The following is a 47503-nucleotide window of genomic DNA, read 5'->3' as shown; positions in this document are numbered from 1 at the left end:
GTCATTGCGGTTCTCGCCGAACCAGTAGTAGTACTCGCCGACCTTGACCACGCCCCCGCCATGGGCGTGGACCGGCTCCCCGTTCGGATCGGTGAACTGGGTCCCGTTGGCTATGGTCACCGGCGCGCCCTGGGCGGAGGGGACGATCAGGAACGCGGCGAGTAGCCCCAGGCAGACGGCCGCCACGAGCAGCCACAGGCGTCGTGGGGTCACGCCTCGCCCTCCCGGCCGGCCGCCGCGCCGTCCGGCACGGGGGCGCCGAAGTCGGGGGTGCCGTCGGCATTCCAGCCGAAGGCCTGGATCCGGGTGTGGCGGTTGGGGTCGTTCAGCGGGTCGCCCTCGATGTCCCGGTACTGGCGGGCGTGGTAGACCAGCACGTCCTCGGTGCCGTCCTCGGAGATGGTGAAGCAGTTGTGGCCCGGGCCGTACTGGCCGTTGGCGTCGCTGGTGGCGAAGACGGGCTCGGGGCTCTTGGACCAGGAGGCGGGGTCCAGCAGGTCGCTGTCGTCGGCAGCCGTCAGCATGCCGACGCAGTAGTTGGTGTCGGTGGCGCTGGCCGAGTAGGTGAGGAAGATCCGGCCGTTGCGCTTGAGGGCGTACGGGCCCTCGTTGACCCTGTAGCCGATGATCTCCCAGTCGTACTCGGGCACGGACAGCTCGACCTGGGGCCCGGTGAGGGTGGTGGGGCTGTCCATGGCGGACAGGAAGATGCTGGAGTTGTTGTCGAGCTCCGGGTTCGACTGCGCCCAGCACAGGTAGCGGGTGCCGCCGTGCTCGAAGGTGGTGGCGTCCAGGGAGAAGGAGTCCCAGGCGGTGGTGATGCGCCCGCGCTCGGTCCAGGTGCCGGAGAAGGGGTCGGGCGAGGTGTTCTCCAGCACGTAGATCCGGATCGCCCAGACGTCCTCGGCGCGCCCGGCGGCGAAGTAGATGTACCAGGCGCCGTCGATGAAGTGCATCTCGGGCGCCCAGATGTGGGCGCCCATCTCGCCCGTCGCGTGCTTGGTCCAGATGACGCTCTCGGCGGCGTCGCCCAGGCCCTGGAGGGTGTCGGCGCGGCGCAGCACGATCCGGTCGTATGCGGGGACGGTGGCGGTGAAGTAGTACAGCCCGTCGGTGTGGCGGGTGATGTGGGGATCGGCCCGCTGCTGGATGAGGGGGTTCACGTAGTCCGCGGTGGGAGTGGGGGATGACGCCCCGGAGGCGGCGCCGGCGGCGGCTGTCAGCCCGCCGCCCGTCGCTCCCAGGGCAATGGCTCCTTTGATCACTCCCCGGCGGCTCGGCCGGCGATGTGACATGTCCGTAACACTACGTCCCTCGCGTCACACGGGAGAAGCCCACGGATCGGTCATTAACTGTCGATAAGTTTCGGCATGGCGGGTGGTCGCCCGGGGCGCGGGGCGAGGACCGGGCCGGGCCCTGTGCACCACGACGCGGCCGCCGCTGCCGAAGGCGTATGCCCCACGCTTAGAAACCGGTTCTCGACCATCCGGCGACCTCTCGGCTACCGGACAGGCGCGGGCGGGATGCGTCCCGGCCGCCGGAGCCGGAGGGAGAAGCATTCTCACGCGCGGCTCCGGGGTGGCGCGGTTCCCGGCGCGCGGACAGCTTCCTGTTGCCGGGTCCTCCCCCCAGGGGGCACATTGCTGCTAGTGTCCGCCTAGAAACCGGTTGTCAAAGGAGTGGCTGGGTGAGCAGGAAGAGCGCGACGGCGGCGGGCCGGCACACCATCCGCGACGTGGCGGCGCGCGCGAAGGTCTCGCCGTCCACGGTCTCGCGGGTGCTGGGCGGCAGCTATCCGGTGAGCACGGCCACCCGGGCACGGGTGATGCGCGCCGTGCGGGAGCTGGACTACGTGGCGGACGCGCGCGCCCGCGCCATCGCCGGCTCGGAGACGGGACCTGTCGCCTTCGTGCTCGATGACATTACCGGCCCGTCCTTCGCGCACGTGGCGCAGGGCGTGGAGCGCGAGGCCGCCCGGCTGGGCCTGCTGAGCCTGGTGTGCACCACCGACGGCGACGCCGAGCGGGAGCTGGCGCTGGTGGAGCTGATGAGGGCGCAGCGTGCGGCGGCGGTGATCCTGGTCGGCGGGGTGGCCGACAGCCCGGCGTACCGGGAGCGGATGGGGCGCATCGCCAAGTCGCTGTCCTCGGCGGGCTCGCGGCTGGTGCTGTGCGGCCGCCCGCCGTTCACGGACGGCGCGCCCGCGACCGTCATCGAGTACGACAACGAGGGCGGCGCCTACGCCATCACCAGCCATCTGCTGTCGATGGGTCACCGCCGCATCCTCTTCCTCGGCGGGGTGCCGGGCAACACCACGGCGCAGGGCCGCGAGCGCGGCTTCCGGGCCGCCCTGGCGGCGTACGGCATCGACCCACCGCCCGCGCTGGTGGTGCCGGGGGACTTCACACGCGAGTCGGGGCACCGGCGGGTCGGGGAGGCGCTCGCTGCGGGGCTGTCGTTCTCCGCGGTCTTCGCCACCAGCGACATGGTCGCCGCCGGGGCGCTGACCGTGCTGCACGAGGCCGGGGTGTCGGTGCCCGGCGACGTCTCGCTGGTGGGCTACGACGACATCCCGTTCGCGCGCGACCTGCACCCGCCGCTGACCACGGTGCACGTCCCCTACGAGGAGCTGGGGCGCACGGCGGTGCGCACGGCGCTGAGCCGCAGGCCGGACTCGGCGGACGAGCGGATCATGCTGGGCACACACGTGGTGGTGCGCGGCTCGGTGCGGCAGCTCGGCCCCCGGGGCGGGGTGGGGGAGAAAAAGGGGCGGGGAGGCGGCGGGACGGCGTGACGCGCCGGGCTGGGCAGCGGCACGCCGGCGCGCGTCCCGCGACCGCGCGCCTGCGCCGTGGGCCGCAGCTCGAAGAAGCCGACGTCGGCGTGGCGGCGGGTGCCGCCGAGGTCGTGCGCGGCCAGGCCGACGAACACGCCGGTGAAGCGCAGCCGCGAGCCGTGGTCGACCGAGAGCCGGGTGGCGTCCAACGGGTCGAAGCCCGGGGAACTGAGGTAGACGGGTTTCGACCAGGGGCCAGTCAGGACGCGGCCCGCGGGTCGCCAGGTGACCAGGTCGGTGGAGCGGAGGACCGGCACCCCGGGGAACCACTCGAAGCCGGACGTGGCCGTGGAGTAGTCCGGGCCGACCCGCACGATCGTGGGGTCGGGGTGGAATCCGGGCAGCACGGGATCGCGGATGTGAACCGCCGTCATCCAGTCTTTGCCGTTCCCCGGCTCCATGAGAACGCCGACGACGACGCCCGCAAGGGTGCCTTTCGAAAGCTTTCCGTCGCGCAACTCCCGTCGCTTCACGGGTCTTCACACCGACGCGGTGTGCCCTTAACGTAGGAAGCGCTTGCTATCGGGTCAACGTTTCGACCGGCCACCACGAGAGATTCGAAAATTTCGAAACCAACAGCGGGCGAAAGGGGTTTGGCATGGTCCGTCCCGCAGGAGCAGGAGGGCCGACGCTGGCCGTGATCGCCAGGGAGGCCGGGGTCTCGGTGCCGACCGCCTCCAAGGTCGCCAACGGGCGTGAGGACGTCGCCCCGGAGACCCGCCGCCGGGTGACCGAGGTGCTGGACCGGCTCGGGTACGTGCGGCGCCCCCGCTCCACCGCGAGTGCCCCGCCGGCCCTGATCGACCTCGTGGTCCACCGCCTGGACAGCACCTGGTCGGGCGCGGTGCTCCACGGCGTCGAGGAGGCGGCGCACGAGGCCGGGCTCGGCATCGTGGTCTCGGCCGCGCTCACCGGGGCGCGCGGCGGGCGGCCGGAGCGCGGCTGGCTGGACAAGCTCTGCGCGCGCGGCTCCAGCGGCGTTCTGTTCAACGTGGCGGAGCTCAACTCCACGCAGTACGCCTGGCTGGAGCAGCACCGGATTCCGTACGTGATGATCGACCCCGTGCTCGACCCGCCCCCCGGCGTGCCCTCCGTCGGCGCCACCAACTGGCAGGGCGGCGTGTCGGCCACCGAGCACCTCATCGGCCTCGGGCACGAGCGGATCGCGATCATCGGCGGGTACCGCCGCAAGCTGTGCAGCAGCGCCCGGGTCGCGGGGTACCGCTCGGCGATGGCCTCGGCGGGCCTGAGGGTGCCGGCGGAGTACGTGCGCTACGGCAGCTTCAGCGAGACCGGCGCCCACCGCCAGATGACGGAGCTGCTGGCGCTGCCCGAGCGGCCCACCGCCGTGTTCGCCTGCTCCGACGCGATGGCCCTCGGCGTGTACCAGGCGCTGCGCGAGCACGGCCTGAGTGCCCCGGACGACGTCAGCGTCGTCGGCTTCGACGACCTGCCGCAGGCCCACTGGGCCACGCCCGCCCTGACCACGGTGCGGCAGCCGCTGTCGGAGATGGCGGCGACGGCGCTGCGGCTGCTGCTGCGGATGATGGAGGGCGAGCGCCCCGAGGGGACGCGCACCGAGCTGTCCACCCGCCTGGTGATACGCGAGAGCGCCGCACCGCCGAAAACCGTCTAGGCTCCGGGCGATCAGCTCCCGACGGGCGCGGCCGCGCCCTCGGCAGCACCTCCCCCCAGACCTCCGGCGGCCACCCCTCGGGGTTGTAGTCACCGCCGAACGCCACCCCTCGCAGGCGCCGCCGCAGACCGGCCACCCGTTCGTCGGCGGCACCGGCGGCGTCGGGGTCGGGTGGGGCCACGGTTCTCCCCCTGGAGGCGCCCCCGGAGGGCGGACTCCGCCGGGGGGCGCCAGCCCATCCTTGCATTGAATCGCGTTGAATTGTGTTCAAGCTTGCGAAACGCTGGGCAGGGCGGCCGTTGGCGTCAAGAGGCGGCGGGGAGCACGCGGCACGCCGCTTGCCCCCCGCGAGTCAGCCCGCGACGCCCAGCAGGTGGTCCATGGCGAGCTGGTCGAGCTGCTCGAAGGCCATGGACCGCTGCCCGGAGGCGTCCGGGTCGAACTCCTCGAACGCGCTGGCGTCTGCCAGCAGCGCCGCCGGCGTCTCACCGGCGTTCAGCGTGGGCTGCGCGAGCTGGTCGAGCCGCGAGGCCAGCAGCGCCTCCTGGACGGCCGGGTCGGCGCGGAAGGCGGCGGCCCGCTCCTTCAGGATCAGGTAGTTGCGCATGCAGCCCGCCGCCGAGGCCCACACGCCGTCGAAGCCCTCGGTGCGCGGCGGCTTGAAGTCGAAGTGGCGCGGGCCCTCGTACCCGGCCGTCTCCAGCAGGTCCACCAGCCAGAACGCCGCCCGCAGGTCGCCCGCGCCGAAGCGCAGGTCCTGGTCGTACTTGATGCCGTTCTGCCCGTTGAGGTCGATGTGGAAGAGCTTGCCCGACCACAGCGCCTGGGCGATGCCGTGCGGGAAGTTCAGCCCGGCCATCTGCTCGTGGCCGACCTCCGGGTTGACGCCGAACAGCTCGGGCCGCTCCAGCCGCTCGATGAACGCCAGCGCGTGCCCGACCGTGGGCAGCAGGATGTCGCCGCGCGGCTCGTTCGGCTTCGGCTCCAGCGCGAAGCGCAGCCCGTAGCCCTGGCCGGTGACGTACTCGGCGAGGAAGTCGAACGCCTCCTTCATCCGGTCGAGCGCCGCCCGCACGTCCTTGGCGGCGCCGGACTCCGCGCCCTCCCGGCCGCCCCAGGCCACGTAGGTCTGGGCGCCGAGCTCGGCCGCCAGGTCGATGTTGCGCATCGTCTTGCGCAGGGCGTAACGCCGCACGTCGCGGTCGTTCGCCGTGAAGCCGCCGTCCTTGAAGACCGGGTGGGTGAACAGGTTGGTGGTGGCCATCGGCACCACCATCCCGGCGGCGTCCAGGGCCTGGCGGAAGCGCTTGACGTGCGCCTCGCGCTCGCCCTGCGGGGTGCCGAACGGGATCAGGTCGTCGTCGTGGAAGGTGACGCCCCACGCGCCGAGCTCGGCCAGCCGGGTGACGGACTCCACCGGGTCGAGCGCCGGGCGCGTGGCGTCGCCGAAGGGGTCACGGCCCTGCCAGCCGACGGTCCACAGGCCGAAGCTGAACTTGTCCGCTGGGGTGGGCTGGTATGACATGGCGGCTCCTTAACGTTCCGTCGCCCTTATTTCGTCATGGCCGTTGACAAATTAGTATGCACGGAGCCGCCGCGGAAGCCCCAGGGACCTGCCGGGACCTTTTGAAGAGAGGACGCGCTCATGGCCGCACCAGATGGACCCCTCGTCGTCGGCGTGGACAGCTCCACCCAGTCCACGAAGGTGCTGGTGGTGGACGCCGCCACCGGGACGGTGGTGGCGCGCGGGCAGGCGCCGCACGTGGTGACGGCCGAGCACGACAGCGACCCCGAGCAATGGTGGCAGGCCCTGACCCGGGCGCTCGAGGCGTGCGGCCCGGCCGCCCGGGAGGCCGCCGCCGTGGCGGTCGCCGGCCAGCAGCACGGCCTGGTCACCCTCGACGCCGACGGCCGCCCGGTGCGCAACGCGCTGCTGTGGAACGACACCCGCTCCGCGCCGCAGCGCGACCGGCTGGTCGCCGACCTCGGCGGCCCCAAGGCATGGGCCGACCGGATCGGCAGCGTGCCGCCCGCCTCCTTCACCGTGACCAAGTGGGCGTGGCTGAAGGAGAACGAACCGGACGCCGCCGCCGCGACGCGCGCGGTGCGGCTGCCCCACGACTACCTCACCGGGCGGCTGACCGGCCAGGGCGTGACCGGCGGCACCACCGACCGCGGCGACGCCTCGGGCAGCGGCTGGTGGTCCAGCGCGAGCGAGGGCTACGACGCGGAGGTCCTCGCCCACGTCGGCCTGGACGAGGCGCTGCTGCCGCGCCTCGTCGCCGCGGGGGAACCGGCCGGCACGGTGGCCTCCGGGCTGCCGCTGCCCGAGGGCATCCTCGTCGCGGGCGGCACGGGCGACAACATGGCCGGCGCACTGGGCCTCGGCATCGAGCCGGGCCGCCCGGTGCTGAGCCTGGGCACCTCCGGCACGGTCTACGCCGTCTCCGAGCACCGCCCCACCGACGCGACCGGCATCGTGGCGGGCTTCGCCGACGCCCGCCACCGCTGGCTGCCGCTGGCGTGCACGCTCAACTGCACCCTCGCCGTCGACCGCTTCGCCGCGCTGCTCGGCCGCGACCGGGAGGCGGTCGAGCCCGGCGGCACCGCCGTGGTCCTGCCGTTCCTCGACGGCGAGCGCACCCCCGACCTGCCCTACGCCACCGGCCTCGTCCACGGCCTCACCCACGCCACCACCCCGGGACAGGTGCTCCAGGCCGCCTACGACGGCGCCGTCTTCGCGCTCCTCCAGGCACTCGACCTGGTGCTGGGGCAGGAGGCGGAGTCGGCGACCGACGAGCCGATCCTGCTGATCGGCGGCGGCGCGCGGGGCACCGCGTGGCGCGAGACCGTGCGCAGGCTCTCCGGCCGCCCGGTCCAGGTGCCGCAGGCCGAGGAGCTGGTGGCGCTCGGCGCCGCCGCCCAGGCCGCCGGGCTGCTGCAGGGCCGCGACCCGGCCGAGGTGGCCCGCGGCTGGAACACGGCGGCGGGCCCGGCGTACCCGGGCGTCGCGCGGGACGAGGAGACCGTGGCCCGGCTCGCCGCCGCCCTCACCGACGCCGACGCGCTGCTGCGGCGGCGCTGAGCCGCCGGGACGCCTCGCGGTGGCACAGCCCGCACCCCAGTCGCAGGCGGCGATGCGGCGGCGCAACCTCTCCCGCGTGCTGCACGCCGTGGCCGACGCCGGCCCGCTCTCCCGCGCCGCCGTCGCCGCCCGCATCGGCCTGACCAGGGCGGCCGTCTCCTCGCTGGTGGACGAGCTGCTGCGCGCCGAACTGCTCGTCGAGCGCGGCCCCGGGCGTTCCGGCGCCGTCGGCCGCCCCGGCACCCAGCTGCTGCTGAGCGACCGCGGTCCCTGCGGCATCGGCGCCGAGATCGGCGTGGACCACCTGGCGGTGTGCGTGATGGACCTGCGCGGCCAGGCCAGGACCCGCATCGGCCACGAGGCCCGCAACCAGGGCGGCGACCCGGCCGCGGTGCTGGCGGCGCTGACCGGCATGCTGCGCCGGGCCGAGGCCGAGGCCGGCGCCGTCGGGCTGCGCCCGGCGGGCCTGACCGTCGCCGTGCCGGGCCTGGTGGTGCGCGGCACCGCGACCGTGCTGCGCGCCCCCAACCTCGGCTGGCGCGACGCCGACCTCGCCGGGCTGCTGCCGGACGACCTCGGCCCGGTCACGGTGGAGAACGAAGCCAACCTCGGGGCGCTGGGCGAGCTGTGGTCCGGCCACCACTCCCCCGCGCCCGCCAGCTTCGTGCACGTCTCGGCCGAGATCGGCATCGGCGGCGCGGTGGTGGTCGACGGCGAACTGCTGCGCGGCGCCCACGGCTTCGCCGGGGAGCTCGGCCACGTGCCGGTGCGGCCCGAGGGACGCCCCTGCTCCTGCGGGGGACGCGGCTGCCTGGAGGCGTACGCCGGTGAGGCGGCCGTGCTGCGGGCCGCGGGCCTCACACCGGGCCCGGGCGTCAGGCTCGGCGCGCTCACCGGCCGCTGCGAGGCCGGGGAGCCCACCGCCGTCGCGGCGGTGCGGCGGGCCGGGACGGCGCTGGGCATCGCGCTCTCCGGCGCGGTCAACCTGCTCGATCCGCAGCTCGTGGTCGTCGGCGGCGCGCTGGCCCGCCTCGGGCCCTGGCTGCTGCCCGGTGTACGCCGCGAGCTGGCGCGCCGCACCACCGCCGCGGCGGGCGGCCGCAGCACGCCGGTACCGGTGACCGCCTCCCCGCTCGGCCCCGACGGGCCGCTGCTCGGCGCGGCCCGGCACGCGATGCGGACCACGCTCGACGCGCCCGGCGGGGCCTGACCGCGGGCGGTTTCGGCGTTCGGCCGTGCGTGGGTGTGCGGGCCGGCAGACGCCGACGGGTGCTCCGAGCGAGGTGCCGGGCCGGACGCCCACGTGGGGGGAAGCTGACGTCGGCTCAGGACACGCTCGTGTCACCCCTGTTGCGTTTCTGGCACGCGGCTGGCTTACCGTCAGCAGGAGAACGACCGAGTTCTCCCCCACGCCCGCGCGCCGCGGGCGCGCGTATCCGAGACCTCCGGGAGCTTCCATGACCCTGCGACCACAGCGGTTTTGGCCGTCCCGCCGCGCCCTGCTGCGCGGCGGCGCGGCGCTCGTCAGCTCGTCGGCCAGCCTCGCCTCCACCGCCGGTGCTCTGCTCCAGCAGGGCGACGGAGAGGAACAGGACGAGGGCGGCCGGACCTTGCAGCACACCGTGCGGGCCGAGGCCCCGGCCGACACCGACTTCCCCGGAGCCGAGTGGGCCCCGGCCGACCCCTCGAACATCGCCCCCGCGCGGCGGCCGGAGGAGTACCCGGTGGAGTTCGTCATCATCCACGTGGCGCAGGGGACCTACCTGGACACCATCGGATACTTCCAGAACCCCGACAGCGACGTCTCGGCCCACTACGTGGTGGCCTCGGACGACGGCCGCATCGCCCAGTGCGTCCGCCACGCCGACATCGGCTGGCACGCGGGCAACTGGGACTACAACACCCGCAGCATCGGCATCGAGCACGAGGGCTGGATCGACCAGCCGGAGTGGTTCACCGACGTGATGTACCGTCAGTCCGCCCTGCTGACGGCGAACATCTGCGCCATGTACGGCATCCCGAAGACGCGCGACCACATCATCGGCCACGTCGAGGTGCCCCGCGCCACCCACACCGACCCGGGGCCGCTGTGGGACTGGGACCGCTACATGGAGCTGGTCAACGAGGCCTGAGCGGCGGGGCGTTGGCCCGCCCCGGCCCTGCCGCGGTTCAATCCTCGCCGAGCAGATTTTCATCAGATCGGGGGAATTCACGCTCCCGGCCTATTGGAGCGGTCCGCCGCCGCGCAGTATCGCGGCGTGCAGAGGACTCGCCGTGCGCGCCGGATGGGCGCGGGTGCCGGTGCGGCCTGTGCCGCGCTCGCGGTGGCCGCCGCCTGCTGGCTGGCCACCGGGGAGGCGACGGCGGGCGCGTGCGCCCACGCCGGGGGCGGCTGGGAGGGCGGCGACTGCTGCCCGCCGTCGCCCCCCGTGCTCACGCTGCCGCCGCTTCCTTCACTGCCGCCGCTTCTCCCCCTGCCTCCGCTGCCCGAGCTGCCGGAGCTGCCGCACCCCCCGCATCCCCCTCATCCGCCGTGGCCCTGCCCTCCCCCGGTGCCCAGTCCCCCGGAGCCGCCACCGTCTCCGCCGCCGGAGCCGACGAGCCCGCCCGAGCCGAGCCCTACCCCGGAGCCCCCGGAATCGCCCGAGCCGACGGAACCGGAGGAGCCCACGGAGCCGGAGGAGGAACCGCCGGCGGCCACGCCGTCCGCGCCCCCCGCATCCGACGGCCCGACGCCCGGCGATCCACCCGAGCCGTCCGAGCCCGCGCCGACGGACACCGCCGCGCCCTCCCCCTCCCCGTCCCTGTCCCTGACCGACGCCCTTGAGCTGCCCGCCGACCGCGACCCCCCGGAGCAGGGCGGCTCCCTCGTCGGCCGCACCCTGCTGATCACCGCCCCCGCCGTGCTCGCCGCCGCCGCGCTGCGCTCCCGGTCGTCCCGCGGCGGCGGCTCCCGCTCCAGCGCCCCGTAGTCCCTCACGGTCCTTCAGGAGGCCCGGTGTCCGAATGGCTGGCCCTGATCATCGTCATCCTCGCCACCTCCGGCGTCGTGCTGCTCATAGCGGTGCTGCGACAGCGCCGCGCGGGCGAGGACGACGACCCCTCGGAAACCCCCGACGTCATCGAGTACATGTCGATGATGCTCGGCGTGGTCTACGCCGTGGTGCTGGGCCTCGCCATCGCGGGCGTGTGGGAGGCGCGCAGCGCCGCCGAGGAGTGGGTGCAGCGCGAGGCCCAGGCGCTGTACGAGGTCAGCCAGCGGGCGGAGGTCTTCCCCGACGACGTCCGCGACGACATCCGCGGCGGGATCGACGCCTACGTCGCCCACCTCGTGGCGGAGGAGTGGCCGCACATGGCCGACCACGGCGAGCTGACCGAGCGCGGCGACGCCCTGCTGGAGCAGGTGCGCGACACCGTCATCGGCCGCGAGCCGCGCACGGTGCGCGAGGTGGAGTCCTACCAGGGCATGATCGACCAGATCGGGGCGGCCGAGGAGGCCCGCGCCGCGCGCGGGCAGAGCGCCGAGCCCAGCATGCCGAGGGTGGTGTGGATCGGGCTGTTCACCGGCGCCGCCGTGGTCGTCGGCATGGTCTTCGCGCTCCAGATCCAGCGCTCGATCAGGGAGTTGGTGCTGGCCGGGCTCTTCAGCGCCCTGATCGCCTTCCTGCTCTACCTGGTCTGGTACTTCGACACCCCCTACGCCCGCAGCCTTCAGGACGCCGTCGAGGCGTACACCGAGCTGTTCCCCCACGCCGCCAGGGCCGCCTAAGGCCGGCGCCGTAGCATGCGGCAGATGAGCCTCATGTTTCCGGCCCTGAGCAGCGTGCCCGCCAAGCCCGCACTGCGCTTCGGGGACCAGACGCTCGGCTACGACCGGCTGCGCGGGGAGGCCCTGGCCCTGGCCCGCCGCCTGACCGGGACCGGCGTACGACGCGTGGCGGTGTGGGCCGTGTCCACCCCGGACACCGTCGTGGCGACGGTGGGGGCGCTGCTGGCGGGCGTGCCCGCGGTGCCGGTCAACCCGAAGATCGGCGAAGGCGAGCTGGCGCACATCACCGGCGACAGCGCGCCCGGCCTGGTGCTGGCCGCGCCCGGCGTCGAGCTCCCCGGCGCCCTGGCCGCGCTGCCCCGGCTCGCCCCCCGCCCCGGGGCGTGGCCCCCGCCCACCGCCGCCGACACCGCCGACGCCGATGCCGATGCCGATGCCGATGCCGATGCCGATGCCGAGGATGCCGCCCGGGCGGTCGCCGACGAGCGCCCGGCGCTGATCGTCTACACCTCCGGCACCACCGGGCCGCCCAAGGGCGTGGTGCTCTCCCGCCGCGCCATCGCCGAGACGCTCGACGCCCTCGCCGACGCCTGGGCGTGGGCCGAGGACGACGTCGTGGTGCACGCGCTGCCGCTCTTCCACGTCCACGGCCTGGTGCTCGGCATCCTCGGCCCGCTGCGGCGCGGCGGCACCGCCTGGCACCTGGGCCGTTTCTCCCCCGAGGGCGTCGCCGGGGCGCTGGCCAAGGAGGGCACCATGCTCTTCGGCGTGCCGACGATGTACCACCGGCTTGCGGAGGCGGCGGAGTCCGACTCCGGGCTGGCCGGCGCGCTGGCCGGGGCCCGGCTGCTGATCTCCGGCTCGGCGCCGCTGCCGCTGCCCGACCACGAGCGGATCCTGGCCGCCACGGGCCGCCGCGTCATCGAGCGGTACGGCATGACCTAGACGCTGATGAACACCTCCGTTCGCGCCGACGACCTCGACGCCCTCCCCGGCACGGTCGGCGTGCCGCTGCCCGGCGTCGAGGTGCGGCTGGTCGACGAGTCGGGCGCCGAGCTGCCGTCCGGCCAGGCCCTCGACGCGGAGGCCATCGGCGAGATCCAGGTGCGCGGGCCCAACCTCTTCACCGAGTACCTGAACCGCCCCGAGGCCACCGCCGAGGCGTTCGACGGCGAGCCCGCCGCCGGGGGCTGGTTCCGCACCGGCGACATGGCCACCCGCGACCCCCGGGGCCGCTACCGCATCGTCGGCCGCCGCTCCACCGACCTCATCAAGTCCGGCGGCTACAAGATCGGCGCCGGCGAGATCGAGAACGCGCTGCTGGCACACCCCGGCATCGCCGAGGCCGCCGTCACCGCCGAGCCCGACCCGGACCTCGGCGAGCGCGTCATCGCCTGGGTGGTGCCGCGCGACGCCGCCGCCCCGCCCTCCGCCGAGGAGGTCGTCGAGCACGTGGCCCGTCTGCTCGCCTCCCACAAGCGTCCGCGCGAGGTCCGCTTCCGCCCCGCGCTGCCGCGTAACGCCATGGGCAAGATCCTCAAGCGGGAGCTGGCGTGACGGCGGACCCCGCCGCCGGACGGGGCCCGCTCCCGCCCGCCGTGCCCGCCCGGGAGCTGATCGCCACCCTCACCGACGACTTCACCGAGCTGCCGCACCGCACCCCGGCCCCGGGCAGCGCGCCGCCCGGCGGGCCGCTGCGCTGGCGCGGCTACGACGAGACCCGCGCCCGTGCCCGGGTGCGCACCGGCGAGAGCGAGTCGGTGGTCTGCGGCGTCGGCCGGGTCGGCGGGACCGAAACCGTCCTGGTCGCCTTCGAGTTCGGCTTCATCGGCGGCTCGATCGGCGAGGCCGCCGGCGACCGCGTCGAGAACGCCTTCACCACCGCCCGGGACCTGGCGCTGCCCGTTGTCTCGGCGATCGCCACCGGCGGCACCCGGATGCAGGAGGGCATGCACGCGCTGACGCAGCTGCAGCGCATCGCCCGGCAGATGGTGCGGCTGCGGGCGGCCGGGCTGCCGCACCTGGCCGTGCTGGCCGGGCCGGTCACCGGCGGCGGCTGGTGCACGCTCGGCGCGGGCGCGGACGTCCGGCTGGCGCTGCCCGGGGCGCAGATCGGCTTCGCCGGCTCCCGGGTGCGCCCGCCCGGCGCCGACCCGGCGGCGTACACCGCCGAGGGGCAGTACGCCGTGGGCCAGGTCGACCGCATCGTGCCGCGCGGCGAGCTGCGGGAGGCGGTGGCGCGCTGGCTGGCGCTGCTGACCACCCCGGCCGCCGGGCCCGCGCGGCCGCCCCGCGCGCTGCGGGACGCCCCGCTGCCCGGCACCGGCTGGGACGCGGTGCGGCAGGCCAGGTCCGCGGAGCGGCCGCGGGCCGAGGCGTACCTGCGGGCGTACTTCTCCGTCCGCGAGCCGCTGGCCAGCACCGACCCGGGGATGCTCATCGGCTTCGGGCGGCACGTCGGCCGCACCGTCGGCTACGCCGCGCAGCTCGGCACCGCGACGCGGCCCGCCGGGTTCCGCGCCGCCACCCGGCTCATCCAGCTCGCCGACCGGCTGTCGGTGCCGGTGCTGACGCTGGTGGACACCCCGGGCGCCGCCAGCGGCGACGACGCCGAGCGCGAGGGCGTCGGGGCGGCGATCGCCGAGACCATCACGGCCGTGGCGGCCTCCCGCATCCCGGTGACGACCCTGCTCATCGGCGAGGGCGGCTCGGGCGGCGCGGTCGCGCTCACCGCCCCGGGGCGCGTGTGGGTCACCCCCGACAGCTACTACTCGGTGATCGCGCCCGAGCGGGCCGCCGCCATCCTGAGGCGCGGCCCGGACGCGGTCCGCGCCACCACCGAGGAGCTGCGGCTGCGGCCCCAGGACCTGGTCGAGATGGGCCTGGCGCGCGGCGTCACGCCGACGTGAGGGGCGTGACCCCGGCCGCCCGCAGGCCCGCGAGGCGGGCCAGCCGCTGGTAGGAGCCGAGGCGGGCGGCGGCGCCGTGGGTGGTGAGGGTCACCAGCACCTCGTCGGCGCCGGTGCGCCCGATCAGGCGGCCGAGCCGGGCCGCCACCTCCGCCTCGTCGCCGAACACCTGCGAGGCGCGGGCCTGCTGGAGATAACGCCGCTCCCGCTCGCTCATGCGCGTCTCGCGCGCCACGATCTCCTCGGGCGCCTCCAGCGGCGGGAAGACTCCCCGGGTGCGGGAGACGACCGTGGCCCAGGCCTCGGGGAGCTGCAGCAGGCTCGCGGCCTGGCGGGTGGCGGCGACGGCCACGTTCGCCGCGACGCTCACGTACGGCCTGCCGGGGCCGTGCGGCGAGGGCCGGAACGCCTCGCGGTAGCCCGCCACGGCTGCCAGCGTCCGCTCCTCGTCGCTCAGGCTGGCCATCACCAGCGGCAGCCCGTGCACGGCGGCGATCTCCGCGCCCGCGCCCACGGCGAGCACGAACGCCGGCACCCGCAGCCCGCGCGAGGGCACCGCCGTCACGCCGGCCTCGCCGCCCTCGCCGCTCGCTCCGCTCCCGCCGTCGCCGAAGTAGCCCAGCAGCTCGGCCAGCTGCTCGCCGAAGCGCTCGGCGGCCTCCTTCTCCGCCCCCAGCGCGCGCCGCACCGCCCCGGTGAACCCGACCGAGCGGCCCAGCCCCATGTCGACGCGGCCGGGGAAGAGCGACTCCAGCACCCCGAACTGCTCGGCGACGACCAGCGGCCGGTGGTTGGGCAGCATCACGCCGCCGGTGCCGACCCGGATCCGGGAGGTCGCCGAGGCGACGGCGGCGGCCAGCACCGTCGGCGCCGAGCCGGCGACGCCGGGCACGCCGTGGTGCTCGGCGACCCAGAACCGGTGGAAGCCGAGATCCTCGGCCTGGCGGGCGAAGGCCGCGGTCTCCCGCAGAGCCTCGGCCGGGCTCTGACCGCGGCGGACCAGCGCCCGGTCCAGGACCGACCAGCGCACCGAGCGCAGCCGTTCGACGTCGTTCGCATCCCCTGTGTCCACGCCTGGTTCAACAGCGCGCGGGCTCCGGGATTCCCGGCGCCGGGCGCGGCGTGGCGCCGGGCGCGCGGCGTTACGCCTGCGTCACGCGCGCTCGGGCGCCAGCCCGCGCCCGGCCAGCCAGCGCAGCTGCTCCTGCGGCTGGGAGCCCCGGCCGCCGGCGTGGTCCCCGTAGTGCCACACCGAGATGTCCTTCTCCCCGGCGTACCGGTTGTAGGCGGCGTAGACCGTGGACGGGGGGCAGATCGGGTCCATCAGGCCGACGCTGAACAGCGTGGGGGCGGTGGCCCGGGAGGCGAAGTGGACGCCGTCGAAGTAGTCGAGGGTGGCGAAGACGACGGCGGGGTCGACGCGCTGGTGGATGCCGAGGTAGTTGACGATCTCCGGGTAGGGGCCGTCGCCGGCGATCTCGCTCGCCCGCCGGTAGTGGCACAGGAACGGCACGTCGACCAGGGCCGCCGCCACCGCGTCGCCCGCCAGGCCCGCGGCGGCCAGCGCCAGCCCGCCGCCCTGGCTGCCGCCGGCGACGATCACCCGCTCCGGGTCCACGGCCGGGTGCAGGCGCAGCGCGTCCACCGCCCGCACGCAGTCGGTCATCAGCCGCCGGTAGTAGTAGTGCGCGGGGTCGGTGATGCCCCGGGTCATGAAGCCGCCGACCCACTGCGGGCTCGGCACCGGGTCGGGGTCGGGGGTGTCGTGGCCCTGGCCCCGGGTGTCGACGACGAGGTGGGCGTACCCGGCCGCACTCCACAGCAGGTGCTCGATGTGCAGGCCCCGGCCGCCGCTGTACCCGATGTAGCTGACCACGGCCGGCAGCGGCCGCGTCCCGCCGCGCGGCAGCAGCAGCCAGCCGGCTATGGGCTGCCCGCCCCACCCCGGGAAGCGCACGTCGAAGACGTCCACCGCGGTCAGCGGGGAGTCGGCCACCGGCCGGTACTCGGCGGGCGCGTCCGTGGCGGCGCGCGCCGCGTCGAGGGTCTTGGACCAGAAGTCGTCGAAGTCGCCCGGCTCCTGCACCTCGGGGCGGTAGCTCCGCAGCTCGTCCAGCGGCATATCGGTCAGCGCCATGCGCGGGCCTCTTTCGTCCGGGGTAAGTGACTACCGCGCAGGAAGCTACGTCCTGCCGGCCGCGCTGGTCAACGCTTCATCGGCCTGCCACCGAGGGCCCACGGGTGGTACGGATGGACCCATGGACTGGATCGCCGACCCCGACGCGTGGCTGAGCCGGCTGGTGCTGCAGCGCGGGCTCGCGGTGGTGTACCTGGTCGCCTTCCTGGCGGCGGCGCGCGAGTTCCGCGCGCTGGCCGGGGAGCACGGCCTCACCCCGGCCCCCGACTTCCTGCGCCGGGTGCCGTTCCGCCGGGCGCCCAGCCTCTTCCATCTGGGCTACTCCGACGGGCTGCTGACGCTCGTCGCCTGGTCCGGCGCCGCGCTGGCCGCCGCGGTGGCGGCGGGCGCGGCCGACGCGCTGCCGCTGTGGGCGTCGATGCTGCCGTGGCTGGTGCTGTGGCTGCTGTACCTCTCGATCGTCAACACCGGCCAGATCTGGTACGCCTTCGGCTGGGAGTCGCTGCTGCTGGAGGCCGGGTTCCTGGCGATCTTCCTCGGCAACGACGAGATCGCGCCGCCGACGCTCGGGCTGCTGCTGATGGTGTGGCTGGTCTTCCGGGTGGAGCTGGGCGCCGGGCTGATCAAGTGGCGCGGCGATCCCTGCTGGCGGAAGCTGACCTGCCTGTACTACCACCACGAGACGCAGCCCATGCCGGGCCCGCTGAGCTGGTGGTTCCACCGCCTGCCGCGCCCGCTGCACCGGGTGGAGGCGACGGCCAGCCACGTGGCCCAGCTCGCCGCGCCCTTCGCGCTCCTCCTCCCCCAGCCCGTCGCCACCTGGGCGGCGGCGTTCGTCATCGTCACCCAGCTGTGGCTGGTGGCCTCGGGGAACTTCGCCTGGCTGAACTGGCTGACGATCCTGCTGGCCGTCGCCGCCGTGGACGGCGCGCTGGCCGCCCGCCACATGCCGCTGCTGCCGGACCCGCCCGCGCGCCAGCCGGACGCCCCGGGCTGGTTCACGGCACTGGTGCTGGCCGCCACCGCCGTGGTCGCGGTCCTCAGCTACTGGCCGGTCAGCAACCTGCTCTCCCCCGCCCAGCAGATGAACCGCTCCTACAACCCGCTCCACCTGGTCAACACCTACGGCGCCTTCGGCACCATGACCCGGCTGCGGCACGAGGTGGTGCTGGAGGGCACCGACGACCCGGATCCGGGGGAGAACGCCCGCTGGGAGGCGTACGAATTCCACGGCAAGCCGGGCGACCCGCGCCGCCTCCCGCGTCAGTTCGCGCCCTTCCACCTCCGCCTGGACTGGCTGATGTGGTTCGCAGCCCTGGCCCCGCACAGCCCCCACCCCTGGCTGCGCCGCCTGGTCCAGCGCCTTCTGGAGGGCGACCGCGCCACCCTCCGCCTCCTGCGCACCAACCCCTTCCCCACCGCCCCGCCCGCGTACGTACGCGCCCGCCTCTACCGTTACCGCTTCACCACCTGGCGTGAACGCCGCGCCACCGGCGCCTGGTGGCACCGCACCGCCGTCGGCGACCACCTCCCCCCGCGCTCCCTCGACCCCACCCCCACCACCAGGCCCTGAGCACGCACCCTGCCCGATGAGGTAAGGTTGCGAACGCCAAACCGGCACCGGGACGTGGCGCAGCTTGGTAGCGCACCTGACTGGGGGTCAGGGGGTCGTGGGTTCAAATCCCGCCGTCCCGACAGGAAAACAGCAGGTCAGAGCCTCTATTCCACCACAGGATAGGGGCTCTTAGCATGCCCGGAGACGAATGGGGAGCGAAATGGGGAGTGGATCTTGGTTGGCTACTGCTCGGCTGCTGCGGCCCGCTCCCGGAGCAGGGCGTCCAGCGTCGGGACCGGCGAGCGCGGGGACTTCTCCGCTCTCGCGTCCAGCGACGCCTCCCACAACTCCGTCAGATCGGTGACGAGCCGTAGACGCATCCTGTCCGTGACATGAGCGTACCGAGCGGACACCGACCCGTCGATGTGCCCCATCCGCTCGTCGACGAGCACCTTCGGCGTGCCGAGTTCCTCCAGCACCGTGCGGTGGGTGTGCCGTAGCCCGTGCCGCGTCAGGCCTTCCTGGATCGGCTCCCAGACCCCCGTTGCCCGAGCCGCCGCACCTCGACCGCGCGCAGGCACACCGGGCCACGGCTCCGCGATGATCGGCACCGGATGCCGAGGGTGCGGTGCCTTCGGCGGGTACCATCCGGTCGCGGCCGGAGTGAAGATCCACGTCGCGTAGCCGGAGCGGCGCCAGTGCGCCGCCTGCTCCACCACCTTGCCGCCACGCACGAACCCAATCTCGGCGACTGCCTTCTCCACGCGCGCCCTCGTGCGCTCGGTGACCCGCTCCGGCCGGTTGAGGACGTTGGAGACGGTTGCCGTGGACACGCTGGCCTCCCGGGCGACGTCGGCCAGCGTCGGCCCTGACCGGGAGCCCTTCCGCCCGCTGCCCCAGCCACGGAACACGAACGGATGGCCATGGCAGGGGCACGGCCCGGTGGCACGCGCGGTCTGGTCGGCGAGCAGACCCGTTAACCACCTCGGGGCGTCGATATAGCGGTAGGAGTCGTCCTTCGGCGGGCAAAGGGCCAGGGTCCCGGAGTTCAGCTCGTCAGCTGCTGCTCGACACGAACCACTTCCTCCCGGACGAACTTCGGGGCGAGGCCGACGATCTCGCCCCACCGCATGCCGGTGTAGCCGATGGTCACCGTCGCGACGAACTCATCATCCCGTCCGGCAAGGAGCGCTGCCCGCTCGGCCAGCAGCAGGCTGCCCAACGAGTCGGTGATCTTCTTCTCCGGTCCACGTGACGACGAACGGCCGGCCCGCTTCCCGCGATTGCGGCGCTTTTGCCGGGTTGCCGGCCCGGGTACCTTCCTCGACGGCGTCCTCGAGGATGAGGTGCAGGATCTTCCGGTAGCCCATGACGGAGCTGACCGCGCCAGTCTCCCGCTCTCGGCGCTCCCACGCATCGATCGCCTTCGCCTGGATGTCGCCGATGGCCGTGTCGCCGAAGCGCGGGAGGATGTGCGTCAGGGAGGCTGCTAGTCCTCAATACTGGACGGGACGAGATCCAGCGCCCCGAACCATCCCTCATCGTCCTCGACGCCGTACACGTACTCGCGCAGGGTGATCCGACCGCGCTCCGGAGGAACCCACTGGTTCTGCTCCGCCTTGGCCTCTTCGTCCCGTTCGGTGTCGCGCGCAGCCTTCTCAGCCTTCCGCCTGCTCCTGAACCGGACGACTTGGCCGTGTTCATCCTTAACCGAGTCCAGATTGCCGTGCGGCCGTGGGTAGCGCCCTCGGTATTACCTACCATTGCGCGTCTTGCGCCACTCCCCGTAGGCCATGCGTCTCTCCTCGCACACATGGACTGCCGCACTGCTCGGTGCGGCGAGAGCAGGGGCGTGCGTTGAGCCATCGGTTCTCCCCCGGTGAGCCGGAGGGTGGATGTGCCCAGAGACAGGCCGCTCGCGGCACCGAATCAACGACAGTCCGCCAACATCGATGCACTCAAAAGTAAGAGTAAAGGAAGTTCGCATGCAAGCGCGATCAGTAGCCCATTGAGCGTGAAATGCGTCCGGACGAGCGGGCCCTGCGCCTTCGAGCGGCGTCATCTCGCCGCGGCTCCTGACATCTAGTGAACCCCACACCGATGGGGCCGCCCCGTACTGGCAGGCGCGGGGCGGCCCCAGCCCACTCACAACCGAAGCGAATGGAGCGGTCCTTGCATCGGCTTAGCCCTACCCGACAGGCCAACAGGGCCGCACATGAGAGGGTCCCCGGCGCGGGCCGAGAGGGGGACGAATCGCCGTGACCCATCCCATCCACACCGAGCTGAGTGCGGGCGGCGATCCAGGGAGATTCAGATCCACCGCTGGACAACCGACGACGGAGAAGAGTGCGCCGTACTCCACATCGGGGAGCAGCTGCCGCTCTACGCGTCGGGCGCCTCCCCCGGGTGGCTACATGCCCTGGCAACCCGGCCGGCACCACGCCGGCGCGGGGCATGCGGCGCCCAGGGGCAGCGCCGAACGCTCCTGCATTCAATTGAAAGACAAACAGCTTCCCCTTGATGGAAATATGCCGAGACGAATGAGCCACTAGTCTCGAGAGATCCCTGTCCGTGTCAAGCGCCGGTCTAATTCCTCTCCCGAGCCGCCTCAGAGGTAAGCAGCATGTCCAGGAGATCGCAACAGCGTTCGCAAAAGGGAAGCCTCCGCATCCTCACCAGAAGCGGACATCTCCCTGCTTCTGCTCTCTTCGGTCACACCCTATCAACGACGCTTAATTGATCCGGATACGCCGCACGCTATCGCGACCAGCTTTCCTTATTGCGCATCAGGGGCGCTCGGAGATTTCCCTTTCCCGGTTCTTCGCGCGCGGCGCTCGTTGCGCGCAGGGACGCATAAAGTTCATTCGCAGCGAGGCAGGCTACGCGCCGTGGCATACCTCTCGATATTCTCGCCGTGGGTGACCACTCATCCGTAACTCCTGCCCCGGGACAGGCGAAGTACACTATCACGTCACCCTTGCGTCGAGCATTCCCCCTTTCGGGGGACGTTGGTGCAGGCTCGGAGGCGGCAGGGTGGGTCGAAGACAACGCGGCGCATAAGGCGCCGCGACGTCCTCCGCTGCCGCGGTCTCTACGGGCCACCCTGCGAAGCGTCGTCGCGTACCACTCCTCCACGCGGCGGGCCACCACCGGCCAGTCCAGCGCTTCGGCCGCCTGTCTGCCCAGCGTTCCCATCCGCTCTCGCGCGGAGGCGTCGTCAAGCACCGTGGCCACAGCCGCCACCAGGCTGTCCGCCGATCCGGACGCGAAGACGCGGTAGGCATTCGGGTTGGTGACGACCGGGTCGAGTGTGGCGTGGGATGAGACGATGACCGGCGTGCCGAGGGCGAGTGCCTCCAGCGCGGCGGTGGGCACGCCCTCGCCCTTCCCGGCGAGCCTGCGGGAGGCAAGCACGAAGACCTGGGCCCTCCCGAGGAGGTCGTAGACCTCTTCCCGCGGCAGCGCGCCGGCCAGCTTGACCCCGGGGCCTGCCGCCGCCAGCCGTCCGAGCCGGTCGCGTTCCGGGCCGTCGCCCGCGATCACCAGGCGAAGTCCGCGGCGGTCTCGGGCCAGCCGGTGGAACGCCTCGATCAGCAGACCGTGGTCCTTCATCGGGTTGAGGGCGCCGACGCTGACGATCAGGCCGGGCTCGCGGGCGGAGGCTGGAGAGGGCGGCGGCATCCGGGAAAGCTCGAGTCCGCTGGACATCGCGAGGATGCGCCGCGCCTCCACGCCCCGGGCCCTCAGGTCGGCGGCGGTCGCCTCGCCCAGTGCGACGAACCCCGCCACGTGCCGGAACGCGTGCCGGGCCAACCGGCGGTGGCGTTCGCTGAGTGTCGCGTGGACGGTGACGATCAGGGGCACGCCCAGACGCCGGCACGCCGGTCCCAGCACGAGGGCCTCGACGTGGTCGCCGTGCAGGTGCACCAGGTCCACACCGCGAGGGCCGCCCGGAACGCCGCGCAGGGCCCGGGCCACCTGCGCGGCGAAGGCCAGCCTGTCGGACACCACGGCCGGCACGCGGGACGCGGCGCACGGCCGCGTCGGAATCGGTGCCGCGCCGTCCGGCACGCATGCCCCGTGCCGGAACGCCAGCGACACCTGGTGCCCGGCGGCGACCTGCTCGCGCGTCAGGCACTCGACGTGGCGCTCCATTCCACCGGGCTCGGGGGGAATTCGATAGCTCACCCGCGCGATTCTCATACCACCGCACTATCCCTGGTGACGCGGGCCGGGTGGTCAGTTCTGACCATCGTTCACCCGAAAGCATTGTTTAGTCGATAAATGGATATGATGGGTGAACTTTCGGGGCACGCTCCCTGCGGCACATGCGAAGGGGAGTTTCGATGTGCGGAATCGCAGGGGCGGTCTCGGGCGTGCGGGTCTGCGAGGTCATCAAGACCCTCGACGTGGGCGGTGCGGAGGTGCTGCTGGCCGAACGGCTCGGCCTTGCCCCGCAGGACGGCGTGTCGTACACGGTGGTGTGCCTGCGCGCCCGCACCCGCGTATTGACCGACCGGCTGCGGAAGGCGGGTGTGCCGGTCGTCAACCTGTCCCCGGCGCTGGGTTCGTCCCCCTACCTGCGTCTGGCGTCGACCGTGAGACGGCTGCGACCCCACGTGGTCAACGTCCACTCACCGCTGCCGGCCGGCGTGCTGCGGCCCTGCGTCCGGCTGATGCCGCACCGGCGCCGGCTGATGTCAACCATGCACAGCGTCCATTTGCGGCGGCCCACCGCTCTCCTCAACCGGCTGACGATCGGTCTGGACGACGTCACGGTGGCCGTCTCCCCACTCGTGGCGCGCGCCGCCACCACCCGCGGCGCCCGGCACCTCGTCAGCAGGGTGCACGGCGTCGACCTCGCCGAGCAGCGGCACTGGGCGGAACGGGCGGCCGCCACCCGCGCGGACTTCGGGGTGCCTGATGGGGCGTTCGTCGTGGTCTGCGTCGCCAACTTCACCTGGATCAAGAACCACACACTGCTGGTGAGAGCCGCCGACCGGGTGGTGCGCCGACGGCCCGACGCGCTGTTCCTGCTGGCCGGCGAGGGCGAGTTGCGCGCCGGGGTTGCCCGAGAGGTCGCGCGCCGCGGGCTGGGCGAGTGGGTCCGCATCCTCGGCCAGGTGCCGAACGCCAGGCGACTCGCGGCCTGTGCCGACCTGGTGGTCCTCAGCTCGCACCACGAGGCGCTGCCCGTGGTGATCATGGAGGCGCTCGCGGCGGGGGTGCCGGTGGTGTGCACCGCCGTGGGCGGCGTGCCCGACCTGGTGCGCCACGGGCACAACGGCATCCTCACCGAGCCGGAGTCGGCCGAGGCCCTGGCCGCCGGGATTCTGGCGGCGATGAGCCCGGAGACCCACCGCAGGCTGCGGGCAGGGGCCCGTGAGGACGCCGTCGTGGTCGACATGGCCTCGACCGCCGTGTGGTTCGAGGACCTCTACAAGGAGCTGGCCGCGGGCCGCCCACGCGTACCCCGCCCCGTCGAATCCGGGAAAGGAACCGGCAAGTGCCCACCACCGTCGCCGGCGTGATCAAGATGATCTGGGACCACCCCGCCAACCGCGGGCGCCGGGTCCGCGCCCTGGCCGCCATGACCGGCTGGCAGGCGTACAAGCGGCTCATCGGGCGGCCGTTCGACCTGAGTGTGTACGACGGCATGCCGTTCCGCGCCTACCCCGACAGCTCCCAGGTGGGCCGGTTCCTCTACTTCGGCGGGCTGCCGGACTACGAGGAGATGACCTTCATGGAGCGCTTCCTCCGCCCGGGGGACGGCTTCATCGACGGCGGCGCCAACGAGGGCATGTTCACCCTGCTGGCGGCCAAACTCGTGGGCCCCACCGGGGCAGTGCACGCGTTCGAGCCGGTCCCGGCCTACCTGGACCGCCTCCGGGAGAACGTCCGGGCGAGCCGGCTGGACTGGGTCACCGTCCACGACGTGGCCATCGGCGCGGAGCCGGGCCGGGTGCCGTTCGTGCTCAACGGCGTCGGCTCCCGCATCCGGACCGAGGCTGACGAGGCCGCCGGCCCGGAGGTGATCGTGCGGCGGCTCGACGACGTGCTGCCCGAGCGGCCGTTCGCCATGGGAAAGCTCGACGTGGAAGGCGCCGAGCACCAGGCCCTCCTCGGCGCCACCCGGCTGATGACGCGCGGGGAGCCGGCGGTGTGGATGGTGGAACTCGTGGACCGGTTCCTCGGCCGCTACGGATCCTCCCGCGCACTCCTCCTCCGATGGCTCGACGACCAGGGCTACGACCTGGCGCTCTACGACCCGGACCGCAACGAGCTGACGCCGACGTCCCGCCCCTCCGCTCAGGGACCCGACGTGCTGGCCGTCTCGCGGCGCCGCATGGACTGGGTGCGGCACCGACTCCAGACCGGGGGGCACGTGTGACGAAAGGAACTGAGCGATGAGTACGACAACCCCCCCACATCGCATCGAACGCGCGGTCGTCACCGGTGCCGCCGGCTTCATCGGCTCCCATCTGGTGGACGCGCTGCTACGGCGCGGGGTCACCGTCCTCGGCATCGACCGGCGCTCCCCCCAGAACGACGACACGGCGGCGGAGAATCTCCGCGACGCGCTGAGCGAGCCCGCCTTCCGGCTGGTCGCGGGCGACCTGGTCACCGACGAGCTGAAGCGGTGGCTGGAGGGCGCGGACGCCGTCTTCCACCTCGCCGGCGTTCCCGGCGTCCGGCCGTCGTGGGGAGACGCCTTCCGCGAGTACCTGGCCTGCAACGTGCTGGCCACGCAGCGGCTGATGGAATCCGGCCAGTCGCTCGGCGTGCCCCGCCTGGTCCTCGCCTCCTCCTCCAGCGTCTACGGCGACACCGCCGGGACCGGCCCGCTGCGCGAGGACGGCGTCACGGCGCCGAGGTCGCCGTACGGCGTCACCAAGCTCGCCGCGGAGCGGCTCGCGCTCGCCTACGCGCTGGCGCCCGGGAGCACCACGAGCGTGGTCGCACTGCGCTACTTCACCGTCTACGGCCCCCGGCAGCGGCCGGACATGGCCATCGGCCGCATGCTCCGCGCGGTGCTCACCGGGCAGCCGCTGGTGCTGTACGGGGACGGACGGCAGCGCCGTGACTTCACCTTCGTGACCGACGCCGTCGAGGCGACCATCGCGGCCGCCGTCGCGCCCGCCACCGCCGAGGCGGTCAACGTCGGCGGCGGCGACAGTGTGACGGTGCGCCAGGTGCTGCGGCACGTCGCCGACATCACCGGGAAGGAGGTCCCGGTGCGGGCCGACGAGGAGCAGGCGGGCGACGTGCGGACCACCGCCGCCGACCTCTCCAAGGCCCGCAAGCTGCTCGCCTACCGGCCCTCGGTAGCCCTGCGAGAGGGCGTCGAACGCCAGTGGGCCTGGCTGTCATCCAGGACCGGGTAGGGCGCTCCAGGACGGCCGGGGCCACGGACCGGTGCCGGGTCCGGCCGTCACAGCAGGGCGTGGAGCATCGCGGCGACGCGCTCGGGGGAGAACTCGCGCTCCGCCCGCTCCCGCAGTCGCAGCCCCAGCGCCCGCCGCTCGGCGGGCGGTGTGGCCGCCACGGCGCGCACGTGCGCCACGAGAGTGTCCAGGTCGCCGACGGGCGCGACATACGGGTAGCCGGCGCCGACCACGTCGGCCGATCCGCCCGCGTTCGTCGTCACCACGGGGGTGGCCGAGGCCATTGCCTCCAGCAGCACGCGCGGAAAGCCCTCCTCGTAGCTCGGCATGACCACGCAGTCCGCCGCCGCATACAGCTCGGGCAGGTCCCGGTTGGGCACCGCACCCAGCAGCCGCATCCGCCCGCCCAGCGCGGGATCGGCGGCCTCACGCGCCAGACGGGCGCGCTCCGGGCCGTCCCCGGCGACGGCGAGCCGGACGCGCGTGCGGGACGCCCCGTCCGCCCCGTCCACTCCGTCCTCGACGGCCGAGCGGACCGCGCCGAGCAGCGGCGTGAGCAGGCGGACGCCCTTGCGGTACGACAGCCGGTGGACGAAGAGCATGACGAACTCCTCCTCGTCCCACCCCAGCCGCGCGCGGACCCTGGCCCGCTCCGCCTCGTCCAGCGGGGTGAAGCGCCTGGCGTCCACGTCGTTGTAGAGCAGCCGCATCCGGTGACGTGGCACCCCCCAGAGCCCGGCCATGCGGGGCACCATCGTCTCCGGCCCCGTCACCAGGCAATGCACCAGCCGTGCCGTCGCGCGGTTGACGGCGTCGCGGGCCCGGTCCCCGAGGGTCTTGCGCTGCTCCGGCTCCCGCACGTCGGGCAGCCCGCTGCGCCACAACAGGATGCGGTGGCGGTAGAGGGGGCGGGTGAGAATAAGGGCGATCACGAACAGTGTGGAGTAGCGCAGGAAGTACGTGCGATAGCCCGCGCGGGCGCAGCGGTGGATCGTGAGAGCCGTGCCCAGCACCCGGCCGAGCCGGCCCCGGCCGGGCACGCGCAGCAGGAGGCGCACGCCGGGCAGCCGGGCGGGGGGCGTCCCCCGTTCGACGGCTGCCGCAACGTCGACCCGCTCGCCGAGTGCGGCGAGCAGGGCCGGTATGTGCGCGAAATGCTCCGATTCCGTTTCCGACAGGTGAGGCACGACGTAGACCAGCCGAGGCCGCGCCGCCCGCTGGTCCCCGGCCATCCGTCCCATCGGCCTACCCCACCGGCTGCGGCTGCTCGGCGCACGGCCGGGGCGCCGCCGCCAGGCGCACCGCACCGGTGATCTTCCTGGAGTCGAAGAGGAACCCGGGGCGCTGGCCCTTGACCCCGCAGAAGTCGAGGAACGCCCTGCTGCAGTTCACGTCGTCGCTCGCGAGAACCCCGCCCGGGGTCATCCGGGGCCATGCCTGGCCGTACTCGAACAGCTGCGGTAGGTACATGTGATCACTGTCGTGGAAGAACAGGTCGATCCGCCCGATGCGTGCCAGCGCCCGGCTCAGGGAGGTTTCGGGAGACGTGGCGCTGAGGATCTTCAGTCGCCACCGGGGGTGCCGGCCCACCAGACGGCCGGCGGTGGCGTTGATGTCGAAGCTGTGCAGCACGCCTGTCCCGTTGCGTTCCAGGGCGGAGAGCAGCAGCCAGGAGGAGCGGCCGTCGGCAACCCCGGTCTCCACGACGGATCCCGGCCGCAGCAGCCTGCCGAGACCGTACAGCGCGGCGCTGGTCTCGGCCTCGACGCCGTGGGTCCTCGGGTAGTGGAGCTCCGTCTCGGCGTAGCGGGCGGCCAGGTGCTCGGCGACCTCCGGGTATTCGCCGAGCACCTCGGCGACCTGACTCGGCTGCCATCCCAGGCTCTCCAGGAACGCGGCCGCCGACGTGGCCAGGCGGCCGCCGGAGCGGGTGAAGTCCGCGATGCCCGGAGGCGTGCACCGCCGGATGCCCGCTCCCAGCGCACGCATCGCCAGATGTCCGCTCAGCACGGAGGCGACCGGCCTTACGCCTGCCTGCCTGACCCATCGGCGGAGCATCGCCGCCCGCCTCATGGTGATTTCCCTCATGTCCTGATGTTTCCCCGTACATCAGGACACAAGCCTCCTTAGGCTGTTCAGCCCGGATCGGGCGGTGCACCGGCCACGGAGCGGAAGAGAGTGGCCAGCGTGGCGATGTTGGTCTCGAAGCCGTATGTCGCGAGGGCGCGTTGGCGCACCGCCGCCAACTGCCCGGCGCTGTGCGGGGCGCCGACGACGCGGCGCACGCCCGCCGCGATGGCCGCCGGCTCGGGATCGACCAGGGTCACGCTCTCCCAGCCCTCGGTGGCCGCCGGGATGCCGCCCACCGAGGTGGCGATGACGGGAAGGCCGGAGGCCGCGGCCTCCATCAGGGTGCGCGGCATCCCCTCGTCCCGCGAGGAGATGACGAAGATGTCCGCGCCGGCCATCTCCTCGCGCACCCCCGCCACGTCCCGCTCGCCGGGGAACGCCACATGGTCGCCGAGCCCGAGACGGTGCGCCCGCTCCGCGAGGGCGCCCCGGAGCGGCCCGTCGCCCACGATGCGCAGCCGCAGGCCGGGCAGCGTCGTGACCAGCTCGGCGACGGCGGCGAGCAGCAGGTCGTAGCCCTTCGACGGGTGAAGCCGGCCCACCGCCAGCAGCCGGGGAGCGGACGGGTCGGCCAGCGGCGGGCGGGCGCGCGGCAGGGGTTGTTCCCAGACGGGAAGCAGCCGGGAGGGGATCAGGACGGAGGATATGCCGTGCCGCTCCAGCGCGTCGGCGATCGACCGTGCGACGACGCGGCGGGCGGTGCTGCGCCGGGCGGACGCCACGACGCCCCTGCGCAGCACCGCCCGGCGCCAGCGCCCCAGCGAGGCGGCGGGCAGCCCGAGGTAGTCGCCGTGCACGTCCATCAGCCAGGGGAGCCTGACGCGGCGCGAGACGAGCCACGCGGCGAGCCACCCCCACGGCTCGGCGCCGTTGAGCACGACGACCTCGCCCCGGCGGGCGGCGGCACGCGCCAGGCGTGTACCGGTCCTGGCCGCCCCGGCCACCCACGCCAGCGAGCGCGCGCCGGGCCGGCGTGGCCGCCTGACGACGTGCAGTGATCCGCGCCACAGGTCCAGCGACGGGCCCGCCCAGACGCAGTGAGCCCGGCCGAGCTGATCGCCCAGCGCCTCCCAGGTGAGGAAGTCTTTGGAGACGGTGACGTTCGGCTGCCTGGTGCCGGAGAACGTCACGACGGTGAGGCCGCGCGCAGGCCGCTGAGCGGTCATGCGGGGCTGAGCCGATAGCGGGACAGCAGCGGCGGCAGCTCGGGCGCTTCCAGCCGTGCCCAGGCGTCGACCGCCGAGAGGCGGGGGACGAACGGCGCGTCGCCCTGGTCGTACGCGGGGTGGTCGAAGTCGAAGAACCTCACGGCGATGCCCTGCTCGGCGAAGGCGGGCAGGTTCAGGTACTCCCGTCCGGAAGGCCCCGAGAGGTACTCGTCGGCGCCCACCTCCCGGCACAGGTTGACCAGCAGCTCGCTTCGGGTCCCGGCCACCCGGAGCGCGGAGGCGCGCACCCGGGGCACCTTGACGTCGAACTGGCCGAGCAGCCAGGCGGCGAGGCCGAGGTTGAGATCGGCCAGACGGCCGCCGGGGGGCGCGGCGTCGAGCAGCTCCAGCACGGGGCCGATGCGCGTCGCGCCCGGGGTGGCGGCCAGTGCCTGGGCCAGCCGTCCCCGGTAGCGCCGCCGCCAGTGTGGCACCTCGCAGATCCGCACCTCGTGGATGGGCGTGCCGAGAGGTGCGGACACGGGAACGGTGAGCCAGGTGGGACGCCCGTCGAGCAGGACCCGGTTGCGGTTCTGGACGTAGTTCTTCCGGTAGGGGACCGAGTCGAGCACGATCCACAGCTCGGAGGCGGCCACCTTGGCGAGGAGGCCGAGCCACGGCAGGTGCTCGGGCTGGTGAATGGTGACTCTCATCGCTGTCACGCCGTCACATCAGGGCTTCCATGCGGGAGATCTCGAACGCCTCGCCGTACCGGGCGCCCATCTCGTAGCCCCGGTAGCGGGAGCGGGCCTCGACGCCCTCGATCCACTTCTCCCCGCCGTACTTCTCATACTCCGACTGGTGCTGGCGCAGCGCCCGGAGCTTCAGCTCAACGGTGTCGTCGATGTTGACGTACAGCTGGGGACGGAAGCCGACGTAGCTGCGCCCGGCGGGCGTGATCGGCTCGTACATGACGATGGAGTTGTAGTACCTGCCGGCGGCGATGGTGGCGAGCGCGGTGTTGGCGTGGGACCGGTGCGTGTCGAACGGCCAGTGCGTGAAGACCATGGTGGGCCTGAAGTCGTCGACGACCTTGTTGATGGCCTCCACCACGGTCGAGTGGTTCTCCACGTCCTTGGCCGGGAACCGCAGGATGTCGAGCTCCTTCACGCCCAGTGTCGTGGCGGCCTCCTTCCCCTCCGCCACCGCCACGTCGGCTTCGCGGCAGCGGCTGCCGTCGTAGGCGGTGTACGCGGAGGTGCTCATCACCAGGAAGCGCACCAGCGCCCCGGCCCGGACCAGCCGGGCGGCGGTGCCCGCGGCCGCGAGCTCGATGTCGTCGAGGTGCGCCCCGACGAAAAGGCTTCGTTCGAATGTCGGGTTACTGCAGAGCATCGTGATGTCCTCTCAGCTTCTGCCGTGGTCCTGGGCGGCACCGGCCCGGCCCGGGCCCGCCAGCGCGACCTTCCCGGCCGACGTGCTGCCGGTGACGCCGAATCCCGCGCGTGCGTAGAGCGAGAGCGCCGGATTGTTGCGGGGGTCGCAGACGAGGGTTACGGACCCGGAGATCCCGGCGAGGAGGCGGTCGAGCATCTGGGAGGCGATGCCGGTGCCCCAGTGGACGGGGTCGGTGGCCAGCCGGTGGATGTGCGCCCCGTGCCACTGCCGGGCGGCGATGAGGAAGCCGACCGGCCTGCCCGAGACCAGGGCGACGAGGCTCAGCTCCGCCTTGCCGGGCAGCGGGCGGGTGAAGTTCTCCGCCTGCCACGGCTCGTCGTCGTAGTGGCTGCTGGCCTGGTGGGCCCGCCGTTCCACCTCGACGAGCTCGGGAAGTAGATGGTGCGCCACCTGCTCCAGCCGCAGCAGCTGCCGCTGTGGGTGAGACGCGGCCGATTCCGCCCTGCCGTCCATGCCAGGCTCCCGCCCGGAGTCGCGATCAATGTCGCCCCTTGTAGTCAGGTTGACACGCTACGGAGCCACATGGGGCCCGATAGGCCTGATTCACCCGAAAGGCGTATCCAACCCGCTTGCCGGCCCCTTCCATGCGCGCGGCGCGGCAGACTGGGCGCGGCCGTCGTCGGGAGCGCAGGCGGAGGTGTCATGCGACGTCATGTGATGCGGAGCCCGTCCCGGGATGTCGCCCTGCCACTGGCGGGCGTGGCGGCAGCCCTGCTGCTGCTCACGTACAGCCTCGCCGCGCACAGTGATCTCGTCGCCGGCCTGCTCGCGTCGCCGGATTCCGGGGCAGCCCAGGCGGGGGGTGACGCGGGGTGGGGGGTGGTACCCCTGGTCGGGGCGGTCGCGGCCGTCGCCGCTCTGCTGCTGCCGCCTGGCGTGCTGCTGATGGCGGCCATCGTGACGGTTCACGGGCTGGGCACCGCCGCGCTCGCGGCCCCGGTGGCGGGGCCGCTGCTCGCCAGCGACCTGCTGCTGCTGGTGTATCTGGTGCGTGCGCCGGCGCTGCCGCGCCAGGCGGCGGCGCGCCGGCTCGTCGGCCCGTCCCTGGCGCTCTTCCTGGGCTGGTCCTTCCTGGCCACGGTCATCGCCGGGGTCTCCGTCACGCCGCTGCTGCGGATCGGCGTCTACGCCGCGGTGTTCCTGGCGCTGTCGCGCGGCGGGGCCGTCCAGCGGCGGGCAGTCTACGGCGTCGTCCTCTGCTACGCCCTGGTCAACCTCGCCGGCGGCGTGCTTCAGGGACAGACCCGCCTGGTGGGCCTGGACATCGGCGATCCGGCGCAGACCGGCGCGCTGTTGCTGGCCGCGCTGTGTCCTCTGCTCACCGGCGAACTCCGGTTCACCGGCCGCTGGGTCGTCGCCGCGGCCCTGTTGGGCGGGATCTTCCTGACCCAGACTCGCGGCGTGTGGTTCGCCGTGCTCGTCGTGCTCGTCGTCTGGCGGCTGCCGAGGCCGTCGCTGGTCCGGCTCGTCACCCTCCTCCTGGGCATGGCGGTGCTGGGGTTCACGATCGTCGACTGGGTCTCCCGGCGGTTCGGACTCAACGAGGACAGCATCGGCTACCGGGTACACAGCATCGGCAACGGGATCCGCGACGGCTTGGCCAACCCCGTCTTCGGGAGCGGCTGGGGGGAGGTCTCGTCCATGGAGCACCTCAGGCAGCACCTGTCGGACACTCCCGAGGAGGTCAGGCCCTACAACCTGTTCGTCAGCGTCTTCGCCTTCACGGGAGTCCCGGGCCTCCTCCTGCTGACGCTGTTTCTGGCCGCGCTGCTGCGCCCGCTGCTCGCCGCCCCCCGCGGCGCCCCGCTGCTGTTCACGGTCGCCGTGCTCGCCATGTCCCTCTCGGAGTTGACGTTCTTCGCCGGTTCCATGCTGACGCTGCTGTTCTTCGTCTACGCCGGCCTGGGCCTCGGCGGGACAGACGACGCGCCGCCCGGGGACGGGCCGCTCAAGGAGCGGCATCCGCCGTCGACCGGTCGCCGCTCGGCTCCGCCGGCGCGCTCGGCGGGAGCATCGCCCTGACGAGAGACCGCAGGGCGGCGAACCAGCCGACGGTGCTGAGGGCCACCAGGCACAGCAAGCCCCAGGCGAAGGCGGCCGTCGCGGCCGAGGCGCCGGACCAGATCCGGGTCGCGGCCACCAGCAGGCCCAGCGAGCCCAGGCCCTCGGCCGTCACGAAGGCCAGCCGGACCCCGGGACGGCCCATCGCCGCCGGCAGCACCTTCGCCCACACGACCACGCCCCGCAGCGCGGCCGCGGCCAGCAGCACCACGGCGGGCGTGGCCAGCGCCGCGTACGCCGGGCCGTAGACGAGACCGAGCACCGGGCTGGACAAGGGGACCGCGAGCGCCACGCCGGCCACGCCCACGGCGGACGTCAGCGCGCTGGAGCGGAGCGCGTCGCGCGTCACCGCCGCGCCGTGGCCACGGGCGCGTGCCCGCGCCAGGCGCGGGTGAAGTTGTGCGGACACGGGGTTGACGACACTGGCGAGGAGGCGGCCCGGGGCGGCGACAACCTTGAGGTATGTCACGAGGGTGGGTCCGCCGAGCAGCCCGGCCAGCAGCGCGATGCCGTTCTCGGCGGCCACGGCCACCGACGCGGTGGCCGAGCTCTTCACCACGAAGGGGACCAGGCCCGCGGGCAGCCGGGCGTCGTGCCCTCCGTCGCCTCCCCCGCCGCGGGGAACGCCGCAGGCCCGGCGCACGTGGCGGCAGGCGTCGGCGGTGAGCAGCGTCGTGGCCGCCAGCCCCGAGACCGCGCCCGCCGCCAGGTAGCCGACCGGCCCGGCGGCCAGCACCGCCACCAGCGTCACCGCGCACCCTGCCAGGGCCAGCGCCACGCGTATCCGGCCGAGCCGCGACAGCCGGTCGGCGAGGGCGTAGCCGGCCGACGCACTGCCCGAGGGGGTGGCCATGCCCGCCGCCAGCACCGCCAGCACGAGGAACGTGCCCTGATCCCCGGGGAGCAACCCGGCGGCGGTGACGGTGATCGCGGCCGCCACGCCGACAGCCGTGGCCACCGCGCCCGTCGCGACGTCCACGCGCAGCAGCCGGTGGTAGAGCCGGGTACCCCGGCCCGGGCCGCCCCGCTGCGCGGCGGGGACGAAGTGCTGCATCGCGTCCTCCATGCGCGGGTCCCACACCAGGAACCAGACCGTCGCCACGGACTGTGCGAAGAACACCTGGCCCGCCTCCGCCGGGCCGGCGATCCGGATCAACGTGGCGGTGGTGACGAACGACAGCACCGACTCGGCCTGGCCGGCGGCGGTGAGCGAGGCGAAGGCGGCCAGGTGGGGCCGCCACGACAGCCGCGGGAGCGGGATGCCCGCGACCCGGGACCGCGGGGGACGTCCCGGAGGGATCCGCGATGCCACGCCGGGCACGCCCTACAGCACCTCGACGCGCTCACCGCGGCGGCAGCGGTTGCGCGTGTCGAACACGTACGCCCCGGCCCGCTCAACGAGCGCGTAGTCGAAGGCGTCGTGGTCGGTGGCGACAACCACCACGTCGGCCGCGCGGACCTCGGCCTCGGTCAACTCGACCCGGGTGATGTCCTGGGGCAGCAGTGCGGGGTCGGTATGCGGTTCCACGGCGACCACCCGGGCGCCGAGCCCGATCAGGGACCGTGTCAGCGCGAGGGCCGGCGACTCGCGGATGTCGCCGGTGTTCTTCTTGTAGGCCAGGCCCAGTTGCAGGACGCGGGAGCCGTTGACCGGCTTGCCGCGCGCGTTCAGGCCCCGGCCGATCCGCGTCACGACGTGTTCGGGCATGGTGCCGTTGATCTCGTTGGCCAGCTGGATGGTTCTGACGTCCTGCCGCAGCAGCCGCTTGACCTGCCAGGACAGGTAGCAGGGGTCGATCGGCAGGCAATGCCCTCCCACACCGGGGCCGGGGCGGAAGGGCATGAAGCCGAACGGCTTGGTCGCGGCGGCCTCGATGGCCTCCCAGATGTCGGCGTCCAGCGATCTGGAGACCATGGCCAGCTCGTTGACCAGTGCGATGTTGACGTGCCGGAAGGTGTTCTCCAGCAGCTTGCACAGCTCGGCGGTGCGGCAGGAGGCCACGGGCACGGTGCGCTCGACGATGTGGGCGTAGAAGCGCTCGATGCTGCGCAGCGAGGCGGCATCGATACCGGCGACCACCTTGGGGGTGTTCTCAAGGCGCCAGCGGGTGTTGCCGGGGTCGATGCGTTCAGGGCTGTAGCCGAGGTGGAAGTCGGAGCCGGCCCGCAGGCCGCTGCCGTCTTCCAGCAGCCGCCGCAGCAAGCACTCGGTGGTGCCCGGGTAGGTGGTCGACTCCAGGACCACGGTGGCGCCCGGCGTGATGTGGGGGGCCATGGTCAGGCCCGCGCGCTGGACGTAGCGCAGGTCGGGGACGCCCTCGCGCAGCGGCGTCGGCACGCTGATCGCACAGACGTCGAAGTCGGCGGTCTTGTCGCAGTCCGTCGTGGGGTGATACCGGCCGGTGGCGAGCGCGGCCGCCAGCCGTGCGTCGCTGACATCCTCGACGTAAGAATCACCGGACTCGAGGTGCTTGACTCGCAACTCGTCGGTGTCGAGCCCAATGACGGTGAACCCGGATTCCACGGCCCGTACGGCCAGGGGAAGCCCGACATACCCCTGCCCGACGACCACCAGCTTCTGCTGCCTGCAGCGCCTGTCGTTACACACAACGGCTCACTCTCCGAAAATAATATTATGCCCCCAATCTCCAGTTGATTTCCTTCGGTTATATGCGCTCGAGAAGGCCGGGCTACTCGACCGGAAACCAAGGTTCACTCTTACTAAGTAACCGGGTGCATATCTGAAATAACTGAGGGATCATCACTCCACTGGGTATGACAATTGGGCGACTCGACAGTTTCCCTAGAGGACGGAGTGACGGCTATATGAATTACTGCACGACGTACCTGGTCACGGGAGGGGCCGGGTTCATCGGCTCCCATCTCGTCGATGGCCTGCTGGCGGCGGGCAGGCGGGTGGTGGTACTCGACAATCTCTCCACCGGGCGAGCGGAGAACCTGGCGTCGGCCATGGAGCACAGCGGATTCCGGCTCGTTCAGGGCTCCGTGCTCGACGCCCCGCTGGTGGACGAGTTGACACGAGAATGCGACGCCGTGGTGCACCTCGCCGCGGCCGTCGGGGTCAAACTGATCATCGAACAGCCGCTGACGTCGTTCATCACGAACATCCGAGGCACCGAGACCGTGATCGACGCAGCGCACCGCCACGGCTGCGGGATTGTGGTGGCGAGCACATCGGAAATCTATGGCAAGAATTCACACGGCGCGCTCGGTGAGATGGCCGATCGCATCCTTGGCAGCCCGTCGGTTGCCCGGTGGTCGTACAGCACCGCGAAGGCCGTGGACGAGGTCCTGGCCAACCTCTACCACCGTGAGCGGGGCCTGAAGACAACCATCGTCCGGTTTTTCAACGTCGTCGGCCCCCGGCAGAGCCCGGCCTACGGCATGGTCGTCCCGCGTTTCGCCCGTCAGGCGGTGGCCGGCGAATCCCTGACCGTCCACGGCACTGGCCGGCAGCGGCGCTGCTTCGTGCACGTGACCGACGCGGTGGCGGCGCTGCTGCTCCTGCTGGACAACCCGGCGGCGAACGGCGAGACGTTCAACATCGGCGGAGAGGAGGAGATCTCCGTCGGAGAGCTCGCCGAACGGGTGATCGCCCAGGCCGGGAGCGCGTCGGCGGTGCGACACCTGCCCTATGGCGAGGCGTACGGGCCGGGCTTCGAGGACATGGAACGCAGACTGCCCGACACCACGAAGCTGCGCGAGCTGACCGGATGGCGGCCCCGCCACTCCCTCGGCGAGGTGGTGGCGGCCGCCATCGCGGAGGCACGCGAGCAGCGCGACGGCATGGTGCCGGCGGACGCGCCGGGTGTCCTGGGCCGGGGAAGTCCGGCCACTCCCCCGGCGCCAGTCGCGGAGGACGGCCGGTGACCGCCTGGCCGGCAGCGGCCGTCGGCGGCGCCGCCCTGCTGATCGTTCTGCTGGTGACGGAGCCGCTGCGGCGCCTCGCGCTCCGCCATCACCTGACCGACCGGCCGGACAGCCGGAAGGCGCACGCCGCGCCGACGCCGTACCTCGGCGGCGTCGGGGTCGCCGTGGCCACGCTCACCGCCGGTGCCGGCACCGCGCTCGTCGGCGGTCTGCTCGACCCGGCGCTGGGGATCCTCCTCGGCACCGCCGCGGCCGTGACCGTGCTCGGCCTCGTCGACGACCTGCGTTCGCTCAGCCCCGGGCTGCGGCTGTGCGTCGAGACGTCGGCGGCCGTGACGGTGGTCGCGGCGGGCGGCTGTCCCGAGCTCATCGGCTGCGGCGGCATCGACGCGGCCCTCGCCGTGGCGTGGATCGTCTTCACCACCAACGCCGTCAACCTGCTGGACAACACCGATGGCGCGGCCGCGTCGCTGTGCGCGATCAGCGGCGGGTTCCTGTGCGGCTCCGCGCTGTCCGGCGGCGCGGACGGACTCGGGACGGTGGCGGCGGCCCTGACCGGAGCCTGCCTGGGATTCCTCGCTCACAACTGGCATCCGGCGCGGATATTCCTCGGCGACGCGGGCTCCCTCTTCCTCGGTTTCACGCTGTCCTCGGCGGCGGTCGTGCTCCACGCCGACGCCGACGCCGACCGCTCGACCGGGCTCCTCGGCGTGTGGTTGGCCACCCTGATCGCCACTGTGGACACCGCCCTCGTCATGCTCTCCCGCCGCATGGCGGGACGGCCGTTGCTGCTGGGCGGCACCGACCACGCCGCCCACCGGCTGCGGCGCGTGGGACTGACGGTGCCGCAGGCCGTGCTGCTCCTGTGCGGGGTCGCGACGCTGGGCTGCCTCGCCGGTGCGCTGATGCTGAGCGGCCCGCTGCCGACGGCCATCGCGCTCGGCAGCGTCGCCGTGGCCGGCGCCTCGTTCGTCGGCTCGCTGGTCATGCTGCCGGCGGTGGGCCCGCTGGCTCCCGCTCCGGCGGGCCGTCGGGTGCCGCGGCAGCGCCCGCGCCGGCCGCTGCGTGACCTCCGGCCGAGGCTCGCGGATCAGGCACGTACCCGGGAAGCCGGCGGAACCACCGCACCGTCTCCGCCAGGCCGGAGTCCAATGGCTCGGGAGTGATGTCGGGGAACAGCCGCCGCAGCAGGCCGTCGGCCGCCTGGGAGTCACGAACGTCGCCCGCGCGGGCGGCCTCGTACCGGATCTCGCGGGGCGGGGACCCGACGGCGGCGGTGAGCCGCTCGACGAGCTGACGGAGCGATACGCGGCTGCCGAAGGCGAGGTTCACCGGCCCCTGGCAGGTCACCGAGCGTTCCACCGCGTCCGCCAGGACACGGGCGACGGTGCCGACATAGGTGAAGTCCCGCGTCTGCAGGCCGTCACCGAGGATGCTCACCGGCCGCCCGCGCAGCATGGCGTCGATGAACGCCGGGATGACGGCGGCGTAGGCGTGTGCCGCGGGCTGCAGCGGGCCGTAGACGTTGAAGAAGCGCAGCACGAGCACCGGCAGCCCGTACGCCGCGCCGTAGGCGAGTGTGTACGCCTCGGTGGCGACCTTGCTGGCGGCGTACGGGCTGAGCGGGAGCGTGGGCAGCGCCTCGTGCTTCGGCAACTCCGCGGTGTCCCCGTAAACGGACGACGACGAGGCGACGACCACGTGAACGCCGCGGCGGCGGCACGCCTCCAGCACACGCACCGTGCCCGTGGCGTTGGCCTCGTGGCTGGCGACGGGCTCGGCCAGGGAACGGGGCACGGAGGGGCGGGCGGCCAGGTGGACGACCGCGTCCGCCGACGACATCACGTCGTCGAGCAGGCGTGTGTCGAGGACACTGCCCTCGACCAGCTCGGCGGCGACGCCGTCCAGGTTCGCCGCCGAACCGGTGCTGAGGTCATCCAGGACGGTGACGCGATGGCTGGCCGGGCGTTTGGTGAGCTCGCGGCACAGGTTCGCTCCGATGAATCCGGCCCCGCCGGTGACAACAACGTTCACGTGCGTTCGCCCTCTCCTTCTGCTGCGGTCTTGTCTGCCGCGGCGCCGTCCGTCACGGGCGGCGGCCACCATCCACGCGCCACGGCGATCTCGGCGTACAGGCGGTCGGTGTCGGTGATCAGGCGTTCCGCGCCGAACCGGCGCACGGTCCAGGCGCGGGCCTGACGGCCCATCTCGCGGCGGAGACCGGGGTCCTCGAGAAGCCGCACGGTGTGGCGGGCGAGTTCCGTGACGTCGGGCGCGGCCAGCAGTCCGGTCTCGCCGCTCCGCACCACTTCCGCCACGCTGCCCACGTCGGTGGCGACCACGGCGACGCCGGCCTGGCCCGCCTCGATGAGGCTGACGGGCATGCCCTCGTTGTCGGAGGTGAGCAGCACCAGGTCCGCCGCCGCGTACACCGTCTCGACATCGGCGCGCCAGCCCAGCGGCTGGAGCGCACCGTCCCCACCGGCCTGGTCGGCCAGCGCGCCGGCGAGGTCGCCCTCGCCGCACACCACGAAACGGGCGGTGGGCACGGCCCGGCGCACCTCCCGGGCGACGGCGAGGAACCGGTCGGGTCGCTTGATCCGTGTCACGCGGCCGACGTAGGCGATGACAGGGCAGTCCGGTGGCAAGCCGAGCCGCCGCCGGGCGTCCGCACGCGGCGGAGGCGTGGGCAGCGTGGTCCCCGGTGGCACGACCGCGTACTGCTCCGGCCGTCCGATCCCGGCGGCGACCAGGTCGTCCCGCACCCGCTCGCCGACGGCCACCAGCCGGTCGGTGTGCCGGGCCAGCCACCGCTCCGCGTGGACGACCATGCGTGTGGTGCGGGGCGAGAAGTATCCGTGCAGGAGATGGCCGTGATAGGTGTGCACCCGTGCGGGCACACGCGCGAGGATGGCCGCGACGCGTCCCAAAGCGCCCGCCTTCGCGGTGTGGGTGTGGATGATGTGCGGCCGGAACCGGCGCATCGCGGCGGTGAGCTCCCGCAGCGCACGCAGGTCGTCGCCGGGCCGGACCGCCCGGCCCAGCGCCGTCACCCGGCTGACCGGTACGTCGGGGGCGCGGCTGTCCACGTGGTCGGCCTCGCCGGGGCCGACCGGTCCGGCGAACAGCCGCTGCTCGAAGCGCGCCGGGTCGAGACCGCGTAGCAGGGTGGTGACCTGGACGGCCGGGCCGCCGATGTTCATGCGGGCGATGACCCGCATCACGCGAAGACGACCGGCACCGGGGCGTGGCGCCGTCGTGGCACTCGTCATGCTCCAAGGTAAACGCACTAAGTCATGGAAACGCGCATTCGCCCCCTATATATCCTTCTCATGGCTGAATTGGCATACTGACGCCATGTCCGAACCATTCCGTGCCAGCGTCCTCATGGTGTGCACCGGCAACCTGTATCGCTCACCGGTGGCGGCGGGGCTGCTCAGACAGCGGCTGGCCGGTCTGCGCCGGGCCGGGATCAGGGTGACCAGCGCGGGCACGGCGGCCGTTCCCGGCACGCCGGTGCCCGCGGCGGTGGCGGCGGCCCTCCAGTCCCGGGGTGGCGACCTCGCGGAGCCGGTCACCAGGCGATTGACCGCCGAGCTGGTCGAGCGCGCGGATCTGGTGCTGGGCGCCTCGATCGAGCATCGCGAGGCCGCGGTACGGCTCGCCCCGGTTCGGGCGCTGTCCCGGGCCTTCACGCTGCTGGAGTTCGCCCGGCTGCTGCGGGAGGAGGACGCCGAGGGGATCGCGGACCCGGCCGCACGGCTCACGGCACTCGCCGGCGCAGCGGCGGCCCGGCGCGGCAGCGTCCGGGTGACGGGCGCCGCGGACGACGTGGCGGATCCCGCCGGCACGGACCCGTCGGGGTTGCGTGCGTGTGTGGCGCGCATCGAGGAGCCGGTGCGGCGGATCGCCCATGCCGTACTGAGCGGCGGGGTTGACTGTGAGTGGCCGTCCCATCATTCGCAGACCGGGTAAGGGTCCACCGTGACCGGCATCGGGGTGACCAGCGGCTGACGCAGCAGCGTCGGCGGCCGATCGCTCCCTTCGCTCTCCGGCTCCACCAGATGGAGCGTGAGGATCCGGGTGGACTGTGCGGGCAGTTCGACGTCCATGGTGAGGACCGGGTGGCCGCGTTCGACGCCGCTGTGCACGGTCGCGGTGCGGCCGTCCAGCTCGGCACCGGTGAGAAACGCGCCGGAGGAGGCGTAGTAGGAGACGAGCAGCCGGTTGTCGCCGGGCTGGGTGGGGTAGTCCGGGTCGTCGCCGCGCTGGGTCACGTAGGCGGGCAGCCCTGACCGGGGGGCGTTGTTGCTCAGTGTGATCTTCACGGTGACTGAACGGCCGATGTCGGTGCAGCGTCCGGGCGTCCAGCGCAGCCGTCTCTCCAGGTAGTAGTCGAGTTTGCCGCCGGCGGCGTTGTTCACGACGAGGCCGGCGAAGGGGCCGGCGTCCTGGGGCAGGATCCCGCTCACCGACCTGGTCTCCAGCCGCCGTTGTTCGTCCGGGCGTGTGCTCCACACCTTCAGGCGCTCCTCCGCCAGCACGTCGGACGCCGCTTCGAGCAGTGCGGGCAGGCGCTCGGCATCGTCGAGAGCACCGGTCAGGGTCGTGGCGGCGGTGCGCGCCACATCGAGGAGGAACGTCTGGCGCTCCGCGTCGTCCTGGAAGCGCTCGTAGGCGGTCCGCAGGACGAGATCGCGCACGTTGTCGCCGGTGAGCGCCGAACCGTCGGGCAGCCGGCCGGGGCCCGCCGCCCCGAGCAGGCTCCCCAGGGCGGTGGGGTCGAGCGCGATGACGCCGTCCACCCGCTGGCCGCTGTGCTCCTGCCAGGTGGCCGCCCATATGCGCGCGGCGTTGGGGAAGTGCGGGCTGAGGTTTGAGTTCGCCCACACGCGGGTGGGATCGCTGGCGCCGTACTGGGCGTCGAATTCGGCACCGAGTTCGATGGCGGGCCGGCTGCCCGACAGCTCGGAGCCCGTGCCGAAGTGCTCGAAACGCAAGGCGCCGTGGTCGGCCGTGAATACGGCGAAGGCCCCCGGCATTCCGCCGGTGCCCCGCGATTCGGCGGTGTTCTGAAAGACCACGAAGTACCGGCGCGGACCGTCGTCGCCCAGCATGGGCGGGAGGAGGCGGGCCGCCAGGGCGGCGTCATCGGTCGCGGTGGCGAGGCGCCCGACCTGCCGGACCAGTTCGTCCCGGGCATCGGCGGTCGGCAGCCAGGTGGTGCGCGGCAGCGACTCTGTCGTGGCCCGCACCTCCTCCGTGGTACGCGCCGCCCGGTCCAGGTCCGCGGTCGCGTGCCGGAGCCGGGACAGCGCGGCCCCGAGGCCGCCGCCGTCTCGGATCTCGCCCTCCAGATCGGAGACGAGCCGCACCAGCGGCGGCAGCGCGTCCCGTGTCAGCCGGTCGGCGGCGTACGCCGCGCCGCGCACCGTCTCGGCGGGATCGCCGAGGACCGGCAGCGAATCGGCGAGGAACCAGGCGGGCCCCGAGGTGAGAACGCGCGCCCGCGTGGCGTGCTCGGCCGCGGACGTCAGGGCCGTTCGGGACTCATCGGGGTTCGCGACGACCGACTGCCGCGCTGTCTCCAGTTCCCGCTGTGCGGCGAGGAGTTCGCCGCGGGCCAGCAGCCCGGTGACCAGGAGCCAGCCGGCGCCGACCAGCAACAGCCCAGCACAGCCGAGCAGCAGATGCCGGGCCCGGAACCGCCTGGGGTTCCGGGCCCGGCATCGTGGCGACAGCCGGCGCCGCCGGGTGAAGGGCGTCGCCGAGCCGGCGGTCAACGGTTCCGGTTCCTCAGACGCCGGGCTCCCAGCCATGCCCCGCCACAGAGCGCGACCATGGCCGCCGCGCCACCCACCTGGCGCGGCTCGACATCAGCGTCGGCCTTCTCAGGCTGTGGATCCTCCTGCCCGCTCGTCCCCTCGGCGAAAGGGAAGAAACGCGGGAACACGAACAGGTTCGCCGATGCCGTGAGGTTGGGGTTCTGACCCCTGAGCTGCAGGGTGTGGAAGCCCAGGCTGGTCGACCTGGGAATCGTGACAGTCCCGGACACATTGCCGCGCGCGTCGGCGGTGAACGTGCCCAGCGGCGTGTTCGGCCTGTCCCTCAGCACGGCGACCACCTGCTGGTTGGGAGCGAAGCCCCTCGCCGTGAACCGCACCGGGTCACCGGCGACCACGAAGAAGGTATTGAGGCTGAGGCTCGGAGGAGGAGGCGGTGGGTAGGTCTGCGCATGCGCGGCCTCCACACCCGTCAGCGGTCCCGTGAAGAGAACGGCAACCGCCGCGACGGCCGTGAGGATGGTGCGCCATACGGATCGTCTAGGCATTTCTCAACGCTCCTAGATCTGTTCGAACTGGCGGCGCCCCCCGGCAGTCTTCGATCAGACATCCGTCCTCTGTCCTCGCGAAACATCCTCCTAACGGCTCAACGAGTTTAATCACTCGAAAGGGGTAATGGGGAGCCTCCCCCTTACAGAAGACATGAGGCATATGCTCAACTTCCTTCCGATGACGCCCGCGCGTACCGGATGCGATGGGGGACAAAAACTGTGAATGTGCTCGATCATCTGCCGGCCCTGCTCCGCCGCTGGCGTGCCATCGTCGTGCTGGCAACGCTGGGGACGGCGCTCGCCGCGCTCGCCACCTCCGTCGCCGTCCCCCAGTACCGGGCCACCGCCACCCTCTTCGTGTCGCTCCAGAACACGGAGGACACGATCATGCTCAACGAAGGCAACAGCTTCGCCCAGGCGCGCGTCCGTTCCTACGCGGAGGCGGTGTCGAGCCCCAAGGTGACCGAGCCGGTCGTGGAGTCGCTGGATCTCGACATGACGCCCGCGCAGTTGGGGGGGATCATCAGCACCGAGGTTCCGCTCGACACGGTGCTGCTCAGGATCACCGCGACCGACACCGAGCCGTCCCGGGCCGCCCGCATCAGCAACGCCATCGCCGACCGGTTCACCACGGTCATCGCCGAGATCGAGCGGCCGGTGGGGGCCGAGTCGTCACCGGTACGGCTGAGCGTCGTCGAGCCCGCCGCCGTGCCCTCGGCGCCCTCCTCCCCCAGCCTCCGGCTGAACCTGGCCCTGGGGCTGCTGGCCGGGCTGGCCCTCGGCGTCGGCTTCGCGGTCGCGCGGGAGTCACGCGACTCCTCCGTGCGCAGCCGGCGCGACCTGACCGACTCCCTCGCCGGATCCCTGCCCGAAGGCGGCGCGCCCCCGGTACTCGGCAGCATTCCGTATGACGCGCGGGCCTCGGACCATCCCGTCGCCGGCCGCGACAACGCCTTCGGCCCCCGTGCGGAGGCATTCCGGCGGCTGCGCACCAGCCTGCGCTTCCTGGACGTGGACCGGACACCAAAGATCATCGCGGTCACCAGCGCACTGCCCGGTGAGGGGAAGAGCAGCATCTCAGTCAACCTCGCGGCGGCGCTCTCCGAACTCGGCACTTCCGTGTGCCTCGTCGATGCCGACCTGCGACGCCCCTGCCTGGCGCGCACCCTGGGTCTCGTCCAGGACGCCGGGCTCACCACCGTGATGATCGGCCAGGCGGAGTTGAGGGACGTACTGCAGTCCACGGACTCCTTCTCGGCCCTGACCAGCGGAGCGATCCCCCCGAACCCGGCGGAGATGCTGGCTTCCGCCCAGTTTTGCGGGGTGCTGCGCGAACTCGCCGACAGCTTCGACCACGTGGTGGTGGATACGCCCCCTGTGCTTCCGCTGGCCGACGTTCCCGCGATGGCACCGGCGCTGGACGGCTACCTGCTGGTGGTCCGCTACGCGCGCACGCGTCGCGGCCAGGCCGCCGACGCCGTCCGCGCTCTGCGGTCCACCCGTACCGCCGTGCTCGGCAGCATCCTCAACGTGACGCCGGCGAAGGGCGAAAGCGACTACTACGGCTATGGATACGCCCCCTCCCAAGGAGCACAGCGACGTCTCCCCCTCCGCCTCCCGGGCGGGCTACGGCAGCGCCGGTCCCCCGCTGAGGGCGACCGCGAGCCTCCCGGCCCCGCCGACCCGCAGAGCGAGCCGACGAGGCTCGGATAGCCGATTGGCCGTGGGTCAGCCGGAGCAGGAGCAGGAGCTCACCCTCACGTCGTCGATCACCGGGCCGGCGTCGCCGGGGGTAGTGCTGACGAACGACAGCTCCGTGGTGCTGCCGTTGGCCACGAACATCGCTGCCCGCTGGACGTAGCCCATGTCCTCGCGGGTCCTGCCGGTGATGTCGAACGTGAAGGTGGCGACCTGCTGACCGTCGGCGAGGATCTGCCCCGTCTTCACCACCGGGAGGCGATCCGGGGCCGGGTTTCCGGCGAGCCTGTAGAACACCGTGTACGTCAGCCCTGGAATCGTCTCGAAGGTCTGGGACACGCCTCCCGGGCCGTTCGCGTTGAGATCGACGCTTTGGACGCCCTCGGCTGTCTCCCAGTACGGCTCGCGCTTCAAGTCCACGCCGTTTCCGGTGACGACCCACGGGCCAAGGGTCTGGCCTGCCGAGTACGGTTGGACAGTGCCGTCTTGAATTGAGGGGTACTCAAACCCTCCGTTGCTGAACCTGGCCGCGGCGAGAATCGACGCCGCGGACTCCTGGCCGACCGTGTCGCCAGCTGGTGCCGGCTCTGCGAGAGCTGTTCCGGCACCAGACGCGAGCACGCCCGCCATTATAAGGGCGGTGAGGTAGCGCAAGGCCACCATGGTTCCTCCTCGATGATTCGATTGTGTGGGAGGCGTTAACAACACTCGGGTATCGAAGTCGAGAAGGGCAATACGGGGACAGCGGCTCATTGGGGCGTAAGGCAGAGCGAACAAAGCGCTATTTCGCCAACAGACGAATGTTCCATGTTCGCGTCGAATGAGCCGATCGTGCGCCGTCTCCCGCAGGCTCCGTCGGGCGATCTTGTGACTGGCCGATAGTCCGGTCCGCCCGCGGGCGCGGGTGGGGATCACTCGAGCCAGCGGCCGGTCCAGTCGTACAGCGGCGCCGTGGTGGCGTACTCGCGCAGATACGTGATGCGCTCCCCCGCACCGCCCGCCACCCTCGCCACCGTCGCGCCGTCGAACGTGTGGGACCCGCCCTTCCACGTGCACGTGAAGACCCACTCCGTGGTCAGCACCCCACCCGCCGACGCCTCCGACGTGATCTCCCAGGCGTCCACGGACCCGCCCGCCGCGAACCACGCGCGCATCCACTGCCCGACCCGCTCGTGGCCCCGGTACTCGGGACCGTAGGACTCGATCACCACGCAGTCATCGGCCAGCGTGTCCAGCACGCCCGCGATGTCGTGCCGCGTCCACGCCTCGATGTAGGCGCGCAGGAGGCTGGGGGCGTTGGGGGCGTTGATCTCCATGTCAGCGGCCAGCTGCATGCCGGCCATGCGGCGCCACTCGTAGGGCCCCGTGCGCACTCGGGCCGCCAGTTCGGCGTCGAAGGCGTCGTGGAGGGTGACGCCCGCGCGCTCGGCGGCGCGGGCCAGCGGCTCCCGGGCGGGGGCCACCACGTCGCCCCAGCCGCCGTCTGCGCCGACCAGCACCAGGCGGTAGCCCCGGACGCCGAGGTAGGAGATCTGCCCCTCCGCGCCGCCGTGCGCGGCGGCGAAGGCGCTCACGCGGCGGGCCATGCGGCGTTGATCATGGTCGTGTGGTAGGGAACGCGACTCGTGCAGCGATCATCAACGTCCGGCGACTCGTGACCATCGGCAGCGACCTGGGTGTCGAGCCGAAACGGGCCAGCGAAGTACTCGCCCCCAACCGCAGCGGCGAAGTCGTCACGTACAACGGCGGCGGCGACGTCTTTATGGTCGGCAGTTGCTTCGAAGTGAACAGCCCCCACGCCGAGGTGGCCCTGCCGACCCTACCGCCCCTCATGCGAGTCGAAACCTCGGGCGATCGAGCCAGGCTGAGGTGCTCTATCGAGCTCATGATGGAGGAACTGTGTGAGGCCCGACCGGGCTCGTGGCTGGTGGCGTAACAGCTCGCGCACATGATGCTGGTCCAAGCGCTCCGTCTGTACCTGTCGAAGAGCTCGGAGAACGACATCGGGTGATTTGCCGCCCTCGCCGATCCCCGACTGAGCGCGGCGCTCGGAGCGATACATGCGGATCCGGCGTTTCCATGGACGGTGGAGGACCTGGCCACGCGGGCAGGCATGTCGCGATCGACCTTCGCCGAGCGCCTTCGCAAACGGACCGGGGAGACACTCATCGCCTACCTCACGCGCTGGCGGATGATGCTCGCCGGAGAAAAGCTCATCCACGGTCGCGACACGGTGGCGCGAATAGCGGGGTCACTCGGATACGGATCCGAGCATGCGTTCAACACCGCATTCAGGCGTGTCATGGGCATCTCTCCCGGGCGACACGCCCGAGCCGCATTCGACGATGCTCGGTGAAGAACGCGACTGCCCGACGCGCCGGGACAGCAGTCGCTTGTCGGTGTCGTCGATCACCACGCAGTGGTGATGGGTCTTCCCAGGTCGATACCGGCCCAGATCGCTGTCACTCGCTTCTCCTCAGGTCGTGTTCGTACAGGCACCACAGACGACCTCGCTGTCGAGTCCCTACTGAGCGATCATGCCGCAATTCCTAAGAGGTCGTTTCCTTTGGTGGTTGGGTCGTTGTGCTGGGCATGGCGAGTCTTGTCGAGCGGCTGGTGCCGGATGAGTTGTGGGAGTTGTTCCGGCGGGTGGTGCCCGAGACGGTGGTGATACGCCCGCAAGGAGGTGGCCGGCGGCGCGCCGGGGACCGTGAGTGTCTGGCCGCGATCGTGTTCGTGGCGACCTCGGGCTGCACGTGGCGGCAGGTCCCGCCGGTGTTCGGGCCGGCATGGCCGACCGTCTACCGGCGTTTCGCGCGCTGGAGCGCGGACCGGGTCTGGGCCCCCATGCACCGGGTCGTCCTGGACGAACTCGGCACCCGCGGTGAGCTGGACTGGTCCCGCTTCGTCATCGACTCTGTGAGCGTCCGGGCCCTCAAAGGGGAGCCCTGACCGGACCGAGTCCGACTGACCGTGGCAAGAACGGATCAAGAATCCACCTCGTCACCAACCGGTCGGGCTTGCCGATCACGGTCGCCATTTCCGCGGCCACCACCCACGACAGCCTCGCCCTCCAGCCTCCCGTCGCGTCGATACCGCCGGACCGCAGTCGGCGCGGGCCACGCAGACGCCGGCCGGACAAACTGCACGGAGACAAGGGCTACGACTACGCCCACCTGCGCCGATGCCTGCGCGAACGAGGCGTCACACCCCGTATCGCGCGTCGCGGCAAAGACACCTCACAGCGCCTGGGCCGCCACCGTTGAGTGATCGAACGCACGATGTCCTGACTCGCGGGCTGCCGTCGGCTCCATCGCCGCTACGAACACAAGGCGGAACACTTCCTCGCCTTCACCGCCATCGCCACCACACTGATCAACTACCGCCGACTCACCAAGTGAAACGACGTCTAAGAGGTTTTTTTCTCCCTTGAGGTGCGCTTTCTCCTGCATTTCTCGGGGTGGGATCGTC

Annotated in this window: 37 protein-coding genes, 1 tRNA gene and 6 pseudogenes; 22 read left to right on the top strand and 22 right to left on the bottom strand. The window is 72.6% G+C overall.

All coding sequences use genetic code 11. The annotated features are described in order from the left end of the window. Together ACTWQH_RS01675 and ACTWQH_RS01670 are read right to left on the bottom strand one after the other, a co-directional pair. Positions 1 to 213: pseudogene (locus ACTWQH_RS01675) on the bottom strand (beta-xylosidase); the annotation flags it as partial. Beyond that, entirely contained in the window at positions 210 to 1295 is a 1086-nt protein-coding gene (locus ACTWQH_RS01670) for a glycoside hydrolase family 43 protein (RefSeq protein ID WP_443284433.1), read from the bottom strand. The pseudogene ACTWQH_RS01675 and the gene ACTWQH_RS01670, both read right to left, overlap by 4 nt. Before the next feature lie 392 nt (positions 1296 to 1687). On the opposite strand from ACTWQH_RS01670, the gene ACTWQH_RS01665 reads away from it, so the two are divergent. Continuing rightward, a complete protein-coding gene (locus tag ACTWQH_RS01665; RefSeq protein WP_443284432.1) occupies positions 1688 to 2794 on the top strand; it encodes a LacI family DNA-binding transcriptional regulator in 1107 nt (368 codons plus the stop codon). Between the two features lie 251 nt (positions 2795 to 3045). On the opposite strand, the pseudogene ACTWQH_RS01660 reads toward ACTWQH_RS01665, so the two are convergent. After that, positions 3046 to 3210, bottom strand: a pseudogene (locus ACTWQH_RS01660) (family 43 glycosylhydrolase); the annotation flags it as partial. A gap of 224 nt (positions 3211 to 3434) precedes the next feature. Here ACTWQH_RS01660 and ACTWQH_RS01655 point away from each other — a divergent pair. Then, complete coding sequence (locus tag ACTWQH_RS01655; RefSeq protein ID WP_443284431.1) at positions 3435 to 4472, top strand: LacI family DNA-binding transcriptional regulator; 1038 nt, start codon at positions 3435 to 3437, stop codon at positions 4470 to 4472. A gap of 352 nt (positions 4473 to 4824) precedes the next feature. On the opposite strand, the gene xylA is transcribed toward ACTWQH_RS01655, so the two are convergent. Continuing rightward, positions 4825 to 5997 carry a xylose isomerase gene (gene xylA / locus ACTWQH_RS01650; protein WP_443284430.1) on the bottom strand — a complete coding sequence of 391 codons (1173 nt, stop codon included), beginning with the start codon at positions 5995 to 5997 and terminating at the stop codon, positions 4825 to 4827. 120 nt (positions 5998 to 6117) lie between these two features. Between xylA and xylB the strand changes: the two genes are divergently transcribed. From xylB to ACTWQH_RS01615, 7 genes and pseudogenes are all read left to right on the top strand, one after another. Next, positions 6118 to 7557, top strand: a complete 1440-nt coding sequence (gene xylB, locus ACTWQH_RS01645; RefSeq protein ID WP_443284429.1) for a xylulokinase — start codon at positions 6118 to 6120, stop codon at positions 7555 to 7557. Between the two features lie 52 nt (positions 7558 to 7609). Beyond that, positions 7610 to 8767, top strand: coding sequence for an ROK family protein (locus ACTWQH_RS01640; protein WP_443284460.1), 1158 nt, complete (start codon positions 7610 to 7612; stop codon positions 8765 to 8767). A 247-nt stretch (positions 8768 to 9014) separates the two neighbouring features. Then, on the top strand, positions 9015 to 9689 hold the full coding sequence (locus tag ACTWQH_RS01635) for an N-acetylmuramoyl-L-alanine amidase (protein ID WP_443284428.1): 675 nt from the start codon (positions 9015 to 9017) through the stop codon (positions 9687 to 9689). A 126-nt stretch (positions 9690 to 9815) separates the two neighbouring features. After that, the gene (locus tag ACTWQH_RS01630; RefSeq protein ID WP_443284427.1) at positions 9816 to 10529 is read left to right on the top strand and encodes a hypothetical protein; all 714 of its coding nucleotides are present in this window, start codon (positions 9816 to 9818) and stop codon (positions 10527 to 10529) included. Positions 10530 to 10555: 26 nt separating this feature from the next. Then, complete coding sequence (locus ACTWQH_RS01625; RefSeq protein ID WP_443284426.1) at positions 10556 to 11326, top strand: bestrophin-like domain; 771 nt, start codon at positions 10556 to 10558, stop codon at positions 11324 to 11326. Between the two features lie 24 nt (positions 11327 to 11350). Further along, a pseudogene (locus ACTWQH_RS01620) lies at positions 11351 to 12883 on the top strand (AMP-binding protein). Beyond that, a complete protein-coding gene (locus ACTWQH_RS01615) occupies positions 12880 to 14235 on the top strand; it encodes a carboxyl transferase domain-containing protein (RefSeq protein ID WP_443284425.1) in 1356 nt (451 codons plus the stop codon). Before ACTWQH_RS01620 ends, ACTWQH_RS01615 begins: the two are co-directional and overlap by 4 nt. On the opposite strand, the gene ACTWQH_RS01610 is transcribed toward ACTWQH_RS01615, so the two are convergent. Both ACTWQH_RS01610 and ACTWQH_RS01605 read right to left on the bottom strand, forming a co-directional pair. After that, complete coding sequence (locus tag ACTWQH_RS01610) at positions 14222 to 15307, bottom strand: MsnO8 family LLM class oxidoreductase (RefSeq protein WP_443284424.1); 1086 nt, start codon at positions 15305 to 15307, stop codon at positions 14222 to 14224. The genes ACTWQH_RS01615 and ACTWQH_RS01610 overlap by 14 nt on opposite strands. Positions 15308 to 15388: 81 nt before the next feature. Continuing rightward, the gene (locus ACTWQH_RS01605) at positions 15389 to 16372 is read right to left on the bottom strand and encodes an acetylxylan esterase (protein WP_443284423.1); all 984 of its coding nucleotides are present in this window, start codon (positions 16370 to 16372) and stop codon (positions 15389 to 15391) included. 121 nt (positions 16373 to 16493) lie between these two features. On the opposite strand from ACTWQH_RS01605, the gene ACTWQH_RS01600 reads away from it, so the two are divergent. Continuing rightward, positions 16494 to 17945, top strand: a complete 1452-nt coding sequence (locus tag ACTWQH_RS01600; RefSeq protein ID WP_443284422.1) for a lipase maturation factor family protein — start codon at positions 16494 to 16496, stop codon at positions 17943 to 17945. Between the two features lie 48 nt (positions 17946 to 17993). Then, positions 17994 to 18067: transfer RNA gene (locus ACTWQH_RS01595), tRNA-Pro, on the top strand. 102 nt (positions 18068 to 18169) lie between these two features. Here the strand turns inward: ACTWQH_RS01595 and ACTWQH_RS01590 are convergent. Continuing rightward, positions 18170 to 19647 (bottom strand): annotated as a pseudogene (locus ACTWQH_RS01590) (LacI family DNA-binding transcriptional regulator). A gap of 1037 nt (positions 19648 to 20684) precedes the next feature. Further along, positions 20685 to 22115, bottom strand: coding sequence for a glycosyltransferase family 4 protein (locus ACTWQH_RS01585; protein WP_443284421.1), 1431 nt, complete (start codon positions 22113 to 22115; stop codon positions 20685 to 20687). 158 nt (positions 22116 to 22273) lie between these two features. Here ACTWQH_RS01585 and ACTWQH_RS01580 point away from each other — a divergent pair, with 158 nt between their 5' ends. The 3 genes from ACTWQH_RS01580 to ACTWQH_RS01570 are packed head-to-tail and all read left to right on the top strand — an operon-like array spanning position 22274 to position 25312. Next, positions 22274 to 23458 carry a glycosyltransferase gene (locus ACTWQH_RS01580; protein WP_443284420.1) on the top strand — a complete coding sequence of 395 codons (1185 nt, stop codon included), beginning with the start codon at positions 22274 to 22276 and terminating at the stop codon, positions 23456 to 23458. Further along, positions 23434 to 24318, top strand: a complete 885-nt coding sequence (locus ACTWQH_RS01575; RefSeq protein ID WP_443284419.1) for an FkbM family methyltransferase — start codon at positions 23434 to 23436, stop codon at positions 24316 to 24318. Before ACTWQH_RS01580 ends, ACTWQH_RS01575 begins: the two co-directional genes overlap by 25 nt. A 16-nt stretch (positions 24319 to 24334) precedes the next feature. After that, positions 24335 to 25312: an NAD-dependent epimerase/dehydratase family protein gene (locus tag ACTWQH_RS01570; RefSeq protein WP_443284418.1), complete on the top strand. Its 978-nt coding sequence runs from the start codon at positions 24335 to 24337 to the stop codon at positions 25310 to 25312. 47 nt (positions 25313 to 25359) lie between these two features. Here ACTWQH_RS01570 and ACTWQH_RS01565 read toward each other — a convergent pair whose 3' ends face one another. The 6 genes from ACTWQH_RS01565 to ACTWQH_RS01540 form a co-directional block, all read right to left on the bottom strand. Then, positions 25360 to 26553: a glycosyltransferase family 4 protein gene (locus ACTWQH_RS01565; protein ID WP_443284417.1), complete on the bottom strand. Its 1194-nt coding sequence runs from the start codon at positions 26551 to 26553 to the stop codon at positions 25360 to 25362. A 4-nt stretch (positions 26554 to 26557) separates the two neighbouring features. Further along, positions 26558 to 27301, bottom strand: coding sequence for a class I SAM-dependent methyltransferase (locus tag ACTWQH_RS01560; protein ID WP_443284416.1), 744 nt, complete (start codon positions 27299 to 27301; stop codon positions 26558 to 26560). A 146-nt stretch (positions 27302 to 27447) separates the two neighbouring features. Further along, positions 27448 to 28608 carry a glycosyltransferase gene (locus ACTWQH_RS01555; RefSeq protein WP_443284415.1) on the bottom strand — a complete coding sequence of 387 codons (1161 nt, stop codon included), beginning with the start codon at positions 28606 to 28608 and terminating at the stop codon, positions 27448 to 27450. Then, positions 28605 to 29303 carry a WbqC family protein gene (locus ACTWQH_RS01550; RefSeq protein WP_443284459.1) on the bottom strand — a complete coding sequence of 233 codons (699 nt, stop codon included), beginning with the start codon at positions 29301 to 29303 and terminating at the stop codon, positions 28605 to 28607. The genes ACTWQH_RS01555 and ACTWQH_RS01550 overlap by 4 nt, the downstream gene beginning before the upstream one ends. A gap of 13 nt (positions 29304 to 29316) precedes the next feature. Beyond that, on the bottom strand, positions 29317 to 29985 hold the full coding sequence (locus tag ACTWQH_RS01545; RefSeq protein WP_443284414.1) for a PIG-L deacetylase family protein: 669 nt from the start codon (positions 29983 to 29985) through the stop codon (positions 29317 to 29319). A 12-nt stretch (positions 29986 to 29997) separates the two neighbouring features. Further along, positions 29998 to 30501, bottom strand: coding sequence for a GNAT family N-acetyltransferase (locus tag ACTWQH_RS01540; protein ID WP_443284413.1), 504 nt, complete (start codon positions 30499 to 30501; stop codon positions 29998 to 30000). Positions 30502 to 30690: 189 nt separating this feature from the next. On the opposite strand from ACTWQH_RS01540, the gene ACTWQH_RS01535 reads away from it, so the two are divergent. Beyond that, entirely contained in the window at positions 30691 to 32070 is a 1380-nt protein-coding gene (locus tag ACTWQH_RS01535; protein ID WP_443284412.1) for an O-antigen ligase family protein, read from the top strand. Here the strand turns inward: ACTWQH_RS01535 and ACTWQH_RS01530 are convergent. Both ACTWQH_RS01530 and ACTWQH_RS01525 read right to left on the bottom strand, forming a co-directional pair. Beyond that, the gene (locus ACTWQH_RS01530; RefSeq protein ID WP_443284411.1) at positions 31997 to 33421 is read right to left on the bottom strand and encodes a lipopolysaccharide biosynthesis protein; all 1425 of its coding nucleotides are present in this window, start codon (positions 33419 to 33421) and stop codon (positions 31997 to 31999) included. The genes ACTWQH_RS01535 and ACTWQH_RS01530 overlap by 74 nt on opposite strands. 12 nt (positions 33422 to 33433) lie before the next feature. Then, positions 33434 to 34717: a nucleotide sugar dehydrogenase gene (locus ACTWQH_RS01525; protein ID WP_443284410.1), complete on the bottom strand. Its 1284-nt coding sequence runs from the start codon at positions 34715 to 34717 to the stop codon at positions 33434 to 33436. 218 nt (positions 34718 to 34935) lie between these two features. Here ACTWQH_RS01525 and ACTWQH_RS01520 point away from each other — a divergent pair, with 218 nt between their 5' ends. Further along, on the top strand, positions 34936 to 36000 hold the full coding sequence (locus tag ACTWQH_RS01520) for an NAD-dependent epimerase/dehydratase family protein (protein ID WP_443284409.1): 1065 nt from the start codon (positions 34936 to 34938) through the stop codon (positions 35998 to 36000). Beyond that, positions 35997 to 36656, top strand: a pseudogene (locus ACTWQH_RS01515) (glycosyltransferase family 4 protein); the annotation flags it as partial. The gene ACTWQH_RS01520 and the pseudogene ACTWQH_RS01515, both read left to right, overlap by 4 nt. 328 nt (positions 36657 to 36984) lie before the next feature. Here ACTWQH_RS01515 and ACTWQH_RS01510 read toward each other — a convergent pair. Beyond that, positions 36985 to 38034 carry an NAD-dependent epimerase/dehydratase family protein gene (locus ACTWQH_RS01510; RefSeq protein ID WP_443284408.1) on the bottom strand — a complete coding sequence of 350 codons (1050 nt, stop codon included), beginning with the start codon at positions 38032 to 38034 and terminating at the stop codon, positions 36985 to 36987. Beyond that, positions 38031 to 39221, bottom strand: coding sequence for a glycosyltransferase (locus ACTWQH_RS01505; RefSeq protein WP_443284407.1), 1191 nt, complete (start codon positions 39219 to 39221; stop codon positions 38031 to 38033). The genes ACTWQH_RS01510 and ACTWQH_RS01505 overlap by 4 nt, the downstream gene beginning before the upstream one ends. Positions 39222 to 39357: 136 nt before the next feature. On the opposite strand from ACTWQH_RS01505, the gene ACTWQH_RS01500 reads away from it, so the two are divergent. After that, positions 39358 to 39975, top strand: a complete 618-nt coding sequence (locus ACTWQH_RS01500; RefSeq protein ID WP_443284406.1) for an arsenate reductase/protein-tyrosine-phosphatase family protein — start codon at positions 39358 to 39360, stop codon at positions 39973 to 39975. Here ACTWQH_RS01500 and ACTWQH_RS01495 read toward each other — a convergent pair. Together ACTWQH_RS01495 and ACTWQH_RS01490 are read right to left on the bottom strand one after the other, a co-directional pair. Continuing rightward, on the bottom strand, positions 39957 to 41666 hold the full coding sequence (locus ACTWQH_RS01495) for a DUF4012 domain-containing protein (RefSeq protein ID WP_443284405.1): 1710 nt from the start codon (positions 41664 to 41666) through the stop codon (positions 39957 to 39959). The genes ACTWQH_RS01500 and ACTWQH_RS01495 overlap by 19 nt on opposite strands. A 113-nt stretch (positions 41667 to 41779) precedes the next feature. Beyond that, positions 41780 to 42331, bottom strand: a complete 552-nt coding sequence (locus ACTWQH_RS01490; protein ID WP_443284404.1) for a hypothetical protein — start codon at positions 42329 to 42331, stop codon at positions 41780 to 41782. A gap of 228 nt (positions 42332 to 42559) precedes the next feature. On the opposite strand from ACTWQH_RS01490, the gene ACTWQH_RS01485 reads away from it, so the two are divergent. Beyond that, the gene (locus tag ACTWQH_RS01485) at positions 42560 to 44047 is read left to right on the top strand and encodes a polysaccharide biosynthesis tyrosine autokinase (RefSeq protein WP_443284403.1); all 1488 of its coding nucleotides are present in this window, start codon (positions 42560 to 42562) and stop codon (positions 44045 to 44047) included. 15 nt (positions 44048 to 44062) lie between these two features. Here the strand turns inward: ACTWQH_RS01485 and ACTWQH_RS01480 are convergent, their stop codons facing one another. Together ACTWQH_RS01480 and ACTWQH_RS01475 are read right to left on the bottom strand one after the other, a co-directional pair. Beyond that, entirely contained in the window at positions 44063 to 44695 is a 633-nt protein-coding gene (locus ACTWQH_RS01480; protein ID WP_443284402.1) for a choice-of-anchor C family protein, read from the bottom strand. A gap of 248 nt (positions 44696 to 44943) precedes the next feature. Beyond that, entirely contained in the window at positions 44944 to 45618 is a 675-nt protein-coding gene (locus ACTWQH_RS01475) for a nuclear transport factor 2 family protein (RefSeq protein WP_443284401.1), read from the bottom strand. Positions 45619 to 45686: 68 nt separating this feature from the next. On the opposite strand from ACTWQH_RS01475, the gene ACTWQH_RS01470 reads away from it, so the two are divergent. The 3 genes and pseudogenes from ACTWQH_RS01470 (at position 45687) to ACTWQH_RS01460 (ending at position 47433) form a co-directional block, all read left to right on the top strand. Then, positions 45687 to 45968, top strand: coding sequence for a cupin domain-containing protein (locus ACTWQH_RS01470; RefSeq protein WP_443284400.1), 282 nt, complete (start codon positions 45687 to 45689; stop codon positions 45966 to 45968). Positions 45969 to 46067: 99 nt separating this feature from the next. Continuing rightward, on the top strand, positions 46068 to 46388 hold the full coding sequence (locus tag ACTWQH_RS01465) for a helix-turn-helix transcriptional regulator (RefSeq protein WP_443284458.1): 321 nt from the start codon (positions 46068 to 46070) through the stop codon (positions 46386 to 46388). A 230-nt stretch (positions 46389 to 46618) separates the two neighbouring features. After that, a pseudogene (locus tag ACTWQH_RS01460) lies at positions 46619 to 47433 on the top strand (IS5 family transposase). Positions 47434 to 47503 lie beyond the last annotated feature (70 nt).

The organism is Streptomyces sp. 6N223 (assembly GCF_052246635.1).
GTDB lineage: Bacteria > Actinomycetota > Actinomycetes > Streptomycetales > Streptomycetaceae > Streptomyces.
This window is presented reverse-complemented; position numbering and strand designations above follow the sequence as displayed.

Coding starts and splice junctions, on each gene's coding strand:
- ACTWQH_RS01600 (WP_443284422.1), top strand. CDS start 16,494: ATGGACTGGATCGCCGACCCCGACGCGTGGCTGAGCCGGCTGGTGCTG.
- ACTWQH_RS01555 (WP_443284415.1), bottom strand. CDS start 28,608: ATGACCGCTCAGCGGCCTGCGCGCGGCCTCACCGTCGTGACGTTCTCC.
- ACTWQH_RS01550 (WP_443284459.1), bottom strand. CDS start 29,303: ATGAGAGTCACCATTCACCAGCCCGAGCACCTGCCGTGGCTCGGCCTC.
- ACTWQH_RS01545 (WP_443284414.1), bottom strand. CDS start 29,985: ATGCTCTGCAGTAACCCGACATTCGAACGAAGCCTTTTCGTCGGGGCG.
- ACTWQH_RS01535 (WP_443284412.1), top strand. CDS start 30,691: ATGCGACGTCATGTGATGCGGAGCCCGTCCCGGGATGTCGCCCTGCCA.
- ACTWQH_RS01635 (WP_443284428.1), top strand. CDS start 9,015: ATGACCCTGCGACCACAGCGGTTTTGGCCGTCCCGCCGCGCCCTGCTG.
- xylA (WP_443284430.1), bottom strand. CDS start 5,997: ATGTCATACCAGCCCACCCCAGCGGACAAGTTCAGCTTCGGCCTGTGG.
- ACTWQH_RS01670 (WP_443284433.1), bottom strand. CDS start 1,295: ATGTCACATCGCCGGCCGAGCCGCCGGGGAGTGATCAAAGGAGCCATT.
- ACTWQH_RS01655 (WP_443284431.1), top strand. CDS start 3,435: ATGGTCCGTCCCGCAGGAGCAGGAGGGCCGACGCTGGCCGTGATCGCC.
- xylB (WP_443284429.1), top strand. CDS start 6,118: ATGGCCGCACCAGATGGACCCCTCGTCGTCGGCGTGGACAGCTCCACC.
- ACTWQH_RS01540 (WP_443284413.1), bottom strand. CDS start 30,501: ATGGACGGCAGGGCGGAATCGGCCGCGTCTCACCCACAGCGGCAGCTG.
- ACTWQH_RS01560 (WP_443284416.1), bottom strand. CDS start 27,301: ATGCGTGCGCTGGGAGCGGGCATCCGGCGGTGCACGCCTCCGGGCATC.
- ACTWQH_RS01475 (WP_443284401.1), bottom strand. CDS start 45,618: ATGGCCCGCCGCGTGAGCGCCTTCGCCGCCGCGCACGGCGGCGCGGAG.
- ACTWQH_RS01490 (WP_443284404.1), bottom strand. CDS start 42,331: ATGCCTAGACGATCCGTATGGCGCACCATCCTCACGGCCGTCGCGGCG.
- ACTWQH_RS01580 (WP_443284420.1), top strand. CDS start 22,274: ATGTGCGGAATCGCAGGGGCGGTCTCGGGCGTGCGGGTCTGCGAGGTC.
- ACTWQH_RS01520 (WP_443284409.1), top strand. CDS start 34,936: ATGAATTACTGCACGACGTACCTGGTCACGGGAGGGGCCGGGTTCATC.
- ACTWQH_RS01500 (WP_443284406.1), top strand. CDS start 39,358: ATGTCCGAACCATTCCGTGCCAGCGTCCTCATGGTGTGCACCGGCAAC.
- ACTWQH_RS01565 (WP_443284417.1), bottom strand. CDS start 26,553: ATGGGACGGATGGCCGGGGACCAGCGGGCGGCGCGGCCTCGGCTGGTC.
- ACTWQH_RS01605 (WP_443284423.1), bottom strand. CDS start 16,372: ATGGCGCTGACCGATATGCCGCTGGACGAGCTGCGGAGCTACCGCCCC.
- ACTWQH_RS01570 (WP_443284418.1), top strand. CDS start 24,335: ATGAGTACGACAACCCCCCCACATCGCATCGAACGCGCGGTCGTCACC.
- ACTWQH_RS01480 (WP_443284402.1), bottom strand. CDS start 44,695: ATGGTGGCCTTGCGCTACCTCACCGCCCTTATAATGGCGGGCGTGCTC.
- ACTWQH_RS01640 (WP_443284460.1), top strand. CDS start 7,610: ATGCGGCGGCGCAACCTCTCCCGCGTGCTGCACGCCGTGGCCGACGCC.
- ACTWQH_RS01505 (WP_443284407.1), bottom strand. CDS start 39,221: ATGCGGGTCATCGCCCGCATGAACATCGGCGGCCCGGCCGTCCAGGTC.